This window comes from Salegentibacter sp. BDJ18, from assembly GCF_017579965.1.
Lineage (GTDB): Bacteria > Bacteroidota > Bacteroidia > Flavobacteriales > Flavobacteriaceae > Salegentibacter.
In genome coordinates, this window is the sequence record NZ_JAFLQX010000011.1 from 1 (window position 1) to 47,049 (window position 47,049).

The window sequence follows — 47,049 nt, forward strand, 5'->3', positions numbered from 1 at the left end:
TCAGCAGAATCCTTTAATGCAAAGATAAAAGCCTTTAGGGCTCAGTTTAGAGGAGTGAAAAATGTAGAATTCTTCTTATATAGATTAACCACAATTTTTGCTTAAACACAACAATTAGGCTTGATCCTTTTTTAATGCACTGAAAAGACACAGTAAAAAACACAGGGAAATAAAAAACCCCTGATTATCTATTTGATTATCAAGGGTTTTCGTTTTTAAAGGTGGTGCCTCCAGGAATCGAACCAGGGACACAAGGATTTTCAGTCCTTTGCTCTACCAACTGAGCTAAGGCACCAGTTGCTTATTGTTGTAAGCGGGTGCAAATATATATTCATTTTTATAATCTCACAAAGGAAAATTTAAAAAAATGCTTTTGTAATTTAGCCGGCACAACTAATTCCTATGAATTTAATTATTGATATTGGTAATTCTGCCGTAAAAAGTGCTGTATTTCAGGATGCTAAAATTTTGAGGTCTTATGTGTTTCCATTTGAAAATTTTTCAGAAAATTTTCAGAAAATTAAAAAAGACTACCCGCAAATAGGTTTTTCAATGCTTTCTTCAGTGATAAAAGATACTTTTGAGATCGAAAAAATACTGAAAAGAGAGACTAAACTTTTTGTGCTGGGAGAAAATACAAGGCTTCCGTTTAAAAATAATTATGCCTCTCCTCAAACTTTAGGAAAAGACCGTTTAGCACTTGTGGCAGCCGGTTCTTTAAAATATCAAAACAAAAACCTACTAGTTATAGATGCGGGCACCTGTATTACTTTTGATTTTAAAAACGATAAAAATGAATATTTAGGTGGCGCTATTTCGCCGGGTTTACAAATGCGACTAAAAGCACTTCATAATTTTACCGCCAAACTTCCGTTAGTTAAATTGGAAGAAAATATTGCATTAATTGGTGATTCTACTAAAAATAGTATTCTATCTGGAGTATTAAACGGTGTAGCAGCCGAGCTTGATGGAATAATTGATCGCTACAAGGCTGATTATAAATATTTAACAATTATTTTAACAGGAGGGGATAGTCAAATTTTGTCAAAGCGGGTAAAAAATGGCATATTTGCCAACCCGAATTTTCTTTTAGAGGGATTAAACTACATTTTAGAATTTAACAAGACTCAATGATTAAACGATTTATAGTAATCGTAGCTGTTTTTTTTACAGTTGTTGCTACAGCACAGGAGAATGTATCTTCACCCTATTCTTACTACGGAATTGGCCTTAACACTTTTAAAGGAACTGTAGAAAACAGATCTATGGGTGGCTTAAGTATGTTTTCAGATAGTATTCACCTTAACCTTAGAAACCCTGCAGGCTATGGTAGATTAAGAAGAACAACTTACGCCCTGGGAGGTTCCCATGAGCAATTAACCTTAAACTCAGATTCTGCAGAAGATAAGGCAAAAGTTTCTTCTTTAGATTATTTAGCAATTGGTATACCGGTGGGAGGAAATTTAGGTTTTGCTTTTGGCGTTTTACCTTATACCTCTGTAGGATATCAAATTCTGGATATTCGGGAAGATGTGGCTAGCAGGCTGGAAGGTCGTGGCGGGATGAATAAAGTTTTTCTTTCGGCAGGATATCAGGTAATTCCTTCTTTAAGCCTTGGGGTAGATGTTAATTATAACTTCGGAAACCTTCAAAATCGTAGAACGCTTATTAGAGATGAGGTTCAATTAGGTTCTCGTGATGTAAGCAGGTCAGATTTACTGGGTTTTAGCTATAATTTTGGTGCCGATTTTCAAAAGCGATTAAAAAACGGACTTAAACTGCACGCAGCGGCAACGTATTCACCAACTACAACTATAGATGCTGAAAATTCCAGGCAATTAGCCACTATTGCTTTTTCGCCAAACGGGGGAGAGTCTGTAGTAGAGGAACGCGATCTAAATGTAGCAGACTCAGAGTTAACCCTGCCCGCTAAATACACAATTGGTTTAGGATTGGGAAGGCCCAATAAATGGTTTTTTGGTGGGGAATATGTAAGTACAGATGATAATTCATTTTTAAGTGTAAACGGTGCTGGCGGTGCAAATGCAAATTTTGCAAATGCGGCCCAGTATAAGTTTGGTGGGTATTTTATTCCACAATATAATTCAATCACCAACTATTTTAATCGTATTGTATACCGTGCAGGATTCAGGTTTGAAGAAACAGGTTTAAATATCAATAACCAGGACATTAATGAGTTTGGCATCACTTTTGGAGTTGGACTACCTGTAGGACCAGGATTTTCTAATATAAACCTTGGATTTGAATATGGACAGCGCGGTACCACAGATTCAGGTTTAATTCAGGAAGATTTCTTTAGGCTTTCAGTAGGGCTTTCCCTTACCGAAGCCAGGAGATGGTTTGAAAGAAGAAAATTTAATTAACCACAATAATAAAACAAGAAAATGAAAGCGAGATTTATAGCATTAATTACGGGAGCCGTTTTAGGTTCAAGTGTTCTAAGCGCACAGTCTAATGATTGTGCAACAATGGCTGCCCTGGCTTATGACGATGCCAAAGCCAAGAATTATGAGGCCGCTTACGAACCTTTAATGAAAGTGAGAGAAGAGTGTCCAAAATATAGTTTGGCTACTTTTCAATATGGTGAACGTGCTCTTAACTATAAAATTGAGAACGCTGAAGGTGCCGAAAAAGAACAGTATATAGAAGAGCTTATTAGCCTTTGGGAAGAACGTTTGGAATTGTTTCCTAATAAAACTTCTAAAGGAAAAATCTATTCTGATATTGCTCAGTTAAGATATGACAATAAAATAGGTACTAAAGAAGAATTATATAACGCTTTTGATAAAGTGTATACCGAAGATCGTGAGAACTTTACCAGCCCAAAAGGTTTGTATGCTTATTTTGATCTAATGGTAGAAATGCAAGATGCAGGAGATAGAGAACTTCAGGATGTTTTTGATAATTACGATAAAGTAATGGAGAAAATTGAAGAAGAAGAAAATGATGCTGCAGAAAGATTAGCTCCTTTATTAAAAAAGCAGGAGGAAGGTGAAGAACTTACTTCAAAAGAGAAAAAGCAAATTGAATATGCTGAAATTAACCTTAAAAACTACAACCTTGTAAAAGGAAGTATTAATGCTAAATTAGGTGCTAGAGCAGATTGTGATAATTTGATTCCTCTTTATAAGAAAGATTTTGAAGCTAAGAAGTCTGATGTTTCCTGGTTACAGAATGCTAACGCGAGATTATCTGCTAAAGATTGTACTGAAGATCCATTATTCTTCCAGGTTTCTGAAGCATTACACCAGTTAGAGCCTTCTGCAAATTCTGCTTACTCTCTAGGTCAGTTAGCTGAAGCCGATGGCGATAGAGCTAAAGCTTTAGAGTACTATAACGAAGCTGCAGAATTAGAAGAAGATCCTAACGACCAGGCTAGAATTTACTATAGAATTGCTACTAACTATAAAGAAAGAGGTAGCTTTTCTCAAGCCAGAAATTACTATAGAAAAGCACTGGAGGCCAAGCCATCTTTAGGTAATGCATATTTACAAATTTCGAATATGATTGCTCAAAGTGCTAACAATTGTGGTGAAACTACTTTTGATAAAAGAGCTGTTTACTGGTTGGCTGCAGATTATGCTGCCAGAGCTGCAAGGGTAGACCCTTCTATTGCATCTAATGCAAATCAAACTGCCACTGCTTACAGAGGTAGAGCACCTCAAAAATCTGATGTATTTCAAGGCGGAAGAAGTGCGGGTGAAGCAATACAAATAGGATGTTGGATTGGGGAAACCGTGCGTATCCCACAAATGTAATATGAGGTTAACATATAAGGAAATAATAACAGGCATTGTCACGCTAACCGGCGTGACAATGCTTTTTTCATGCCAGGGTAATCTTAATGAGATTAGGGCCCTGGAAATTGAGGGTGATGCCCCGCAAGCTATTGCCGAAGGTATTAATCTAAAATATACCGATTCTGGTAGGATGGTGGCTAATTTAAAAAGCCCCAGAATGATGGATTTCACAAATAAAGAATTTCCTTACCGCGAATTTCCCGAAGGTTTGGAACTGGAGATTTTTGACGAAAATAACGAGAAAAGTACGGTTACTTCAGACTACGGAATTATTTACGATGGTACCAACCTTATAGATTTACAGGGAAATGTGGTGATATTTACAGCCGATAGTATGCGGCTGGAAGCTTCACAGTTGTTTTGGGATCAAAATATTAACTGGATTTTTACCGATAAACCTAATACCATTAAATTTCCAAATGGAGCACTTAACGAAGGGGAAGGTTTTGATGCTAATCAAAATTTCGGTAATTTTCGCTCCAGAACCAATGTGGGAGTGCAAATTATAAAAGACAATAAATCAGATGAGTAAATATTTTAAATACTTTGAATACGCTTATTTGTTTATAGCGGTTTTCTTTCTGTACGAGAGTATTCGCATTTGGAATACCGAGCGTAGCAGGGCATATTTATTCATCTTTTTCGTGGTAATATCTATCTTTATGTTCTTCTTTAAAAGAAGATTTAGACGAAAAATAGAAGAGCGTAACAAGCAGGAATAATGGAAGTTGAAATTCTTATCATTGTCCTTTCCTTAATTTTATCTGCTTTCTTTTCCGGGATGGAAATCGCTTATATTTCTTCAAATAAAATCTATATAGAAATAGAAAAGCGCCAAAACGATTTTCTGGCGACCATTCTAAAAAGATTGACCAAAAAACCTTCAAAATTTATCGCTACCATGCTGGTAGGGAATAATATTGCCCTGGTGGTGTACGGTTTTTTTATGGGAGATCTACTTATGCTTTGGCTTGAAGGGCTTCAACCTGTAAATAACGCCTTTCTGGAATATTTTATCGTAGATCTCAACTTATTTACCCAAACCGTAATTTCTACGTTGGTAATTTTGCTTACTGCCGAGTTTCTTCCAAAGGTGTTTTTTCAAATCTATGCGAATTCCATGTTGAAGTTTTTTGCAGTGCCGGCTTATATTTTTTACCTGGTTTTTAGCTTTATTTCCTCTTTTGTAATATGGATTTCTGATGTTATTCTGAAAAGATTTTTTAAAACTGAAGGAGATGAGGTACAACTCGCTTTTAGCAAAGTTGAGCTGGGAAATTTCATCAACGAGCAAATGGAAACCGTAGAAGATGATGATGAAGTAGATTCTGAAATTCAGATCTTTCAAAATGCACTTCAGTTTTCAGATATTAGAGCGCGGGAAGTGATGGTACCAAGAACCGAAATCATTGCGGTAGATCAACACCAGGCGCCAAAAGATCTTGTAAATACTTTTACCGAAACCGGGCTTTCCAAGCTTCTAATTTATAACGAAACCATAGACGATGTAATTGGGTATGTTCACTCCTTCGAACTTTTTAAAAAGCCCGAATCTATAAAATCTATATTGTTACCGGTGGTTTTTGTGCCCGAAACCATGTGGGTAAAAGATGTATTAAATAATCTTACTAAAAAACGAAAAAGTATAGCCGTGGTTATAGATGAGTACGGTGGTACAAGTGGGATGATTACTGTAGAAGATATAGTAGAAGAACTTTTTGGTGAAATTGAAGACGAGCACGATCCCGTTGTACTTACCGAAGAAGATTTAGGAGAAAATCATTATAAATTTTCAGCCCGTTTAGAAGTAGATTATCTAAACGAGAACTATAAATTCAGTATTCCTGAAGGAGAAAATTATGAAACCCTTGGAGGATATATTGTGAATCACACCGAGGAAATTCCGCAGCAAAACGAAGAATTAGAGGTAGATAATTTTTCATTTAAAATCCTGGAAGTTTCCAATACCAAAATAGAATTGGTAGAGTTAAAAATAAAACCCGCAGATTAATTAGCGATTAGTTAATATTTTGCTAATTATAAGTTTTATAATTAGGTTAAAAACATTATTTTCGCCCACTATATTTCGATAAAATAACAACTACAAATGGCAGTATTAAATAAAATCAGACAACGTTCTGTTTTCTTAATCATCATCATTGCATTGGCACTTTTTTCTTTTGTGCTTGCAGATGTGATTCGTAACGGCGGTTTTTCTTCGCAAAAAGACCAGAATACCATCGCAACTATTAATGATGAAGAGGTGAGTAGGGAAGATTTTGCCCGGCAGGTAGAAGCTTACCAGCGTAACATGGGCTCCAATGCTAGCACTGCCCAGGCAGTAAACCAGGTTTGGGAACAAACCCTTCGTGAAACCATTCTTAAAGAAGAAATGGAAAAGCTTGGTATAAGAGCCGGTAAAGCTCAAATTAGAGAAGTAATGCGTATGCAAATGGGGAATAATCCTGCTTTTAGAAACGAAGCCGGGATGTTTGATGAGAACCGTGTACGTGAATATATTGCCAGCATTAGATCTACCCAGCCTCAAGCTTACGAGCAGTGGTTGCAAATGGAGAGCAATATGGGCGATATGGCCCGCCAGAATATGTATTTCTCTATGGTAACTGCAGGAATTGGTGCAACACTTACCGAGGCCGAGCAAGCTTATCGATTTGAGAATAACAGCGTAGACCTTCGCTTTGTACAATTGCCTTATTCTTCTATTCCAGATGAGGAAGTTGAGGTAAATAAAGATGAAATTAGAAATTATATAAAAGAAAATCCGTCACAATTTGAAACCGAAGCTTCAAGAAATATTAGATATGTTTATTTTGAAGAAAAAGCTTCAAATGAAGATGTGCAGGAAGCTGAAGATGCTTTAACTTCTTTACTGGACAGCCGTGTAGAATATAATGCGGTAACCAGCAGTAACGATACACTTCCAGGTTTCAATAATACTCAGGATTACGAAGATTTCGTAGAATCAAATTCAGATCTTCCTTACGAGAACAGGTTTATGTTTAAAAACGAATTACCTTCAGAATTTGCCGATGAGCTTTTTAATTTAGAACAAGGAGAAACTTTTGGACCATACCAGCATAATGGATATTTCAAAATCTCAAAATTAGTTGGAACTAAGCAAATTCCAGATTCAACAAAAGCAAGTCATATTCTTGTAGCGTACCAGGGACAACAATTTGCTCCAGATGTTACAAGGAGTAAAGAAGAAGCTGAAGCTTTGGCCGATAGTCTTGTAAATGTGATAAGAGGAAACAAAGAAAAATTTGCTGATCTGGCTGCTGAATTCTCTTCAGACCGTTCTAACAACCAGGATGGGGGAGACCTTGGATATTTTGGTCCTGGAACTATGGTGCCAGAATTTGACAGCTATGTATTTGAAAATAATGCCGGAGATGTTGGTGTTGTAGAAACCGATTTTGGTTACCACGTTATTCATATTGAAGAGCAAACTGAAAGAGAAAAAGCAGTAAAAATTGCGACTATTGCGAGAGAGTTAGAGGCTTCAGAACGTTCCAGAAACAACCTGTTCAACGAAACTACTAAGTTTGAAATTGCGGCAGGTGAAGGAGATTTCACAGAAGTTGCTAAAGAGGGCAATTATAACGTAAGAACCGTTAATAATGTGAAAGCCCTGGATGAGAACATTCCCGGAGTAGGAAACCAGAGAAGAATTGTGCAATGGGCTTTTGAAGAGGACGCAAGCGTTGGAGACATAAGACGTTTTGATATTCCTTCAGGATACGTTGTTGCTCAATTAACAGCTAAGAATAAAGAAGGATTGATGACGGCTGAAAACGCTTCATCTAAAGTAATTCCTATTCTTACCAAGCAAAAGAAAGCTGAAATCCTTAAAGAGAAAATTAATAGCAAGGATCTTCAGGAAATTGCTTCTGCCAACAATACTATGGTACAAACAGCCAATGCTGTAAACCTTTCAAGCCCAACTTTACCGGGAGCAGGAAGAGAGCCTGAAGTTGTAGGTTCGGTTTTCGCTTTAGAGCCTGGATCTGTAAGTAACCCAATTGCCGGAGAAAAAGGAGTTTATGTAGTAGAGCTTGAAAGTAAAAATGAAGCTCCTGCTATGAATTCTTACCGCGGAATTGCCGAACAGGAAACTACCAGCAGAAGGCAAAACGCTTCCCAAAGACTTTTTGAAGCCTTGCGTAAAAAAGCAGATATTGAAGACAATAGGGCTAGGTTCTATTAGTAGAATAAGCCATTAAATATAAAGCCCCGGTAAATTTTACCGGGGCTTTTTTGTTTCCAAACAATTTAGATGCTGAAACAAGGTCAGCATGACGGTGGGAGGTTTCGTTCAAGCATCGTCACTCTGAACTTGTTTCAGGGTCTAAGCTCTTAAGAACCGGTTTTACAGAATAATATCTTCAAAAGCGAAAATAGTAGAGAAACCTTTATGGCTGAAATATTTAAAAACTTCTTCTCTTTCACCGGTAGCCATTACAAAGTCGCCGCCCCAACCGCCAAGACTTTTTATTGCTCCCGGGAAATCTGGAAAGCGCTCCTGTTTTACTTTTGGAGTTTGCAAAGCTTTGGAAAGTAAAGTCTCGTGAATATTAATTAAAAGCTCAAATTCGATGAGACTGCTACAGTTTATAAATTGTTCGGTAAGCGAGGAAATTTTTTCTGTAAGTCCGGTTTTATTTTCTTCGGGTAGCGCTTTATAATGTTCAATAGCATCGCGGCTATTTTTTTTCTCATTCAAGTAAACAAAAAAGATATTTTCTGCAAATTCAGGATAAAAATTAGCCTTTAAAGCCGAAGGGCCATTTTCAGTAATTTGATAAGTTACCGGTTGACTGTTTTGCGCCGCAGCGAGATCATAACCACTGCCTCCAAAAGTGTTTTTAAGCAGCTTGTAGGCGTCAATTTCAAACCAGTCGGCAATATTATTGATTAAAGTTGAGGACGTCCCTAAACCCCAGTTTCTATTAAAGTTCAATCGGGTGGTAATCTCAATTCCCATTTTTTCTTCTGAAAATATTTTAGGGTTTAATTGGTGTGCAACATTCAGTATTTGTACAAGTTTCTTTCCGATATTTTCTTCGCCCTGAAGTATTTCAATTTCTCTATTCTTTAAACCAAACTCGCCCTGAAACCACAGTTTCTCGTTTTCATCAAAACTATTCCATTCAATATTCTTTCCTTCAGAAGTTTTTACTTCCAGCGACTGACCAAATTTTGTGGGTATGGCCAGTGCTTTTGCGCCGTCCAAAACAGCATATTCTCCTGTGATTAAAAGTTTTCCGTTACTGTAAAACTCTTTCATGAATTGCGTAATTTTTTTAATTCTTCTACCGCGCTGCTGTGGGTCACCGTATTATTAGTAAAGTATTGAATAAGGATTTTCTTCTCGGCTTCAGTAGCTTTATGTTGATTTAAAATATTCATTAAATGCATTTTCATATGGCCTTGCTGAATCCCCGTGGTAGTAAGAGAATTAATTGCCGCAAAGTTTTGTGCCAGGCCGGCAACGGCTACAACTTTCATTAATTCCCGGGCGGTAGGCTGCTGTAAAATATCTAAAGCAAGTTTTACTAAAGGATGCAAACTTGTTAATCCCCCAACAGTTCCAAGTGCTAAAGGAATTTCAATCCAGAATTTAAAAATACCATTTTCAATACTGGCGTGAGTTAAACTTGAGTACTTTCCTTTACGTGAGGCATAAGCATGAATACCGGCTTCTACAGCTCTAAAATCGTTTCCGGTAGCCAAAACTACAGCATCAATCCCATTCATAATTCCTTTATTATGGGTCACGGCACGATAAGGTTCTACTTCGGCAATATTCACGGCCTGTATAAATTTCTTTGCGAAATCTTCAGCGTTTAAATCTTTGTTTTCATTGAGCTCTTCTACCGGGCAGGAAACTTCAGCTCTCACTAAACATTCTGGCACATAGTTAGAAAGAATGCTCATTATAATTTCAATATTCCTTTCTTCCGAAGAAAAATCGGCATATTGCTGAGCTTCATTTTCAAAAACTTCTGCGAATTTTTCCAGGCAGGAATTTATAAAATTCGCTCCCATGGAATCTTTAGTTTCAAACTCGCAATGCAGCTGATAATAATTAGCGATTTCAGCAGTTTTATCTTTCAGTTTTATATCTAAAACCCCGCCACCGCGTTTTTCCATATTACGGGTAATAGGTCTTACCGCTTCCAAAAGTTTAGGTTTGGTGGCTTCAAAGAACTGTTTTAGTTTCTCCTTATTTCCAAAGAAATTAAAATGAACCTGGCCTATTTTTTTGGTATCTATTACTTCAGCTTTAAATCCGCCTCGGGTTCTCCAGAATTTAGCGGCTTTACTCGCAGCTGCGATTACCGAGCTTTCTTCAATGGCCATAGGAATTGCGAGCAAGTCTCCGTTAATCAGGAAATTCGGCGCCAGACCAAAAGGCAGGTAGAAGTTTGAAAGGGTATTTTCGGTAAATTCGTCGTGAAGTTGTTGTAACCTGGAATCTTCGTTCCAGTATTGTCTAAGTATAGCAACATCTTCGGGGCGGTCTTTCAGGTAGGTTTCAGCCAACCAGTCTATTTTTTCCTTCTTCGTAAGTTTGGAAAATCCGCTGATAGGTTTTATCATTTTCAAGCTAATTTATAGAGCGCAAAGATACAATTGTTATTTAAGGGAAGCGGACTTTAGGTTTTTAGAAAACACAGCGGAATATTTCTTTAACAAATCCTTAGTATTTAACACTCAAATCCTACTTTTTTTGCTGAAAATTTAGTAAACTTGGCAATCAAAATTCATTCTATAAATTTTATGAAGTTCTCCAAAATACTGGTTGGGTTGTTAATAGCGGCAACCTCAACAATTTACGCGCAGGATAAGGAAATTAGCCTCGAAGAAATCTACGACGGCACCTTTAGACAGGAACGTTTACAATCCCTACAATCTTTAGATAATGGTAAAGAATACCTGGTTTTAAATCGCGATCGCGAGGCAAATACTACGAGCATAGATGTGTATTCTTATAAAAGTGGCGAGAAAGTTAGAAGCCTCTTAAATAGTAAAGATCTTAGTGAAATTTCAGGTTTCCAGGGATTTGAGCTTAGTGAAAATGAAGATAAGATTTTGCTTTCTACCGAGTTGGAGCAAATTTATCGCCGTTCTTCCCGCGGAATTTATTATATCTACGATGTAGAAGATAAAACGCTTACCAAGTTAAGCGACAATAAAGTTCAGGAGCCAACTTTCTCTCCAGATGCTTCTAAAGTAGCTTACGTTTTTGAAAATAATATTTACACTTACGATATCGCTACGGGCGAAGAAACTCAGGTGACTACAGATGGTGAGAAAAACAAGCTGATAAATGGAGTTACCGATTGGGTTTATGAAGAGGAATTTGCTTTTGTAAGAGCTTTCGATTGGAATAAAACCGGAACTCATTTAGCTTACCTTAAGTTTGATGAAACTGAAGTTCCTGAATTTTCAATGGATATGTTTGGGCAGGATCTTTATCCAAGTCAGCAGGCTTTTAAATATCCTAAAGCCGGAGAAACAAATTCTGAAGTTTCTCTTTATACTTATGAGTTAGCTGATAAAGAAAGTGAAAAAGTTGAGCTTGGAGGATATGAAGATTTTTATATTCCAAGAATTAAATGGACCCAGGATCCTGAGATTTTAAGCGTACAGGTTTTAAACAGGCACCAGAACAATTTGGATCTTATTTTCGTAGATGCTGAAGATAACGAAGCTGAAGTGGTAATGAATGAGACTGATGAAGCTTATATAGATATCACAAACAACCTTACTTTTCTTGAAGACAACAGTTTTATTTGGACTAGCGAAAAGGACGGTTGGAACCATATTTATCTTTATGATGAAGATGGCGAACTGGAAAAACAGGTTACCGAAGGAAACTGGGAAGTAACTGATTATTATGGCTACGATAAAGACTCTAAAAAGATCTTCTATCAATCTACAGAAAACGGAAGCGTAAACCGCGATGTATATTCTATAAAGATTAACGGTAAAAACAAAACCCGTTTAACTAAAAAAGAGGGGATGAATAGCGCCGATTTTAGCGCAGACTATACCTATTTCATCAATTCTTACACAAGCACAGAAACACCTTATGAGTTCACCTTACATAATGCGAAAAACGGTAAACTGGTAAGAAAGATTAAGGATAATTCGGCTTTACTGGAAAAAGAAGCGGCTTATAATTTCGCTCCAAAAGAACTAAGCACTATTGAAGTGAACGGTAACAAGCTTAATATGTGGATGATTAAGCCAAATGATTTTGACGAGAATAAAGAATATCCATTATTAATGTTTCAATATTCAGGGCCAGGTTCACAGTCGGTTTCAAACTCTTACTTCGGCACCAACGATTACTGGTATCAGCTGCTCGCTAACGAGGGTTATATTATAGCAACCGTAGATGGACGTGGTACAGGATTTAAAGGTGCAGACTTTAAAAAGGTTACTCAAAATGAATTGGGTAAATATGAAGTTGAAGATCAAATTGCGGCTGCCCAAAAACTTGGCGCACGAGATTATATAGATGAAAACCGAATTGGAATTTGGGGATGGAGCTACGGTGGTTTTATGTCTTCTAACGCCATTTTAAAAGGAAATGACACTTTCTCTATGGCAATAGCCGTGGCGCCGGTAATTAGCTGGAGATTTTACGATACCATCTATACCGAAAGATATATGACTACGCCTCAGGAAAACCCTTCCGGTTATGATGAGAATTCACCTATAAACCACGCAGAAAAATTAAAAGGAGATTATCTTTTAATTCACGGTGGGGGAGACGATAATGTACACCTTCAAAATACCATGAGAATGGTGGAAGCTCTAGTACAGGCAAACAAGCAATTTGATTGGGCTATTTATCCAGATAGAAACCACGGAATTTACGGCGGAAATACAAGGTTACATCTATACACAATGATGACCGATTTTATAAAAGAAAAACTATAATCTAAATGGCAACAGTAACAAACAGAGCGCCTCAAAAAGAACTTTTTGGGCATCCGGTAGGACTTTATATTTTATTTTTTACCGAAATGTGGGAACGCTTTTCCTATTATGGAATGCGTGCTATCCTGGTTTTATATTTAGTAAGTGCCACTACAGACGGCAATGCCGGTCTTGGCTGGACTCAGGGAGAAGCATTAGCACTATACGGCTGGTATACCATGCTCGTTTACGTAGCTTCCATCCCCGGTGGAATTATAGCCGATAAATTATTAGGACAGAAAAAAACCGTGCTTTGGGGAGGAATAATCCTGGTTGCAGGTCACGGAATTCTAGCGGTTGAAGAAATGTGGGCCTTTTATAGTGGTCTGGGATTAATTATTGTTGGAGTAGGGATGCTTAAACCTAATATTTCTACAATGGTTGGTGGTTTGTATAAACCCGGTGATATTAGAAGAGATAAAGGTTTTACTATTTTTTATATTGGGATTAACCTGGGAGCTTTTCTTTCCAGCCTTATTGTTGGTGGAGTGGGAGAATTTATAGGATGGCACTGGGGCTTTGGTCTGGCCGGTATAGCAATGGCATTTGGTCTTATAGTTTATTTATGGGGGCAAAAATACCTGGTTAACGTAGGAAACCTATTATCTAAAGCAGAACGTAGCGAAGGAGCTTCCTTAACCGGACTCTTTGGAGATTTATTTAATTCTCCAGTACAATTGGTGATTTCTGCAGTTTTAATGATTGGGTCTATTTACGTGCTTATTGCCGAATCTGTTCCTTACGGATTGCTTTGTATCTTTTTAACCCTGGTAATCGCTATGATGCTTATGGTTTATAAAGATCTTACTACGCAGGTTATGAAAGACAGGTACGTGGTAATGCTATTATCTTTTATACTCGTAATTGTATTTTGGGGTGCTTTTGAGCAAGCCGGTGGTTTGATGAATATTTATGCTTTAGACAAAACAAACAGGTCTTTACCTTTTGCAATTCCATTTATTGGAGATGAAGTACCCGCTTCCTGGTTTCAATCGCTAAATGCACTCTTCATAATTTCCTTTGGGGTACTTGTAGCTAATTTCTGGGCACGTAGAAAGCTTAAGAATAAAGAAGCTTCATCCATTTTTAAAATGGCGATAGGAGTTATTATTATGGGCCTTGGTTTCGTCTTTATGGCGGCAGCTTCTATTCAGTTTGAAGCTAATGGATCTTCAGCAATGTACTGGTTAGTTTTGGCTTATTTATTCCATACCATAGGAGAATTAAGTTCTTCGCCGGTAGCACTTTCATTTATTACAAAACTAGCTCCAATAAAGTATGCGTCTTTAATGATGGGAGTTTATTTTGCTGCTACAGGTCTTGGAAATAAGCTTGCAGGAATCTTAGGTGAATTTGCATCAGATGCAGGTGATCTTGCAATATTTTCAGGAATTACCATTTTTACTATTGTTTTTGCCGTAATCGTTTTAATAATGCTAAAACCTTTAAAACGTCTTACGCACGGAGTAGAAGATGAAGAGCGCGAAATGCTGGAACAGGAGCAATATGAAATTGCCGATACCGAAAGAGATAGGAAATAAACTTAAAATGACATTAAAAACAAAAAACGTTCTTTAATTTTAGGAACGTTTTTTGTTTTCCTGTTAGGTTCAGGATGTAAATCGACCAAGTGTTTAAAATATTCAGAATAATGCAGAAACTTACTTTTTTTATTTTCTTTATTTTTATAGGAGTTGGTGTTCAAGCTCAGGAGATTAACTGGATGAGTATGAACGAGGCGCTGGCAGCACAGGAAAAAGAACCAAAAAAGATATTTATGGATGCCTATACCGTATGGTGCGGCCCCTGTAAAATGTTAGATAAAAATACCTTTACCAATAACGATGTGATCGAGTTTGTAAATGAAAATTATTATCCGGTAAAGTTTAATGCTGAAGGGCCTGAGGAAATTGATTTTAAAGGACAGCTATTTAAAAATCCGCAATACAATCCTGAAAAGAAGCAAAGAAGAAATTCCCCGCACCAATTGGCAAGGGCTTTAAAAATCACCGGCTATCCAAGCCTTGTTTTCTTTGACGAAGAAGCCAATTTAATTGCTCCTATTCCAGGCTATAGAACCCCACAACAGCTGGAGCTTTATTTAAAACTCTTTGCGGAAGATGAATATAAGAAAATGACTTCAAAAGAAGCTTTTGCAGAATACCAGGAGAATTTTGAAGGTTCTTTTGAGTAAAATATTTCAGATTCGAGACTAACCGCGCGTTTCAGTCTTATCGAGTAAAATTTAAGTGTTAGTTGATAGTGGGCCTTATGGTTCAGTAGAGATGCGAAAAGCCCCGTTTTTACCTGTATGGTGAAAACGGGTTTTTTGTTTTTTGGTGGTTTCTGCCCAACGGGATATATAACTATGATAGTTGCTTCCGTCGGCAACAATTATTTTTGGATTTAAACCTCTAATTAGCCGTTCTAAGTTGATTTTAGGTGAATTGCGAAGTAACACCAGGTCAGGCTTAAAATTGTTTAACTTGTAAACTGCACTGCTGTCTACAATTAAAACCGAAGTTTCAGAAAGCGCTAAAATATTCTGGATTTGCTTTTCTTCAATTTGATTGATATTCCGTCCGGTTTTATAATCTTTTAAACGGATTTCCTCTTGAATTTCATTAGCTAAATTATGATATAAAATTAGCTTTTTATCTTTTTGAATTCCTATCATAGTTTTTCTAGACTTATGAAAAACTATACTTTCTGAAGTTGAATTCTGCATTTTGCTATAGAGCATACTACTTTGAAATATTAGAATTCCGCAGAGAAAAAAAACAAGATTTCTGAAGCTTTTTTGATAGAGTAAAAGAATAAAAAAGAAAATCAATAAATAGGCACTCAGGTTTTGCCAAATATTAAAGTGAATATCGGTAAACACAAACTCTTCTTTTCCCGCCACCCAGGATATAAATTGGTTCATTAAACTGATTAGTTTTCCATAAGTTTCAGCGATAAAATTTGGGAGTAAATTCAGTAAAGAAAGTATGATAACCAAAATACCCAGTCCTAAAATAATTCCCAGTACCGGTAGTACAACCAAGTTGGAAAGGAAAAATAAGCCCGGAAACTGATGAAAATAAAATAAACTTAAAGGTAATACCCCAATCTGCGCTGCGATACTTACGCTTAATAATCCCCAGAAGTACTTTGTGATTTTAAATTTTGGTTGCCAGAGCTTAAATAATTTAGGCTGAATGGTGACAATTGCAAAAACCGCAAGATAACTCAGTTGAAAACCCACCTGAAATATGAAATAAGGATTTACAAGTAGTAAAATAAACAGCGAAATAAATAAACTGTTTAAAACACTGGTTTTTCGCCGCATTTGCATCCCGATAGCGATAAAAGAAAACATCGTTACGGCTCGAACCACTGATGGCGAAAGCCCGGCCAAAATTGTAAAGCCCCACATTAATATTATTAAAAGAATGGTTTTAAATATTAATCCGTTTTTGAAGTAATTAAAGGGTTTAAAAAGCCAGTTTAAAATGAATAAAATAATTCCCACGTGAAGTCCCGAAACCGCCAAAATATGAATCGCCCCAGCGGCGGCATATTCTTCGTAGATTTCTTTTGAAATATCCTGTCTTTGCCCCAGCAATAAAGCCTGTATTATTGCGAGCTCATTTTTTTCTATTTTAGTTTCAGAGAGTTTTTGAATAATTGTTTCTCTCAATTTCGAGGCATAACTAACCGCAGATTCTTCCTTTTCGTTTAAAATTTTTATTTCAGAATCGCCGACTTGTAACTGCTTTTCTACCCGCTGTTTCTGCATATAGTTTCGGTAATTAAAGCGATAGGGATTTAGCGGTTCGGCAATATTTTTTAGGTTATAAGGAACAAGTAGTTTCATTCCGGGGGCCAAGTCTTTATTTACTGAATCTTTTGAAATACTCAATAGAATCCTTCCTTTTACTAGCCTTGAATTTTCTGTAGAAAAAATCTTTTCAACTTCAGCGAGATAGGGTTCGTTGTAAAGATTGGGTTTAAGACTTTCGGTAATGCGAATTTGCATTATTTCAGCTTCAGAATCTTCGAGATTTATATAATGATTTGCCAGGTTTTTTGGCTGGTGAAGAAAAGCTGCTGCAACTCCCAGAGTGAAAATTAAACTCCAGGTACATATTCCGAAGAAAACATCGTCAAATATTTGGTTACGTGCCCTAAGAAAACCTGCAATGAAAAGAAGAAATAAACAACCAAAAAATATAAAAAGAGCAGTACCTGGGATTTCAAAAGAAAATCCGGTAATTATTCCCAGGATTAGGAATAGAGAAAGTTTAATTATGGTGAAATTCAAAAATTGCATCCCTATTGTTTTTTGTAGGGCGGCAATTATCTTTTGAAGATACTAAAAATTATAAAATTCGGCGAGCCATTACAAAAGTATCATTCCAATAAGGTTCTGAAAGTGAAGAAATAATAACCCCGCGAGAGGTGGAGGAGTGGATAAAATAAATATTGTCCCGTTCCTTTTCTACCACTAAACCAACGTGGTTAATTACTTTTTTATTCTTGTTGGTTTCAAAAAATAATAAATCGCCGGGGGTTACCTCCTTTATATAAAGCCGTTCGCCTTCTAAAGACATGGCGCGGGAAGTTCTGGGAACAGCGATATCTTCTTCTAAAAATGCCGTAAAAATAAGTCCGGAGCAATCCATTCCTCGTTTGGTGGTGCCGCCATATTTGTAGCGCGTGCCTTCAAAACTTTTGGCTTTAGATATGATGTTATAAACCTTATTATCTACGGGTTCAATTTCAGTGTTTCTTGAAGGAGAAACTCTTTCAGCTCGATTTTCTTCACTTTTTGTAGTAATAACTTTAGAGCGTGAGCTTCCGCAGGAAATAAGGCTAATAAGAAAAAAGCCTAAAAAAAGGAACTTAAAAACTTTCTTCATAAATCAATTTTTAATCGCTTCTACAATAAGTTTGGCGGTTTTTTCACTGGCGCCTTTTCCGCCAAGTTTTCTCTCCAGTTCAAAATAATCTTTAAAGATTCTCTTACGATTTTCTTCGTCCAGTATTTTCTTAAACTCTTTTTTCAGCGTTTTCGTATTAAAATCGTCCTGAATTAACTCTTTTACAACCTCACGTTTCATAATAAGATTTACCAAAGAAATATAATCAAGGTTTACTATTCGGCGAGCAATTTGGTAGGAAATATAGTTGCCTTTATAGCAAACCACTTCGGGAATTTTAAATAATGCGGTTTCTAAGGTTGCCGTGCCCGATGTTACCATAGCAGCGTGAGAGAGGCTAAGTATATCGTAAGTTCTATTCATTATTAATTTTATATTCTTTTGCTTAATAAAAGGAGCGTAGAACTCTGCATCCTGGCTGGGAGCACCGGCAATTACAAATTGATATTCAGGGAAATCTGGGGTAATACTTAACATAACCTCCAGCATTTTTGAAATTTCCTGTTTTCGGCTTCCGGGTAATACTGCAATTATTGGCCTATCGTCTAATTGATATTCTTCTTTTACTGCTGCTACATCGGGAAGATCTTTTTGGCCAATGGCATCAATAAGCGGGTGACCTACAAAATGAACGGGGAAATTATGTTTTTCTTCATAAAATTCTTTTTCAAAAGGCAGGATCACGTACATATAATCTATATCGCGCTTTATTGCCTGAATTCGGTTTTCTTTCCAGGCCCAAATTTGTGGAGAAATGTAGAAATGCGTTTGGTAAGCTTCCTTTTTGGCCCATTTGGCAATTCTTAAATTGAAGCCGGGATAATCTATAAAAATAATGGCGTCTGGATTAAAAGTGCTAATATCTTTTTTGCAAAACGAAATATTACTTAAAATGGTTTTTAAGTTAAAAAGTACTTCGGCAAAACCCATAAAAGCAAGTTCCCGGTAATGTTTTACCAGTTCACCTCCCTGCGCCTGCATAAGATCACCACCCCAAAACCTAAATTCAGCTTCAGGATCGGTTTGTTTTAACGCGCGCATTAGATTAGAAGCGTGAAGGTCTCCAGAAGCTTCTCCTGCTATTATGTAATATTTCATATTTATAAAATTTATCCCAGTTTCGGCATTGAATACAAACTTATATTTATTACCAATTTTTGGGTTCAGCAGCAGCCGATTTCATTTAAACTATTTTTGAAATGAAAATAGTAATTGCTGCAATAATACTAGCCAAAAGTACACCTCTTGCGTGATAGATTTGTTTTTTTCTAAGGAAGACGAAAAATGGTAAAAAGTTTAAAATAGCTCCCAGGGCAATGAGCTTGCCAATATAACCTTCAGCAATTGCATCGTCTAGCGTTTCGTCTATTCCCATTTCTGAAAAAAGTAGGATATAAAGAAAAATGCCACCAATATTGGCAGAAATTCCGGTTAAAAATCCTATAAAAACATTTTGCTTAATCATTAAGTTCCCAATTATTTAAATCGTCTAAAAAGTGATGGGCCGTTAGATCAAATTGCACGGGAACTACAGATACATACCCTTTTTCAAGCGCCCATTCATCGGTGTCTTCGCCTTTATCTTTATTTACAAATTTCCCCGTAAGCCAGTAATATTCACGTCCCTGCGGATTGGTTCTTTTATCAAATTCTTCTTCCCATTGTGCGTTGGCCTGCCGGCAAACCTTCATTCCTTTAATTTCTGAAGCGGGAAGTTTTGGAATATTTACATTTAAAACCACCCCTTTTGGAAGTCCGTTTTTAATAACATTTCTGGTAATGGCTTTTACATATTTCCTGGCAGGTTCAAAATCGGCATTTAACGAGTAATCTAATAATGAAAACCCAATAGCGGGAATTCCTTCTACACCAGCTTCTACAGCAGCACTCATTGTCCCAGAATAAATTACGTTTATAGAAGAATTTGAACCATGGTTAATTCCGCTTACACAAAGATCTGGTTTCCTGTGTAAAATTTCCTGGGTAGCGATTTTCACGCAGTCTGCGGGAGTGCCCGAGCAGCTGTACTCTTTATGCTTATAATTTTCCTTAATAGTAACCTGTTCGCAAAATAAAGTATCACTAATGGTTATAGCGTGTCCCATTCCGCTTTGTGGGCTATCTGGTGCCACTACTACTACATCACCCAGTTCTTTCATTACCTCAATTAAAGTTCTTATTCCGGGAGCGGTAATACCATCGTCATTAGTAACCAGTATTAATGGTTTTTTCTTTGTCATAGCCTATTTTTTATAGGAGCTAAAATAGTAATTTCAAGAAGAAACCTTATCTTAGTAGTTTAACAAATTATTATTACCTGTTAGCTTTATTGGCACAATTTTTAATGTATTTTGGGGAGCTGTTAATGATGAAATTTATGCTATTTATGAAAAAGAATTTTAAAATCCTGGTGGTAGTGCTTTTAATGGCTGCTACTTCCTGTAGTTTTACTACTAAAAAATTCGACGATCCTAATAAAGACAAACTTCTTATAGATCTTATTACCTATGTGCTTAATGAAGGGCACTACGATGCAAGAGAGATTAATGATGAATTTTCTGAAGGGGTTTACGATAAGTACCTTGGTGGCCTGGACGGCTCTAAACGCTTCTTTTATGCCAGTGATGTTGAAGAGTTTAATGAATACAGGGATAAAATAGACGACCAGATTAAGGAAAAGGAAATTGGCTTTTTTGATCTTACTTATAATAGACTTCAAAAACGATCTGAAGAGGCACGAAAAATCTACAAAGAAATCCTTGAAAAACCTTTCGATTTTTCTGAAGCTGAAGATATAAATACAGACTTTTCTGAAGCTGAGTATGTATCTTCAAAAAAAGAACTAAAGGAGCGTTGGAGAAAACAACTTAAATTTTCTACTCTTATCACTTATCACGATAAAGTTGAGGAAGAGGAAATGAAAAAAGAAGAAGACTCCGAATATGAAATGAAATCTAAAGAAGAACTTGAGAAAGAAGCCCGTGAGGTAACTTTAAGTTCTTTAGACGAATATTACGATTTTACCGATGATTTAGAGCGTAAAGATTACTTTTCAGTTTATTTAAATGCCATTGTAGAATCTTTTGATCCTCATACACTGTATTTCGCACCACAGGATAAGGACCGGTTTGATATTGCAATGTCTGGAAAACTGGAAGGAATTGGCGCCCGTCTTCAAAAGAAAAGCGACAATATTACCGTAACCGAAGTTATATCTGGTGGTCCTGCCTGGAGAAGTGAAGAACTTTCTGAAGGAGATGAGATATTAAAAGTACAACAGGAAGATGAAGAAGATCCTGTGAGTATTGTAGGAATGCGCCTGGAAGATGCGGTAGACCTAATTAAGGGACCAAAAGATTCTAAAGTTACCCTAACAGTTCGTAAAAAGTTAATGGGTAATATTGAAGAAATCACTTTAACCCGTGATATTGTTGAAATTGAAGAAACCTATGCTAAAACTGCTATGGTTGAGCAGGAAGGGAAGAATTTTGGGATAATAAATTTACCGAAATTCTACTTTAATATGGAAGATTATGAAGAGCGAAATGCTGCTTCAGATATCAAAAAGGATATCATTCGTTTAAAAGAAAAAAATATGGACGGCCTTGTGCTGGACCTTAGGAATAACGGTGGAGGCTCTTTAAAAACAGTAGTAGATATTGCCGGGCTTTTTATTGAAGAAGGCCCAATTGTTCAGGTTAAATCTAACGGACAAAGAAAAGATGTACTTTCAGATGAAGATCCGTCTGTACTGTGGGACGGTCCTTTAGTTATTCTTGTAAACGAACTTTCAGCTTCGGCCTCAGAAATTCTGGCAGCCGCAATGCAAGACTATAAGCGTGCAATTATTATAGGAAGTAAACAAACCTATGGTAAGGGAACCGTACAAAATGTGATAGATCTTAACCGTTGGTTAAGAAGTAATGAATTTGGAGATGTTGGTGCACTTAAACTTACTACTCAAAAGTTTTATAGAGTTAACGGTGGTTCTACCCAGTTAGAAGGGGTGAAAAGTGATGTTGTGGTGCCAGATCGTTATAGCTTTGTAGATATTGGCGAGAAAGACCAGGATAATCCCTTGCCGTGGGATAAGATAGATCCGGCTAAATATGAAGTTTGGGATGGTTATGTAGATTTTGAAAAAACTATTGCAAATAGTAAAGACCGAATGAACGCTAATGAGCAGTTAAAGCGTATTGAACAACACGCTAAATGGATTAAAGACCAAAGCGAAAATAGTGCACATTCCCTTAATTTTGAAGAATACGCGGCAACCGCTGAAAGAAATCAGGAAATGGCAAAGAGCTTTGATTCTATAAATGATTATAAAACCAACCTGACATTTACTTCTTTACCCTATGAAGAAAAAATGTTTGAAAATGATACTATTCTAAAAGAAAAAAGAGATCGTTGGCATAAGAATCTAAGTAGAGATGTTTACGTTGAAGAAGCAATTCACGTACTATCTGATATGCGAAAAAATAATATTAGAGAAGATAAATTAGCGAAAGTAAGAGACTAGTTTTCTTCTAAAAAGAGTAAAAGCGCTTCAGCAATGAAGCGCTTTTTTTATGCTATAATTGATTAAATGAAAAATTCTGAAGTAAACTTTATTACTAAAAAGTTTAAATTTGCTGTATGTTGAAAAGAAAATATATTTATCCACTAATCATTCTGGTGGTTGCAGCTGTTTTATTGCTGGCAGAACGCTGTAATTAGAAAGACATCCTGTCTGAATCCAGTTTGACAAAAATAAACAGGAGAATTGTAAATGCCCAAAGTCCTGAACCTCCATAACTTAAAAATGGTAAGGGAATTCCAACTGTCGGGAAAATGCCTATAACCATCCCAATATTAACAAGGAAGTGCATAAAAATAATTCCTATTACTCCATATCCGTAAACCCGGTTAAAAGTTGAACGTTGCCGCTCTGCCATATAAAGTAGACGCAGCATAAGCAGTATAAACAGGGCAAGAATAAACGTGCTTCCTAAAAAGCCCCATTCTTCCCCTACGGTGCTAAAAATATAATCGGTATGTTGTTCAGGCACAAAATGGCCTTTGGTTTGTGTTCCTTCTGTCCAGCCTTTTCCGAATAACCCGCCGCTGCCTATTGCAATTTCACTTTGGTTAGTATTGTAACCAATACCACGAGAATCTACTTCTTTGCCTAATACAATATTAAATCTATCCCGGTGATGCTGTTTAAACACGTTCTCAAATACATAATTTACTGAAAGCGAAAATCCAACTGCAACCGCTGCAAAAAATAAATATTTTAAAATGTTAGGTCTTCTTTTTCGGTTTTTAAGATAAACCAGTATTGCAATTAGTAATATTCCGCCAATTACCCACAAGGGGCCGAATGCCAGTGTGGCTACAAATAGAATAGCAGCGAAAAACCCGAGTAACAAATAAGCAAAATGCAGTCCTTCTCTGTACAGTGCAAATGCAAATGAAAAATAGACCATTGCACTACCTGCATCGGGCTGTAAGAGCACTAAGATCATTGGCAGGGCAATAATTAAAAATACTCGTAATTGATGCTTAAAATCTTTAATATTGGTTTGTATACCACTTAGATATTTTGCTACGGCCAAAGCGGTGGCTGCTTTTGCAAATTCTGCAGGTTGAATACTAACTGAGCCAATTTGGTACCATGCAGTCTGCCCGGCAATGGTGCTTCCAAAAACAAATAATCCTGCCAGGCTTAAAAGGCTTGTGGCATAAATTACACTGGAAAAACGCTGGTAAAATTTTGCTTCAATTGAAAGGATTAGAATAATAAGGAAGATGCTCAATGCTATAAACAGGGCCTGCCTGCTATAAGGAGCATCCATATTAAAAAAATCAATAGGGCTACCGGAACCCAGAGACGCAGAATAAATATTGGCCCACCCAAAGCCAACTAATAAAAGGTAAATTAATATAGTAATCCAATCAAATCCTGCTACGCTTTTACTCATTTACCTATTTATTATAAAAGGTTCTCCACTTAATGGTTTTGCGTACTCTTCTTCAAGACTGTGGCTTAAAATCCAGTCTTCCATATCTGTTCTGGTAATTTCTTTTTTAATATATTTTTCAACCATTAAGCTGGCAATTCTTCCGGCGTAACGGCTTCCCCAATATCCGTTTTCCACAAATACTGCAATAGCGATCTTTGGATTGTCTACCGGTGCAAAAGCGACAAAAATAGAGTGGTCTGTAAGTTGGGTGCGTTTTCCATCAATTTTTGTGAAGTTTTCTGCGGTACCTGTTTTACCGGCGATTTCAATCCCGGGGATTTGTAAACTTCTCGCGGTACCGTTTTTGTAAACCTGGTGCATACCTTCAACTACAGGGTCAAAATGTTTGGAGTCTACCGTTGTGATGTTTTTTACTGTAAATTTCTCTTCTTTTATAGGATCACCTTCTACAGCTTTTAAAATATGGGGAGTGTAGTACCATCCACGGTTTGCAATAGTAGCCGTCATATTTGCGAGTTGAATTGGAGTCATCAAGACTTCTCCCTGGCCAATGGCATTAGATATTGTGGCCGTAGAATACCATTTGTAAGTTGGATAATTATAAATTCGGTTGTAATAATCGGCATCAGGAATTTTGCCCGGTCTCCCTGTACTAAGGTCATTGCCCATAAACTGACCAAGTCCAAAACTTTTTAAATGTGCATTCCAGGTATCAATCCCTTCTTGTGGGGTGGGAAATTTTTCTATTGTTTTTCTATAAACCTGTGCGAAATATGAATTACAGGAATTTGCGATACCCGGCACAAGATCCAGGGGGCTGGGATGAGCATGGCAACCCAAAGGACGCCTGGCTCCGTAATTATAACCGTTGTTGCAGGAAAACCTGTCTTCGGTATCTATTACACCTTCCTGCAGCCCAATTAAACCGGTTAAAGCTTTAAAAGGAGATCCGGGAGGGTATTCTGCTAAAAGTCCGCGATCGTAAAGTGGTTGTGCGATAGAATCATAATATAGCTTGGTGTAATTTGGAGATCTTTTTCGGCCAACTAATAAAGCAGGGTCGTAATTAGGCGCAGTTACAAGGGAAAGAATTTCGCCACTTGCCGGCTCTATAGCTACAATTCCACCTCGTTTATTTTCCATTAGTTTTTCGCCATACGCCTGTAATTCGGCATCTAAAGTGATATGTATATCTTTCCCTTTAGTGGGAAGTGTATCGTAAATACCATCTTTATAAGGGCCAATGTCCCTGTTGAACCTATCTTTTTGAATATATTTTACACCCTTTTCCCCACGCAGTAATTCTTCATAAACTTTTTCGACGCCGCTTCTTCCAATAAGGTCACCAGAAATATAATACGGATCTTCATTAACTTTTTTCTGATTTACCTGCGCGATATAGCCTAAAACATTGGCGCTATGATCTACCTGGTAATCTCTTAACGAACGTTTTTGAATATAAAAACCTTCATATTTTCGCATTTTTTCCTGTAAATAAGCGTATTCCGATTTTGTTAATTGTGGAATAATTACTGACGGAAGAATAGGAGAGTAGATTTTGGCTTTATCTAAACGGCGCCCTAATTCCTTTGGATCTATACTTAGAATTTCGCAGAATTCAGTAGTATCAAAAGGTTTAAGATTGCGTGGGATGGCCATCACATCGTAAGAAGGTTGGTTAGAAACCATCAACTTCCCATTTCTGTCTGAAATATAACCTCGTTGCGGATAATCGTACACCACTTCAATAGCATTATCCTGAGATCTTACCGCAAAAGAATCGTCCATTATTTGCAAATAGAACAACCGGGCAAGAAAAATAATGCCGGTGGTAAGAATAATAATGTAAAGAAGTAATTTTCTCATCTATATTTTTTACTGAAAACAATAAGACTTAGCATAATAGTAATAACACTGAAGATCCCTGAAAATAACGTTTTTTTGAGGACTATTATTATATGACTAAAGCTGAACATTTCCAAGAAAAACAAGATAAAATGATGAATTATAATACTGATAAAAATATAGCTTAATCTGGCTCCAAAGGGTGTTGTGGAAAGCCTTAAATTTTGATGATCATAGCTTATTCCAAAAGAAAATCGAAGCAAATTTGGCCTAATAAAAGCAATAACCACACAAGCTGCCGCATGAACGCCGCCGCTGTCTTCAAAAAGATCTATGCTAAAGCCTAATAAAAAAGACAGTATTAAAAATAAACTCTGATTTGCATTAAAGGGATAAAGTAAAATAAATAATACATACAGGTAAGGATTTATATAGCCCAGGAAATTAATATTGTTAAGTATTAGCACCTGTATAAATACTAATCCTACAAACCTGATTATATTTTTTAAAATACTATTGTTCATCTTCCTTCTCTAATTCCAGTATTTCTTCCCGGTCCAGGTTTTCAATTACATATACATAACCAATATTGGTCATATCATTAAAAAGCCTAACATTAATATTGTAATAACTCTGGCTTTGGTCCAGTTTAAAATTTTCTACACTACCAATAGGGATCCCTTCAGGAAAAATTAAAGATTTTCCCCCAGTAACTATAGTATCTCCTTCTTTTACCGGGGCCTGTCGTGGCACATCTACCAGCTGAACGATATTAGGATTTTTACCATCCCAGATCAAACTCCCAAAGTGATTGGTTTTGTTTAACTGGGCGTTAATTTGAGAATCTGAATTTAATATGGAAATTACTCGCGAGAACCTGCTGTTCACACGGTCTACAATTCCAATTACTCCTTTGCTTGTTATAACCCCAAATTCAGATTTTATACCGGCTTCTTTGCCCTGGTTTAAGGTTAGGAAGTTGTTGGGCTTGGCGTAGTTATTATTAATAACCCTCGCGGTTCTAAAATAATAGGTGCCATCAAAACTGGTGGTATCGGTATAATTTTCTACGGAAATGGTATCGTTTAAATTGGTCAATACATTACGCAGTTGCTTATTTTCTTCCATTAAGCGCTCGTTGTACTCGTCTAAATGCATGTACTTGTCAAAATCGTTGGCCCAGGAATAGATGCCGCCGGTAAGTACGTTTGCCGAACTTATAAAACTACTTTTATGAAAAGAATGGGTTTGAATGGTAAAGAATACAGCTAATGCAAGCAGAAACAGGAATAGGATATTATTCTTATTCCGAATAAGAAAATTAAAAATTTGCTGCATAAAACTACTTCTCCTACTTTATCAAAATTCCCTTATAACGATTAAGGGTCTTTAAGCATATTCCGGTTCCTCTTACTACGGCTCTTAATGGATCTTCGGCGATATAAACCGGAAGATCGGTTTTTTGAGATAGCCTTTTATCCAATCCTCTAAGCATAGATCCACCACCGGCAAGATAAATACCGGTATTGTAAATATCGGCTGCAAGCTCTGGAGGGGTTTGAGATAAGGTTTCCATTACCGCGTCTTCAATCCTTAAAATAGACTTATCCAGGGCTTTGGCAATTTCCCGGTAAGAGATGTTTACCTGCTTGGGTTTTCCTGTTAAAAGGTCACGTCCCTGAACACTCATTTCTTCTGGCGGAACTTCCAAATCTTCAGTCGCTGCGCCAATTTGAATTTTTATTTTTTCGGCCGTACGCTCTCCAACATATAAGTTGTGCTGCGTACGCATATAATAAACAATATCATTAGTGAAAACATCACCGGCAATTTTAACCGATTTATCGCAAACAATCCCGCCAAGTGCAATTACCGCAATTTCGGTAGTACCACCACCTATATCTACGATCATATTTCCTTTAGGCTGCATAATATCTACGCCAATACCTATGGCAGCGGCCATAGGTTCGTGAATAAGGTAAACCTCTTTCCCATTTACACGTTCTGCACTTTCTTTTACCGCACGCATTTCAACTTCTGTAATTCCAGATGGAATACAGATTACCATTCTAAGGGCCGGGGTAAACATTTTCTTTTTAAGCGCCGGAATTTCTTTAATGAACATAGTGAGCATTTTCTCACTGGCATCAAAATCGGCAATTACCCCATCTTTTAATGGGCGAATGGTTTTTATGTTTTCATGGGTTTTTCCCTGCATCATTGCAGCTTCTTTCCCTACTGCGGTTATTTTTCCCGTAGTACGGTCTCGTGCAACAATAGAGGGGCTGTCTACCACCACTTTATCATTATGAATAATAAGGGTGTTGGCAGTTCCTAAATCTATCGCTATTTCTTCAATGAGAAAGTCAAAAAATCCCATGCTTTGTTTGGTATTGAGGTTTGGTAAATGTAATAAAATTAATGTTTAAAATGGCGTGTTCCCGTCATCACCATAGCTATATTATTTTCGTTGCAATAATCTATACTTAGCTGGTCTTTTATAGATCCTCCGGGCTGGATTACTGCTGAAATTCCAGCGTTACCGGCAATCTCTACACAATCTGGAAATGGGAAAAACGCATCGCTGGCCATAACCGCTCCTTTTAAATCGAATTTAAAAGATCTCGCTTTCTCTATGCTGTGTGTTAAAGCATCTACACGAGAAGTTTGCCCGGTGCCGCTGGCGCATAATTGTTTGTTTTTTGCTAAAACGATGGTATTCGATTTTGTGTGCTTGCATATTTTGGAAGCAAACAACAAATCAGATAACTCGGCATCTGTTGGTTTATTGTTTGTAGCCTCTTTTAAATCTTCAAGCGCATCTGTTTTATTGTCTTTGTCCTGTACCAAAACGCCGTTCAAACAAGTTCTAACCTGTTTCTGCGGAAGTTCAGTCTCTTTCTGAATCAATAAAATTCTGTTCTTTTTTCCTTTTAAAATTTCTTCGGCCTCCTTAGAGAATGAAGGGGCAATAACCACTTCACAGAATAATTGATGAATTTCTTCAGCTGTACTTTTATCAATTTCAACATTACTAATTAAAACTCCTCCAAAAGCTGAAACAGGATCGCCGGCTAAAGCATCTACATAAGCCTGGTGAACCGTGTCGCGTTGAGCTAAACCACAAGCATTATTGTGCTTTAATATTGCAAAAGTTGGTGCTTCGCCTTTAAATTCGTTGATGAGGTTTACCGCAGCATCAACATCTAATAAGTTGTTGTAAGAAAGTTCTTTTCCGTGCAGTTTTTCAAACATTGCATCAAAATCTCCATAAAAAGTTCCTTGTTGGTGTGGGTTCTCTCCATATCGTAATTCTTTCCCTGTTTGAATGCTTGTTTTATAAGCTTTTACTTCACCTTCAGCATTAAAGTAGTTGAAAATTGCCGTATCATAATGCGAAGAAATATTAAAAGCTTTTCCAGCAAATAGTTTACGATCGGCAAGGCTGGTTTCTCCATTTTTTTCGTCCAGTAAATTTTCAAAATCCTTATAATCTTCTACCGAAGAAACACAAAGCACATCTTTAAAGTTCTTTGCAGCGGCACGAATAAGCGAAATGCCGCCAATATCTATTTTTTCAATAATATCCTGTTCTGAAGCTCCCGATGCTACGGTTTTCTCAAACGGATAAAGGTCTACAATCACAATGTCTATCTGCGGAATTTCGTATTCAGCAAGTTCTTTTACATCACCTTCATTATCCTGCCTGTTCAAAATTCCTCCAAAAACTTTTGGGTGGAGCGTTTTCACCCTTCCGCCTAAAATTGAGGGATAAGAAGTTACATCTTCTACAGGTACAACTTCAATTCCAAGATCTTTAATAAACTTTTCGGTGCCACCGGTAGAGTAAATGGTGATTCCCAGGTTGTTAAGTTTTTTTACAATAGGTTCCAGGCCTTCTTTGCTGAATACAGATATTAAAGCAGATTTTGCTTTTTTTAAGTCGCTCATTGTGTTGTGTTTGTTAAAGTGGCAAAAGTAAGTATTTAACCCAAAAACATAAAAGGCATTTACTTTATTTATCCAGAAATTTTGTAACGAAATTTAAACCCGGGCGTCATACCACTAAGCACATAAAAATCCGGGCTTTATTTACTCGATAACCTGGGATTTATATGTGCCCGGCTGGCAGAATGTTTTAATTTACAATTTAATGCTCCGTGGTTCTGTCCCCGAGCTTTATTTATTATGCTGATATATCTACGCGTACTTAGGGAAAGTTTTAATTTTGCGATAAACGCGCTTAAAAATAATAAGCTAAGAACATTTCTTTCTTTGCTGGGGGTTACTATTGGAATTTTTTCTATTATAGGCGTTCTTGCCGCAGTAGATTCTTTAGAACGTGAAATTAAAGGAAGTTTAAGCGCTTTAGATAACAGCACCATTGTGGTAATGCGTTTTTCTTTTGGCCCTACCGATGTGCCGCAATGGAAACGCCAGCAGTTTCCAGATGTTTCTTACGATGAATATCAATACCTGAAACGAAATCTACCCAATACCGAATCTATAAGTTTTACCATCGGCGTTCCCGATGAATCTATAAAATACCAGGATGTTACCAGTACCGGTGTTGGAGTTGGCGCTATTACCCACGAATATTACGATATTGAAGCCCTGGAACTGGAAGAGGGTAGGTTTTTTAACGAATCTGAGTCAGTAAGTGGTTCTCCGGTAATTGTGCTAGGGCATGAAATAGCAAATAATCTTTTTGGCGGACTTAATCCTCTTGGTAAGGAAGTGCGTTTATATGGCAGAAAGCTTACCGTTATTGGTGTGCTAAAAAAACAAGGGGCTAGCTTATTTGGTGGCTCCAGGGATGGCCAGGTGTTCGTTCCTGCAAATATTGTGAGAAGAGTTTATGGAGATAATAATAAGGGTGTTTTTCCGCAATTAATTTTAAAGCCAGAAGATGATGTTGATAATGCCGAATATATGGCAGTTTTAGAACAACAGCTTAGAAATTACCGCGGAATAAAACCTGGCGATATCAATAACTTTTTTATAAATCAACTTCAGGGTTTTGCCGATTTAATAGATAATATTACCGGTCAGCTGAATTTTATAGGATTAATAATTAGCGGATTTTCATTACTGGTGGGCGGTTTTGGAATAGCCAATATTATGTTTGTAAGCGTAAAAGAGCGAACCAATTTAATTGGAATTCAGAAATCTTTGGGAGCCAAAAATAAATTTATTCTCTTTCAATTTTTATTTGAAGCGGTAATCCTGGCTGTTATTGGTGGCCTCGTAGGACTGGGATTGGTTTGGTTGGGTTCTATCGCGGCTTCGCAATTTACCGGCGACTTTGAGTTTGTACTTTCTTCCTGGAATATGTTTGTTGGCTTTGCAGTTTCAGCAGTAATCGGGTTAATTTCAGGAATAATTCCGGCAATTTCGGCTTCAAAATTAGATCCTGTGGAAGCGATTAGGACAGGAATGTAAAATTCAAGAGCATAGAAAATAGAGTATAGAATAAAGATTTTTTACCTATTGGACTTTATCTTTTCTCTCTTATCTCTATTCTTTTTCTCTTTTTTATGCTTTCAAGATTTTAGCTACCTTTTCATTAACCCATTCCAAAAACTCTTCATCTTCCTTAGAAAAAGGATCTGGAGTGTGAGAATCTATATCAATTTGGCCAATGTTCTCGCCGTTTAAGAAAAGCGGTACAACAATTTCAGCTTTCACGTTAATGCTACAGGCTATATAATTAGTTTGTGCTTTTACGTCTGGCACTACAAAGTTTTTATTAGAAACCGCTACCTGCCCGCAAATCCCTTTTCCAAAAGGAATAATAGTATGGTCTGTAGGTTCGCCTGCGAAAGAACGCAATTTCAATTCCTCTTTATCGCCATTTTTAAAATAAAAACCTACCCAATCGTAATATGGGATATTTTCTTTTAAAACCTCACAAACCTGCGACAATCGGTGATCTACCGAAAGATTATCGTTTTCAAGAATAGTTTTAATTTCTGGTTTTAATTTCTGAAATGGCATAGTTGATATTTTGGTGCAAAAGTATTCAAAAATTATAGCAAGCACAGGCTCTTATTTATATAAATTTGTTAAAAACCCTCTCTAAAATTGATCAGGTTATTCATTAAATATAAATCGGTTCTTCGTTTCATTTTTATGTTTTTGGGGAGTTACCTGGTGCTCACCCTTATTTATAACCTTTATTTAGAATTCTTTAGGTCGCCTATTTATTTTCCAGATTACATTACCCATCTGGTTGCAAAACAAAGTGAAACCTTAATTAGTAGTTTTGGTTATAATGCGCAAATTTTACCGCACCAGTCAGAACTCTCTATGAAACTTATTGTGAATGAAGTTTACCTGGCCAGAATCGTGGAAGGCTGCAATGCAATTAGTATCATTATTTTATTTATCGCTTTTGTACTTTCCTTTTTTGGCCGATTGAAACTCACACTACTTTATCTTTTAGCGGGTAGTGTAATAATTTATGCAATGAATATTATTAGAATTGCTATTCTCGCTGTGGGAATTTACGAGTATCCGCAACATACCGAATTTCTGCACAGCATTATATTCCCATTAATTATCTACGGCACCGTATTTTTACTTTGGGTTATCTGGGTGCGTATTTATAGCCAAAAAAAGAAATTATGAAACAATTTTTACGGCTATCAGGCATTGGGGTTTTAGTTATTTTGCTGGTTTTGGTGAGGTTTTTTGAGCATCAGTTATTTTACGATCCGCTAATAGATTTTTACCGATATGGCGGGCATTTGGCAATGGAAGTTCCTCAAATTAACTTTCCTAAATTATTGCTTAACCTTAGTTTACGGTTTTGGCTGAATACTGCAATTTCCCTGATAATTCTTTTTGTTAGTTTTCGCGAAAAAAATATCGTGAAATTTGCCGCCTTGCTTTTCATCTTACTTTTTGGAATTGGTCTAGCAACTTTTAGCGTACTTTATTTTAATTTGAATTCAGAAAATGTAATGGGTTTATTTTATGTACGCCGATTTTTAATTCACCCTGTATTTATCCTTATTTTACTGCCTGCTTTTTATTATTACAGATTAAAAAAATGGGAAAACTCATAATCTTAAAAGTTATTCCCAAAGATCTGAAAAGGCTTTATTTCAAAATTTTACCTATTTTTGTAGCTGATGAAAAAAGCTTTTCAACATAGCATTTCTATAGCAATGGCATTTTTAGTGCTGTTTTCAACCTTTTCTTTTACGGTTGATAAACATTTCTGTGGAAGCTTTTTAGTAGATAAAGCAATTTTTTCTGAAGCCATAACCTGCGGGATGGAAATGGAAACTTCATCTGAAGATTCCTGCTGTACCAATGAGAAAATTGCGGTAGAAGGCCAGGACGAGTTAAAACACCAGTTTGATTCGCTAGACCTAAATCAACAGCTTTTCCTCACAGGCTTTGCTTATTCCTACATTTTTATTTTTGAAGATTTTTCAAAAGAAAATATTCCTTTTAAAGATTATTCTCCACCACTTCTGGTCAAAGACATACATCTTGAAGACCAGGTTTTCCTTATTTGATATACATTTTTGTAAATGTCATCCTGTTTCAAAATGATAAAATCGTCATTGCGAGGCACGACGCAATCTGTTAATATCAGCAGATTAGATCACCCGATAAACATCGGTGTCATAATGACGTTTACAGTTTCATTTTGGGCTATTTCTCATTTTGTTTACAGCGCTTAGTTGTTTTATTAATGTATATCCACATTCATGTTCAATAAGATTATAAAATATTTTCTTTATAACCGACTGGTTTCTGTCCTGCTTTTAGTATTTCTAATCGGCTGGGGCTTGGTAACTGCGCCTTTTAATTGGGACACTGGATTTCTGCCCAGTGATCCAGTTCCGGTAGATGCTATTCCCGATATTGGAGAAAATCAACAAATTGTTTTTACCGATTGGCCCGGGCGTTCCCCCCAGGATATAGAAGATCAAATTACTTATCCGCTTACCAGTTCACTTTTGGGAATTCCGGGAGTGAAATCTATTCGTAGTTCTTCCATGTTTGGTTTTTCCAGTATTTATATCATTTTTGAAGAAGATGTAGAGTTTTACTGGTCCAGAAGCCGGGTGTTAGAGAAGTTGAATTCTCTTCCTGCAGGTTTATTACCCGATGATGTTCAGCCTACTTTAGGTCCTGATGCTACAGGTTTAGGCCAGGTTTTTTGGTACACTTTAGAAGGTCGCGATAAAGATGGAAATGTTACCGGTGGCTGGGACCTTCACGAATTACGTAAAGTTCAGGATTATTATGTGAAACTTGGACTAAGCGGCGCAAAAGGAGTTTCAGAAGTTGCTTCTATTGGTGGTTTTGTACAGGAATATCAAATTGATGTAAATCCCGATGCGCTTAAAGCCTACGGAATTGGCATCAACCAGGTAAGGATGGCGGTAAAGAATTCTAACCGCGATGCCGGGGCGAAAACTTTAGAGGTAAACAAAGTGGAATACCTGGTACGCGGGCTCGGTTATATTGAATCTATTGAAGATATTGAAAATACTGTTGTAGCCGCAAATGATAACACGCCGGTACTTATTAAGGACCTAGGCCGGGTAAGTTTAGGTCCTGCCGAACGCCGCGGAGTTTTAGATAAGGGAGGAGCTGAAGTTGTTGGTGGTGTGGTAGTAGCAAGGTATGGCTCAAATCCCCTGGCGGTAATTCAAAATACTAAAGATAAAATTCAAGAAATATCTACCGGATTACCATCTAAAACGCTTTCTGATGGTACCGAAAGTCAGTTAACTATCGTCCCTTTTTACGATAGAACACAACTGATTAACGAAACTATAAACACCCTGGAGCGAGCACTTTCCCACGAGGTGCTTATTAGTATTATCGTAATTATAGTACTTGTCTTAAACCTAAGGGCTTCTATTTTAATATCCAGTTTATTGCCGGTTGCGGTGCTTATGACGTTTATTGCGATGCGCTATTTTGGGGTAGATGCCAATGTGGTAGCACTTTCAGGAATTGCTATTGCCATTGGAGTGATGGTAGATGTTGGGATTGTTTTTGTTGAAAACACTATTCGCTGGCTGGAAATGCCTGAAAATAAAAATCTCCGCGGAAATAAACTTGCCGGTGTAATTTACAAAGCAACTGCTGAAGTAGCCCCGGCGGTTACAACAGCACTCGCCACCACGATTGTAAGTTTTATCCCGGTTTTCTTTATGGAAAACGCCGAGGGTAAATTATTTCGTCCCCTGGCTTTTACTAAAACCTTTGCATTGGTAGCGGCTTTCCTTATTGGGGTTTTTGTACTGCCCATGTTATCGTATTTCTTTTTCAATATTAAAATTGATAAAAAGAAAACCCAGCAAACCTGGAATATTGTGTTAATCATTTCAGGAATCGCTTTAGCCATTATTTTTAGTTTTTGGTTGCCTTTAGCTTTAACGCTTATCGGGATCGTAAAAATTGTTGAAGACAGGAACCCGCATTTTTTCGGAAAATATACCAATTTGGTAATTCCGGGTTTAATCCTGGCGGTTACTATATTCTTTCTTGCGGAAGAGTGGATGCCACTTGGCTTTCAGAAATCGGCGTTCGCCAATTATATTTTTGTAATCCTGTTGTTAAGTATCACTTTGATAGTGTTAATGATGGTCGTAAAATACTACGAACCTATCTTAAACTGGTGTTTAACTAATAAGGCGAAATTCCTCACACTCCCCATTATCACTATATTTTTTGGTGCGATGATCTGGTTTGGTTTTCCAAAATTATTCGGTTTTGTAGCCAACGGATTTGATAAAGTGGGATGGAATGTGAGAACCACCCAGGTTTGGAGTGGGCTAACGCATTCTTTTCCCGGTGTTGGAAAAGAATTTATGCCCTCGTTAAGCGAAGGTAGCTTTTTATTGATGCCCACCACTATGCCACACGCAGGGATGGAGGAAACCACCAAAACCCTGAAACAATTGGATATGGCGGTAACCGGTATTCCTGAAGTTGAGGTTGCTGTTGGGAAATTAGGAAGGGCAGAAACCGCTCTGGATCCTGCCCCAATTTCTATGTTTGAAAATATCATTAATTATAAACCGGAATATATTCATGCAGAAGACGGATCGATGCAACGATTTAAAGTTGATGATGAAAACCGTTTTATTCTCAAATCAGGGGACACGTTAACTAATGCTGAAGCTATTCAAAGAGATGTAATCGCTTCAAATTTAATTGAAGATGAAGATGGAAAATTCTACCGAAATTGGCGCGAACATATTAACAGTCCAGACGATATTTGGAATGAAATTACCAGGCGAACAAAACTTCCCGGGGTAACTTCGGCGCCAAAATTACAACCCATAGAAACCCGTTTGGTAATGTTGCAAACCGGGATGCGGGCGCCAATGGGAATTAAGGTTTACGGTCCCGATCTTCGAATCATTCAAGATTTTGGAATGAAACTGGAAGAATTGCTAAAAGAAGTGCCTTCAGTAAAATCTGAAGCCGTTTTTGCTGATCGGGTTGTAGGAAAACCTTATCTCGAGATCGATATTGACAGAGATGCGATTGCTCGCTACGGACTTAGTATTGAAGATGTACAGCAGACCATTGAAACTGCTATTGGCGGAATGGAAATTACTTCTACGGTAGAAGGCCGGGAGCGATTTCCGGTTAGGGTGAGATATCCCCGCGAATTAAGAAACGATCCTGAAAGTATTAAGAATATTCTTATTCCCACTTCAAATGGGGCTCAAATTCCGTTAAGAGAACTCGCTGAACTTAAATATGAGCGTGGGCCGCAAATGATAAAAAGTGAAGAAACTTTTTTAACGGGGTACGTACTCTTTGATAAACGCGATGGCTTTGCTGAAGTAAACGTAGTAAACGATGCACAGCAGCATATTCAGGATAAAATTGATGCCGGTGAATTGCAGGTGCCGCAAGGAGTTAGTTATAAATTCTCCGGAAATTATGAAAATCAGGTACGGGCTGTAAAACGCCTCGCAATATTAATTCCTATCTGTTTGATTATCATTTTCCTCCTACTATATTTTCAATTTAAGAGCATTATTGCATCCACAATTCACTTTTCAGGCGTATTTGTGGCGTTTGCAGGTGGTTTTATTATGATTTGGCTTTATGGGCAGGGCTGGTTTATGGATTTTGATATGTTCGGCACCAATATGCGTAACCTTTTTCAAATGCAGGAGGTGAATTTAAGCGTAGCAGTTTGGGTAGGATTTATCGCTCTGTTTGGGATCGCTACCGATGATGGCGTTTTAATGGGAACATACATTCACCAGGTTTTTGAACGAAAAAATCCAAAAACAGTTTCAGAAGTTCGGGAAGCGGTGATGGAGGCCGGTTTAAAACGGGTACGCCCTGCAATGATGACCACGGCAGTAACAATCATTGCGCTTTTTCCGGTACTGACTTCAACCGGAAAAGGATCTGATATTATGGTGCCAATGGCCATTCCAATTGTAGGTGGGATGTTGATTCAAATTATGACAATTTTCGTAGTACCGGTTTTACAGGCTATTTGGAGGGAAAAGAAAGAAGCCCCCTCCAACTCCCCCAAAGGGGGGAGGGTTTAGAAACTGATAACCCTAAGGTTTGATTTAAAATATAATAATGAAAATAAACGCGAAACATATAATTTTTACCTTGCTTTTACTCCCCCTTTGGGGGGTAGGGGGGCTTGCCCAGGATTTGGAAGATTATCTCCAAATCGCTGCCGAAAATAACCCAAAGCTACAATCGGCCTATACGCAATTTGAAGCCGCACTACAGCAATCGCCGCAAGTTTCGTCTTTACCAGATCCCACATTAACGGTTAGCGCATTTGGTAGAATGGTAGAAACCCGTCTGGGCGCCCAGGAGGCCCGGTTTAGCCTTATGCAAATGTTTCCCTGGTTTGGAACTTTAAAAACAAAAAAAGAAGCAGCAGATTTACTGGCAGAAGCAAGATTTCAGGAGTATTTGGCAATGCGAGCCGACTTATTTTTCGAAATAAAAAAAGCATATGCTGAGCTTTTTGCTATTGAGAAAACTATTGCTCTAAAAGAGGAAAATCTTGACATTTTGGATTCATATAGGGAGCTTTCCCTCAGTAAGTTTAGAAGCGGAAGTTCAAAAATGGTAAATGTTGTTCGGGTAGATATCAAACGCGACGAAGCCTTAACAGAAATAGAGCTTGAAAAAGAACAACTGGAAAGTTTAAAAAAGCAGTTTAATCTTTTACTGAATAGAGATCGGCAAGCCGATGTTGCAATTCAGGATACCCTGATTTTTAATCCTGAAATACAAAATGAAATAATTAGTCCTGAAGAAGCTTTTAAAATGCATCCAGAACTTACCAAATTCGATAGGGAGCGGGAGGCCTACGAAAGTCGTGCAGAAACAGCTCAAAAATCGGGCTTACCTAATTTCGGGATTGGCGTGGATTATTCGATTATTTCAAAACGAACAGATGCAAATCCGCCAATGAACGGGCAAGATGCGATAATGCCTATGTTTTCGGTGAGTTTACCGATTTTCAGAAAAAAATATAAAGCCGCAGAAAAAGAAGCCGAATTAATGCAGGAAGCCGCTATTCAAAATAAAGAAGCGAGAGAGAACCAGTTGCTAAGTGAATTTGAGCAAACGGTCTACGATTTAAATAAAGCTGCCAAACTTCTTAAACTCTACGAACGGCAAATTGAAAGTTCTAACCAGGCAAATAAGCTTTTGGTTTCGGCTTTTAGTAATAACGATGGCGATTTTGAAGAAGTGCTTCAAATGAATCAGGATATTTTAATGCTGAAAACTCAGCAAATAGAGGCTTTGAAAACCGGATTTACGGCTCAGGCAAAAATGGATTATTTATCAGCTAAAACTGAAAATTACGATGAAACGAATTAATAATATATGGAAAGCTGCCGGGATTCTTATCCTGGGACTTTTATTCGGATACCTGCTTTTTGGTGGAGGGAATGATGCTGAAGAAGCTGAAGAGCACGATCACTCTGAAATGAGCGAAAATCAAACCTGGACCTGTTCTATGCACCCTTCGGTACGACAAAATGAACCGGGAGATTGCCCAATTTGTGGAATGGATCTTATTCCCGTTTCAGAAGATGAAAACGAACTGGATTCAGACATGTTTGTGATGAGTGAGAATGCGCTGAAACTTGCAAATGTAGAAACCATGCTGGTTGGAGCCGGTGAAACTTCAAAAGAAATTAGACTTAACGGAAAAGTTGAGGTAGACGAACGAAACACTTACACTCAATCTACCCATATTCCTGGGAGAATTGAGCAATTGCGCGTGAATTTTACCGGTGAAAAAGTGAATCGTGGGCAGGTTTTGGCCAGCGTCTATTCGCCAGATTTGGTAACTGCCCAGGAAGAATTATTACAGGCAGCCGAGATAAAGGAAAGTCAGCCAGAACTTTTTGAAGCCGCAAAACAAAAGCTTAGAAACTGGAAAATTAGTGAGGCGCAAATTAATAATATGTTGAGTAGAGGTGAGGCTATGGAGAGGTTTTCAATTACTGCCGATGTTGGTGGCGTAGTGACCGAACTTATGGCTGAACAGGGTGATTATTTGGAAAGGGGAATGCCTATTTATAAAATCGCTAATCTTGATAAACTTTGGGTGCTTTTTGATGTTTACGAGAGCAATATGTCCTGGATTAAAGAAGGTAGCACCATAAAATATACTATACAATCAATTCCCGGAGAAACCTTTGAGGGTGAGGTAAAGTTTGTAGACCCGTTGCTAAATAATAATACCCGTGTGGCTACTGCCCGGGTAGAAATTGAGAATGAGAATAGACGAATTAAACCAGGAATGTTTGCAACAGGAATTATAGAAAATAACCTTAGTACCGAAAACGAAGAAATTGTAATTCCACAATCTGCAGTTTTGTGGACGGGGAAACGTTCTGTGGTATATGTGAAGGAAAATGTGGAAAACGGTGCCGGATTTAAACATCGGGAAGTGGTTTTAGGTTCTTCTTTAGGGGATTCTTATGTTGTGGAAAAAGGTTTAAGTGCAGGCGAGGAAATTGTGGTAAATGGTACTTTTACCGTAGATGCGGCGGTGCAATTAGCCGGAAAACCAAGTATGATGAATCCGGAGGAAAATAGTGCAGGCGATATTGAAGAGATAGAATTATCTGTAGCCGGGAAGAGTGAAATTCAGGAGGTATTTAATTCTTATTTGGCATTAAAAAATGCCCTGGTAGAAGATGATTTTGAAGCCGCAAAAAAGCATTTGAAGACAGTGGAAAGTAAAATTGAAGCTGTAGATGTTTCGGCTATTCAGGCTTCAGCGGCAGATGCTGTAGAAAATTATAAAACGCGGCTTCAGGCGAAACTATCTGCCATGAAAGCTTCCGAAGATATTTCAGCATTAAGAACCGGTTTTATTGATTTTTCCGCAGAAATAATCAGGATGGCAAAAAGTTTAAAACCTTTTAGTGGGCAAATTTATATTCAGCATTGCCCAATGGCCAATAATGATAAGGGTGCAGATTGGTTAAGCCTTTCAGAAGAGATTAGGAATCCTTATTACGGGAGTGCGATGCTAAGTTGCGGGGAAGTAACCGGTGTAATTGAAGATTAAGAACCAATAAGTGAAAGGTATTAAAGAGTAATCAGAATAATAAATTTATATAAGTTTGTTGAATTAAAAGTCTTGAAGTGGTTAAGCGAAAAACAGCTCGAAAAATAAGACAGGCCCACAGATACCTGGGACTTTTTATAGGAATTCAGTTCATTATGTGGACTGTTAGTGGGATGTATTTTAGCTGGACAGATCTTGATGAGATTCATGGCGATCATTTTAAAAAGGAGGTAGTTGAAAATCCATCTTTTTCCAATCTGGAGGGACCGGGCGCAATATTTGATGGCCCTATAAGTTCTTTAGAGCTTAAAGATATTGGCGGCAAAGCATTTTATTTAGTTAATGAAGAGATTCTAATAAACCCTGAAACGGGGGAAGAGAAGCGGGGAATTACCAGGGAAGAAGCCTTGAAAATTGCCAAAAAGTATATGCGTGAAGATTTAGAAGTTTCGGGAATTAAATTGATTAATGAAACCGGAAATCACCATGAATATAGAGGTGGAAATTTACCGGCGTATGTTATTTCATATAAAGATCCTGCCAATCTTAAAGCTTATATTTCGGTAAATGACGCTGCATTTAAATCAGTTCGCCATAGAGATTGGCGCTGGTTTGATTTTCTCTGGATGACCCACACGATGGATTATGAAGGGCGGGATGATTTTAATAATCTTGTACTTCGAATTTTCTCTTTGATGGGACTAATTACAGTCTTGAGTGGTTTTGTACTCTGGTATATTTCTTCACCTTCAATAAGAAAAATTCAAAAAAGAATTAAATAAGAATAATTACAAATTAAATTAAAAACAGAAACGATGAAAAAAAATCTAAGAAACTTAATGATGCTTAGCCTGGTAGCAGTAGCAATATCACTAAACTCTTGCCGCGATGCCGAAGAAAAGAAGAATGAACCGGCAGAGCCTATGCAAAATGAAATGCACCAGGGTGACGAGCAGGCCAGCATGGATACTTATGAAGGAGAAGCATTAAATGCTGAATTTAAGAATGAAAATACTGCCGAAATTTATAATTTATATGTAGAAATTAAGGATGCTTTTGTAAATACAGATGCTGAAACTGCGAGCGAAAAAGCTGCAGAACTTGCTGAAATAGCAGGGGACAATAAAGAAATAGCTTCTGCTGCAACGAAAATTGCCGAAAGTGATAATGTAAATACACAACGGGAAGATTTTTCTAAACTTACTACCGCTATGGAACCTGTTTTGCAGGATGCATTAGAATCGGGCGAAATTTATAAGCAATATTGCCCAATGGCGTTTGAAGGAAAAGGAGATTACTGGTATTCTAATTCCAAAGATATTTTTAACCCCTACTACGGAGATAAAATGTTAAAATGCGGTAGGGTAGAAGCTACGCTAAACTAGTTAAAAACTTTATAGCTAATATAGCCTGCCGACCAAACGTCGGCAGGCTTTTTTATAGGTAGTTTTTCGAAAAATTGAAGGTTTTATTTGAAAAGTTCGATTAGGAAGTTATCTTACAAAGATTTAATAATAAGAACATGAAATTGTCTTCCCTCGCCAGTATATTTCTGGCTATTTTTCTTTCCATATCTTGTGTAGATGAAGCTAAAAATAATTCCTCGAGTGAAAATCAATTAGATAAAGAACCTGAAGAGCACGAGTTTACCAATATGCTTGTGAATGAGAGCAGTCCTTATTTATTGCAGCACGCCCATAATCCTGTTAACTGGCATCCCTGGAGCGAGGAAACTATAAATAAAGCTAAGAAAGAAAATAAATTACTGGTAATTAGCATTGGTTACGCCGCCTGCCATTGGTGCCATGTAATGGAAGAGGAAAGTTTTGAAGACCCCGAGGTGGCCGAACTTATGAACGAGAATTTTATTTCGGTAAAAGTAGACAGGGAAGAGCGGCCAGATGTAGACAATTTATATATGAATGCTGCACAGCTCATGACGGGTAGCGGAGGCTGGCCATTAAATGTTTTAGCACTGCCAGATGGGAAGCCATTTTATGCGGGTACATATTATCCCAAGGAAGACTGGTTAAAAATTCTTAAGCATTTTGTAAAACTCAATAAAGAAGATCCTGAAGCCATAGTTGAACAAGCCGAGAAAATAACCGATGGCATTCAAACTTTAGAGCAAATGCCCATTGTTAATAAAGAGAAAGCTTTTTCTTTAGACGAACTTGAAACGGTATATGCTCAATTAAGGTCTAAGATAGATTTTGAAAAAGGTGGTAAAATTGAAACCCAGAAATTCCCGGTGCCGGTTCTATGGAAATTTTTACTTCATTATAATTATTTAACCAACGATCCCAGTGCACTGGAAGCTGTAGATGTTACCCTAAAAAATATTGCTTATGGGGGTGTTTACGATCAGCTTGGTGGTGGTTTTGCCAGATATTCTACAGATGAAGATTGGTTTGCACCTCACTTTGAAAAAATGCTTTACGATAATGCCCAACTCATTGGGCTTTATTCCCAGGCCTGGCAAAAAACCAGGAATCCGCTGTATAAGGATGTAGTTTACGAAAGTCTTGAATTTGTAGACCGTGAACTTACCGCTAAAAATGGAGCGTTCTATTCCTCGCTAGACGCTGATACCGATGGGGAAGAAGGGAAATTTTACGTTTGGACCGCCGATGAAATTGATGAACATTTAGGGGGAGATTCTTCCATTTTTAAAGCCTATTACAATGTGAAAGAAAACGGTAATTGGGAAGATGAAAAAAATATCTTGCACAGGGAAAAATCTGATAAAGCTTTTGCTGAAGAAAAGTCCCTGTCGGTTAAAGAATTAAAAGAAATACTTTCTGAAGGAAGAAAAAAAATGTTGAGTGAAAGGCAAAAGAGAACCTTACCTGCCCTTGATGATAAAGTACTTACTTCCTGGAATGCATTAATGATAAAGGCTTATCTGAATGCCTATAAGACTTTTGATGAAAAACGATTTTTAGAGGCTGCAGTAAAAAATGCCCGTTTCCTAAATGAAAATGTTATTGCTGAAAATGGTGCTTTAACCAGAAATTATAAAGACGGAAAAACCAGCATTCCTGGTTTTTTAGATGATTATGCCTTTGTAATTTCAGCATTTATCGATCTTTATCAGGCTACATTAAATGAAAAGTGGCTGTACCAGGCGCAAGATCTTACAAATTATACCAAAGAGCATTTTTTCGACGCTTCTTCCGGAATGTTTTTCTATACCCATGATGACCATTCGGGTCTAATTACACGGCAAAAAGAAATTCTGGATAACGTTATTCCTTCATCTAATTCAGAAATGGCGAAAAACCTCTTAATCCTGGGGCATTATTTTTACGATAGCGAAAACAAAGCTCTGGCAGAACAAATGTTATTAAATGTTCAAAAGGATTTAAAGGAATATCCAGATTTCTATGCAAATTGGGCTATAGTTGAAGCACTCCTGGTAAAACCTCCATTTGAGGTAGCCATAGTAGGAAAAGAGGCCCACAGGGTGAAAAAAGAAATCAATCATAATTATCTCCCGAATGTCCTGTTAATGGGCGGGGAAAAAGAAGGAAATTTAGAGTTATTGAAAGGCAAATTTATTGAAGGGCAAACCACCATTTATGTTTGTAAAGATCACGTATGTAAGTTTCCTGTAACCACAGCCAGAGAAGCTTTGGAGCAAATCAATGAATCTGGAGGTTTTTGGTAAGATTAGCACCACCTGAATTTTGGTTTAATTGTATTTTCGCAATCGAATTCCCTGCGGAAATTATTTTCAGCATACATCGTCTTTTTTTTCGCTTATTTCTTCATCTAAAACCCAAACTATTTAGAATTCAGTTTTAGGATTTCTTGCTTTGCTGAATAGAAAGGTATATTTTTAAGAAATAATACTGTTTTTCAGTATTCTATATTATAAAAACAGGAATTTTTCCCTTAAAATTTGGCGTGAAATATAGTTGATGCTTTTTCCGGGATTTTTTTAACTGCATTACGCAACCGATTGATTTGAGTGGTGTAAGCAGTTTGTAGAGGTTTCCTTTTTTAAATATTAACCTATAAAAGCTTTTAAAACCAATAAGAATTATGAAGAATATTACACAAAAACTTTATTTAAAAAATACTTATCTCTTTCAAAAGTACGGGGTTAAGGCCGTTTGTCTCGGCATTTTTTTAATGATGGGTAGTGTCTTTGCCCAAACTTCGCCGTTAACGCTTAATGAAGAAGAGTATTTTGAAAAACCCGGGGTAAACATTTTGGCATTTAGTAATTGGTATGATGGGTTATTTAGTGATTCAAAAATAAGTGGGATAGAAGTAATTCATCATGGAGTGAGAACAGTCACTAATGGTGATGTGAGGTTACACGCCACCCCAGAACAATGGGATGCGATTCCCACCTTTGTTAGAAGGGAAGTAGACAGGGGAAATAATCGTATTGATACGTATGAAAAATATCCCGATTACGATTTTGAATATATGATACGGGCAGAACGAGATGAAGATGAAGTGATTTTAAGTGTACACTTAGATGAGCCAATTCCCGAAGAATTACAGGGAAAGGCCGGGTTTAATCTGGAATTTATACCCTCGGCCTATGCTGAGAAAACTTATTATATGGACGGTGAAGGAGGTAATTTTCCCCTATACCCGCACAGTAGCATGGACAAAGATACTTCAGGATATACGGCACCGAAACCTTTTGCTGAAGGAAAAACCCTGGTAGTTGCGCCCGGAGATCCTAAACGAAAAATTACAATTATTTCAGATGAAGCAGAATTAAGGCTTCACGATGGGAGAGATAAAGCCCAGAATGGTTGGTTTGTTGTTAGAAGTTTACTTCCTGAAAATAAAACCGGTAAGGTTCTACAATGGCGTTTAAATGTAAATTCTACCCCAGGCTGGACGCGTAACCCGGTTATTGGTCATTCGCAGGTTGGCTATCACCCTAATCAGGAAAAAGTTGCGGTTATTGAGTTAGATAAAAATGATTCTCCTGCTTCCGAGGCCACGCTTTATAAGTTAAATGAAATGGGAGAAAAGGTGGAAAAACATACAGCTGCCTTATCTAATTGGGGGCAATATACCAGGTATGAGTATTTATATTTCGATTTTTCTGAAGTAAAAGAAGAAGGCTTATATGTTATCTCTTATAAAGCCGAAACTACGGCACCTTTTAAAATTAATGAAGATGTGTATGAAAAAGCCTGGCATCCCACGAATGATGTTTTTTTCCCGGTGCAAATGGATCATATGTTGGTAAACGAAGCTTATAGGGTTTGGCATGGCGCTTCCCACCTTGATGATGCGCTGCAGGCACCCGTTAATCATGAGCATTTTGATCTTTATGCCCAGGGTCCCACAACAGATACCGAATATGAACCGGGGGAACACATACCGGGACTTAATATTGGTGGGTGGTATGATGCCGGAGATTATGATATTAGAACTCAAACCCAATATTATGTAGTTTCTCATCTTGCTCACGCGTATGAAGATTTTAATTTACAACGAGACCAGACCCTGGTAGATTACGATGCTAAATATGTAGATCTACATAACCCAGATGGAAAACCAGATATGCTTCAGCATATTGAACACGGGACCCTGGGGTTAATTGCGCAGCACCGTGCTTTAGGAAGGGCGATTCCCGGTATTATCGTGCCCGATATTTCTCAGTATACCCATTTGGGAGACGGTCTAACTATGACAGATAACCTGATTTATGATAAAGAAATGGATCCTCTGGAAACTGATGGATACAAAAGTGGAAAATTTGATGACAGATGGGCCTTTACAAGTAAAAGCACACCTTTAAATTATGGTTCTATAGCAGCATTAGCGGCTGCCAGTCGTGTTCTTAAAGGATATAATGATGAATTAGCTGAAGAGTGTATAAACACTGCTATAAATGTATGGAAAGAAGAGCACTCAAAAGAGCCAGATCTTTTTCATCACGGAAATACTACCGGCGGCACTTTAGAAGAGGAAGAATTAAAAGCAGCGGTAGAATTATTACTTTCTACAAAAGATGAAATGTACGCCACTCGCATAAAAGAGATGTGGCCTACTATAGATAAAAACTTTAACCTTCATGCCGGTCGGGTTATAAAGATCTTAGCCTATATGGATGAAGATTTTAAGCAGAAGTTAAAAAATAAGGTAAAGGACTATAAGAATGAAATCGCTGAGCATAGGAAAGAAAATCCCTATGGTGTCCCTATTGGCAGAAGGGGTTGGGCTGGCAATAGTCAAATTGTAGCCTATGCAATTAATAATTACCATTTACATAAGGCGTTTCCCGATCTTATTGATAAGGAGGAAGTTTTTAAAGGTCTTAATTATCTTTACGGAACGCATCCTGATTCTGATATATCCTTTGTTTCTGGAGTGGGAACAAAATCTAAGAAAGTAGCTTATGGAATGAACCGTGCAGATTTTTCATTTATCGCCGGTGGGGTAGTACCAGGAGTTTTAATTTTAAAACCAGATTTTCCGGAAAATAAAGAAGATTGGCCGTTTTTATGGGGAGAAAATGAATATGTAGTAAGTGTTGGCGCATCTTATATCTATCTGGTGAATGCCGTTCGGGATCTACTCAATAATCAATAATGAAATGCTACTCGGACTTGTCCTCTCATATAAATTTAAGCTGAGAACTTGCCTAAGGCTGATAATTTTCTGAAACGAAAAAATAATAGTTTATGTGTTAGTAAATAGTTTTAGAAAGTTCCATTACTGAAATATAAAAATCTGGTCTTACGGCCAGATTTTTTTATAAGCTCAAATAGGTATTTAAATTTCAAGGGCTTATTTGTATATATTAATATAATACTACCCCACATTTCAATTTAAAAGTATACCACTTATTACCAACTTGAACGTCCAACTAGAGACGTTCGGAAAATGATAAGCATGTATACAAAACAGGAAATAATATT

The 47,049-nt window shown here is 37.3% G+C and carries 35 protein-coding genes and 1 tRNA gene; 22 read left to right on the forward strand and 14 right to left on the reverse strand.

Annotated features, from left to right (window positions below):
• Positions 1–222: 222 nt before the first annotated feature.
• Positions 223–295, reverse strand: a tRNA-Phe gene (locus tag J0871_RS06895).
• Between the two features lie 107 nt (positions 296–402).
• On the opposite strand from J0871_RS06895, the gene J0871_RS06900 reads away from it, so the two are divergent.
• The 7 genes from J0871_RS06900 to J0871_RS06930 all read left to right on the forward strand — a co-directional run bounded on the left by J0871_RS06900 (position 403) and on the right by J0871_RS06930 (position 8,049).
• Positions 403–1,134: a type III pantothenate kinase gene (locus tag J0871_RS06900; RefSeq protein WP_208224431.1), complete on the forward strand. Its 732-nt coding sequence runs from the start codon at positions 403–405 to the stop codon at positions 1,132–1,134.
• Complete coding sequence (locus tag J0871_RS06905) at positions 1,131–2,384, forward strand: hypothetical protein (protein WP_208224433.1); 1,254 nt, start codon at positions 1,131–1,133, stop codon at positions 2,382–2,384. Before J0871_RS06900 ends, J0871_RS06905 begins: the two co-directional genes overlap by 4 nt.
• A 21-nt stretch (positions 2,385–2,405) precedes the next feature.
• The gene (locus tag J0871_RS06910; protein ID WP_075325838.1) at positions 2,406–3,779 is read left to right on the forward strand and encodes a tetratricopeptide repeat protein; all 1,374 of its coding nucleotides are present in this window, start codon (positions 2,406–2,408) and stop codon (positions 3,777–3,779) included.
• Position 3,780: 1 nt separating this feature from the next.
• Entirely contained in the window at positions 3,781–4,353 is a 573-nt protein-coding gene (lptC, locus tag J0871_RS06915) for an LPS export ABC transporter periplasmic protein LptC (protein WP_075325839.1), read from the forward strand.
• Positions 4,346–4,543 (forward strand): hypothetical protein, encoded by a 198-nt coding sequence (locus J0871_RS06920; RefSeq protein WP_075325840.1) that lies wholly within the window; start codon positions 4,346–4,348, stop codon positions 4,541–4,543. The genes lptC and J0871_RS06920 overlap by 8 nt, the downstream gene beginning before the upstream one ends.
• Positions 4,543–5,832, forward strand: coding sequence for a hemolysin family protein (locus J0871_RS06925; protein ID WP_208224435.1), 1,290 nt, complete (start codon positions 4,543–4,545; stop codon positions 5,830–5,832). Before J0871_RS06920 ends, J0871_RS06925 begins: the two co-directional genes overlap by 1 nt.
• 96 nt (positions 5,833–5,928) lie before the next feature.
• Positions 5,929–8,049 carry a peptidylprolyl isomerase gene (locus tag J0871_RS06930; RefSeq protein ID WP_208224437.1) on the forward strand — a complete coding sequence of 707 codons (2,121 nt, stop codon included), beginning with the start codon at positions 5,929–5,931 and terminating at the stop codon, positions 8,047–8,049.
• 162 nt (positions 8,050–8,211) lie between these two features.
• Here the strand turns inward: J0871_RS06930 and J0871_RS06935 are convergent, their stop codons facing one another.
• Together J0871_RS06935 and J0871_RS06940 are read right to left on the reverse strand one after the other, a co-directional pair.
• Positions 8,212–9,129, reverse strand: coding sequence for a GYDIA family GHMP kinase (locus J0871_RS06935; protein WP_208224440.1), 918 nt, complete (start codon positions 9,127–9,129; stop codon positions 8,212–8,214).
• The gene (locus tag J0871_RS06940; RefSeq protein WP_208224441.1) at positions 9,126–10,445 is read right to left on the reverse strand and encodes a hydroxymethylglutaryl-CoA reductase, degradative; all 1,320 of its coding nucleotides are present in this window, start codon (positions 10,443–10,445) and stop codon (positions 9,126–9,128) included. The genes J0871_RS06935 and J0871_RS06940 overlap by 4 nt, the downstream gene beginning before the upstream one ends.
• A 180-nt stretch (positions 10,446–10,625) precedes the next feature.
• Here J0871_RS06940 and J0871_RS06945 point away from each other — a divergent pair, with 180 nt between their 5' ends.
• From J0871_RS06945 to J0871_RS06955, 3 genes are all read left to right on the forward strand, one after another.
• Entirely contained in the window at positions 10,626–12,797 is a 2,172-nt protein-coding gene (locus J0871_RS06945; RefSeq protein ID WP_208224443.1) for a S9 family peptidase, read from the forward strand.
• A 5-nt stretch (positions 12,798–12,802) separates the two neighbouring features.
• Positions 12,803–14,377 (forward strand): oligopeptide:H+ symporter, encoded by a 1,575-nt coding sequence (locus J0871_RS06950; protein WP_208224445.1) that lies wholly within the window; start codon positions 12,803–12,805, stop codon positions 14,375–14,377.
• Positions 14,378–14,487: 110 nt separating this feature from the next.
• Entirely contained in the window at positions 14,488–15,030 is a 543-nt protein-coding gene (locus J0871_RS06955; RefSeq protein ID WP_208224447.1) for a thioredoxin fold domain-containing protein, read from the forward strand.
• A gap of 75 nt (positions 15,031–15,105) precedes the next feature.
• Here the strand turns inward: J0871_RS06955 and J0871_RS06960 are convergent, their stop codons facing one another.
• The 5 genes from J0871_RS06960 to surE form a co-directional block, all read right to left on the reverse strand.
• Positions 15,106–17,151, reverse strand: coding sequence for a ComEC/Rec2 family competence protein (locus J0871_RS06960; protein ID WP_208224449.1), 2,046 nt, complete (start codon positions 17,149–17,151; stop codon positions 15,106–15,108).
• A 49-nt stretch (positions 17,152–17,200) separates the two neighbouring features.
• Positions 17,201–17,740: a C40 family peptidase gene (locus J0871_RS06965; protein ID WP_208224451.1), complete on the reverse strand. Its 540-nt coding sequence runs from the start codon at positions 17,738–17,740 to the stop codon at positions 17,201–17,203.
• Between the two features lie 3 nt (positions 17,741–17,743).
• Positions 17,744–18,859: a lipid-A-disaccharide synthase gene (lpxB, locus tag J0871_RS06970; RefSeq protein WP_208224453.1), complete on the reverse strand. Its 1,116-nt coding sequence runs from the start codon at positions 18,857–18,859 to the stop codon at positions 17,744–17,746.
• An 85-nt stretch (positions 18,860–18,944) separates the two neighbouring features.
• The gene (locus tag J0871_RS06975; protein WP_208224455.1) at positions 18,945–19,226 is read right to left on the reverse strand and encodes a hypothetical protein; all 282 of its coding nucleotides are present in this window, start codon (positions 19,224–19,226) and stop codon (positions 18,945–18,947) included.
• Positions 19,219–20,001 (reverse strand): 5'/3'-nucleotidase SurE, encoded by a 783-nt coding sequence (surE, locus tag J0871_RS06980; protein ID WP_075325851.1) that lies wholly within the window; start codon positions 19,999–20,001, stop codon positions 19,219–19,221. Before surE ends, J0871_RS06975 begins: the two co-directional genes overlap by 8 nt.
• A 146-nt stretch (positions 20,002–20,147) precedes the next feature.
• On the opposite strand from surE, the gene J0871_RS06985 reads away from it, so the two are divergent.
• Positions 20,148–22,283 (forward strand): carboxy terminal-processing peptidase, encoded by a 2,136-nt coding sequence (locus J0871_RS06985; RefSeq protein ID WP_208224456.1) that lies wholly within the window; start codon positions 20,148–20,150, stop codon positions 22,281–22,283.
• 193 nt (positions 22,284–22,476) lie between these two features.
• Here J0871_RS06985 and rodA read toward each other — a convergent pair whose 3' ends face one another.
• The 5 genes from rodA to purH form a co-directional block, all read right to left on the reverse strand.
• Positions 22,477–23,727, reverse strand: coding sequence for a rod shape-determining protein RodA (gene rodA, locus J0871_RS06990; RefSeq protein WP_075325852.1), 1,251 nt, complete (start codon positions 23,725–23,727; stop codon positions 22,477–22,479).
• Positions 23,728–25,596, reverse strand: coding sequence for a penicillin-binding protein 2 (gene mrdA / locus J0871_RS06995; RefSeq protein ID WP_208224458.1), 1,869 nt, complete (start codon positions 25,594–25,596; stop codon positions 23,728–23,730).
• 492 nt (positions 25,597–26,088) lie between these two features.
• On the reverse strand, positions 26,089–26,913 hold the full coding sequence (mreC, locus tag J0871_RS07000; protein WP_075325855.1) for a rod shape-determining protein MreC: 825 nt from the start codon (positions 26,911–26,913) through the stop codon (positions 26,089–26,091).
• Between the two features lie 13 nt (positions 26,914–26,926).
• On the reverse strand, positions 26,927–27,955 hold the full coding sequence (locus tag J0871_RS07005; protein WP_057482684.1) for a rod shape-determining protein: 1,029 nt from the start codon (positions 27,953–27,955) through the stop codon (positions 26,927–26,929).
• Between the two features lie 38 nt (positions 27,956–27,993).
• Positions 27,994–29,526 (reverse strand): bifunctional phosphoribosylaminoimidazolecarboxamide formyltransferase/IMP cyclohydrolase, encoded by a 1,533-nt coding sequence (gene purH / locus J0871_RS07010; protein WP_208224460.1) that lies wholly within the window; start codon positions 29,524–29,526, stop codon positions 27,994–27,996.
• A 237-nt stretch (positions 29,527–29,763) separates the two neighbouring features.
• On the opposite strand from purH, the gene J0871_RS07015 reads away from it, so the two are divergent.
• Positions 29,764–31,017 carry an ABC transporter permease gene (locus J0871_RS07015; protein WP_208224462.1) on the forward strand — a complete coding sequence of 418 codons (1,254 nt, stop codon included), beginning with the start codon at positions 29,764–29,766 and terminating at the stop codon, positions 31,015–31,017.
• Between the two features lie 93 nt (positions 31,018–31,110).
• Here the strand turns inward: J0871_RS07015 and J0871_RS07020 are convergent, their stop codons facing one another.
• Positions 31,111–31,572, reverse strand: coding sequence for a GAF domain-containing protein (locus J0871_RS07020; protein ID WP_208224464.1), 462 nt, complete (start codon positions 31,570–31,572; stop codon positions 31,111–31,113).
• An 87-nt stretch (positions 31,573–31,659) separates the two neighbouring features.
• Between J0871_RS07020 and xrtF the strand changes: the two genes are divergently transcribed.
• The 10 genes from xrtF (at position 31,660) to J0871_RS07070 (ending at position 46,720) form a co-directional block, all read left to right on the forward strand.
• Entirely contained in the window at positions 31,660–32,205 is a 546-nt protein-coding gene (gene xrtF, locus J0871_RS07025) for an exosortase family protein XrtF (protein ID WP_208224466.1), read from the forward strand.
• Complete coding sequence (locus J0871_RS07030) at positions 32,202–32,645, forward strand: exosortase F system-associated protein (RefSeq protein ID WP_208224468.1); 444 nt, start codon at positions 32,202–32,204, stop codon at positions 32,643–32,645. Before xrtF ends, J0871_RS07030 begins: the two co-directional genes overlap by 4 nt.
• Positions 32,646–32,711: 66 nt before the next feature.
• Complete coding sequence (locus J0871_RS07035; RefSeq protein WP_208224469.1) at positions 32,712–33,104, forward strand: hypothetical protein; 393 nt, start codon at positions 32,712–32,714, stop codon at positions 33,102–33,104.
• 195 nt (positions 33,105–33,299) lie between these two features.
• Positions 33,300–37,133, forward strand: a complete 3,834-nt coding sequence (locus J0871_RS07040) for an efflux RND transporter permease subunit (protein WP_208224470.1) — start codon at positions 33,300–33,302, stop codon at positions 37,131–37,133.
• 37 nt (positions 37,134–37,170) lie between these two features.
• Positions 37,171–38,439, forward strand: coding sequence for a TolC family protein (locus J0871_RS07045; RefSeq protein WP_208224471.1), 1,269 nt, complete (start codon positions 37,171–37,173; stop codon positions 38,437–38,439).
• Entirely contained in the window at positions 38,426–40,147 is a 1,722-nt protein-coding gene (locus J0871_RS07050; protein ID WP_208224472.1) for an efflux RND transporter periplasmic adaptor subunit, read from the forward strand. The genes J0871_RS07045 and J0871_RS07050 overlap by 14 nt, the downstream gene beginning before the upstream one ends.
• Before the next feature lie 77 nt (positions 40,148–40,224).
• Positions 40,225–40,929, forward strand: coding sequence for a PepSY domain-containing protein (locus tag J0871_RS07055; RefSeq protein ID WP_208224473.1), 705 nt, complete (start codon positions 40,225–40,227; stop codon positions 40,927–40,929).
• Between the two features lie 33 nt (positions 40,930–40,962).
• Positions 40,963–41,532, forward strand: a complete 570-nt coding sequence (locus tag J0871_RS07060) for a DUF3347 domain-containing protein (RefSeq protein WP_208224475.1) — start codon at positions 40,963–40,965, stop codon at positions 41,530–41,532.
• A 137-nt stretch (positions 41,533–41,669) separates the two neighbouring features.
• Positions 41,670–43,817, forward strand: coding sequence for a thioredoxin domain-containing protein (locus J0871_RS07065; RefSeq protein ID WP_243870420.1), 2,148 nt, complete (start codon positions 41,670–41,672; stop codon positions 43,815–43,817).
• 377 nt (positions 43,818–44,194) lie between these two features.
• Positions 44,195–46,720: a glycoside hydrolase family 9 protein gene (locus J0871_RS07070; protein ID WP_208224478.1), complete on the forward strand. Its 2,526-nt coding sequence runs from the start codon at positions 44,195–44,197 to the stop codon at positions 46,718–46,720.
• Positions 46,721–47,049: the final 329 nt, after the last annotated feature.

Coding starts and splice junctions, on each gene's coding strand:
- rodA (WP_075325852.1), bottom strand. CDS start 23,727: ATGAGTAAAAGCGTAGCAGGATTTGATTGGATTACTATATTAATTTAC.
- J0871_RS06965 (WP_208224451.1), bottom strand. CDS start 17,740: ATGAAGAAAGTTTTTAAGTTCCTTTTTTTAGGCTTTTTTCTTATTAGC.
- J0871_RS07020 (WP_208224464.1), bottom strand. CDS start 31,572: ATGCCATTTCAGAAATTAAAACCAGAAATTAAAACTATTCTTGAAAAC.
- J0871_RS06910 (WP_075325838.1), top strand. CDS start 2,406: ATGAAAGCGAGATTTATAGCATTAATTACGGGAGCCGTTTTAGGTTCA.
- J0871_RS06940 (WP_208224441.1), bottom strand. CDS start 10,445: ATGATAAAACCTATCAGCGGATTTTCCAAACTTACGAAGAAGGAAAAA.
- J0871_RS07030 (WP_208224468.1), top strand. CDS start 32,202: ATGAAACAATTTTTACGGCTATCAGGCATTGGGGTTTTAGTTATTTTG.
- J0871_RS06975 (WP_208224455.1), bottom strand. CDS start 19,226: ATGATTAAGCAAAATGTTTTTATAGGATTTTTAACCGGAATTTCTGCC.
- mreC (WP_075325855.1), bottom strand. CDS start 26,913: ATGCAGCAAATTTTTAATTTTCTTATTCGGAATAAGAATAATATCCTA.
- J0871_RS07015 (WP_208224462.1), top strand. CDS start 29,764: ATGCTGATATATCTACGCGTACTTAGGGAAAGTTTTAATTTTGCGATA.
- J0871_RS06925 (WP_208224435.1), top strand. CDS start 4,543: ATGGAAGTTGAAATTCTTATCATTGTCCTTTCCTTAATTTTATCTGCT.
- J0871_RS06950 (WP_208224445.1), top strand. CDS start 12,803: ATGGCAACAGTAACAAACAGAGCGCCTCAAAAAGAACTTTTTGGGCAT.
- J0871_RS07005 (WP_057482684.1), bottom strand. CDS start 27,955: ATGGGATTTTTTGACTTTCTCATTGAAGAAATAGCGATAGATTTAGGA.
- J0871_RS06945 (WP_208224443.1), top strand. CDS start 10,626: ATGAAGTTCTCCAAAATACTGGTTGGGTTGTTAATAGCGGCAACCTCA.
- J0871_RS07040 (WP_208224470.1), top strand. CDS start 33,300: ATGTTCAATAAGATTATAAAATATTTTCTTTATAACCGACTGGTTTCT.
- J0871_RS06905 (WP_208224433.1), top strand. CDS start 1,131: ATGATTAAACGATTTATAGTAATCGTAGCTGTTTTTTTTACAGTTGTT.
- J0871_RS06930 (WP_208224437.1), top strand. CDS start 5,929: ATGGCAGTATTAAATAAAATCAGACAACGTTCTGTTTTCTTAATCATC.
- J0871_RS07065 (WP_243870420.1), top strand. CDS start 41,670: ATGAAATTGTCTTCCCTCGCCAGTATATTTCTGGCTATTTTTCTTTCC.
- J0871_RS06935 (WP_208224440.1), bottom strand. CDS start 9,129: ATGAAAGAGTTTTACAGTAACGGAAAACTTTTAATCACAGGAGAATAT.
- lptC (WP_075325839.1), top strand. CDS start 3,781: ATGAGGTTAACATATAAGGAAATAATAACAGGCATTGTCACGCTAACC.
- purH (WP_208224460.1), bottom strand. CDS start 29,526: ATGAGCGACTTAAAAAAAGCAAAATCTGCTTTAATATCTGTATTCAGC.
- J0871_RS07070 (WP_208224478.1), top strand. CDS start 44,195: ATGAAGAATATTACACAAAAACTTTATTTAAAAAATACTTATCTCTTT.
- lpxB (WP_208224453.1), bottom strand. CDS start 18,859: ATGAAATATTACATAATAGCAGGAGAAGCTTCTGGAGACCTTCACGCT.
- J0871_RS06900 (WP_208224431.1), top strand. CDS start 403: ATGAATTTAATTATTGATATTGGTAATTCTGCCGTAAAAAGTGCTGTA.
- J0871_RS06985 (WP_208224456.1), top strand. CDS start 20,148: ATGAAAAAGAATTTTAAAATCCTGGTGGTAGTGCTTTTAATGGCTGCT.
- surE (WP_075325851.1), bottom strand. CDS start 20,001: ATGACAAAGAAAAAACCATTAATACTGGTTACTAATGACGATGGTATT.
- J0871_RS07045 (WP_208224471.1), top strand. CDS start 37,171: ATGAAAATAAACGCGAAACATATAATTTTTACCTTGCTTTTACTCCCC.
- J0871_RS06960 (WP_208224449.1), bottom strand. CDS start 17,151: ATGCAATTTTTGAATTTCACCATAATTAAACTTTCTCTATTCCTAATC.
- J0871_RS07050 (WP_208224472.1), top strand. CDS start 38,426: ATGAAACGAATTAATAATATATGGAAAGCTGCCGGGATTCTTATCCTG.
- J0871_RS07035 (WP_208224469.1), top strand. CDS start 32,712: ATGAAAAAAGCTTTTCAACATAGCATTTCTATAGCAATGGCATTTTTA.
- J0871_RS07060 (WP_208224475.1), top strand. CDS start 40,963: ATGAAAAAAAATCTAAGAAACTTAATGATGCTTAGCCTGGTAGCAGTA.
- J0871_RS06920 (WP_075325840.1), top strand. CDS start 4,346: ATGAGTAAATATTTTAAATACTTTGAATACGCTTATTTGTTTATAGCG.
- J0871_RS06955 (WP_208224447.1), top strand. CDS start 14,488: ATGCAGAAACTTACTTTTTTTATTTTCTTTATTTTTATAGGAGTTGGT.
- mrdA (WP_208224458.1), bottom strand. CDS start 25,596: ATGAGAAAATTACTTCTTTACATTATTATTCTTACCACCGGCATTATT.